The 56,754-nt window shown below is 73.3% G+C and carries 46 protein-coding genes, 1 tRNA gene, 2 pseudogenes and 1 riboswitch; of the genes and pseudogenes, 23 read left to right on the top strand and 26 right to left on the bottom strand.

What is annotated here, in order from left to right; genetic code table 11:
• Positions 1 to 172: 172 nt before the first annotated feature.
• Both IF43_RS0121750 and IF43_RS41750 read right to left on the bottom strand, forming a co-directional pair.
• Positions 173 to 952: a DUF4239 domain-containing protein gene (locus IF43_RS0121750; protein ID WP_030203232.1), complete on the bottom strand. Its 780-nt coding sequence runs from the start codon at positions 950 to 952 to the stop codon at positions 173 to 175.
• A 52-nt stretch (positions 953 to 1,004) separates the two neighbouring features.
• The gene (locus IF43_RS41750) at positions 1,005 to 1,217 is read right to left on the bottom strand and encodes a hypothetical protein (RefSeq protein ID WP_158939443.1); all 213 of its coding nucleotides are present in this window, start codon (positions 1,215 to 1,217) and stop codon (positions 1,005 to 1,007) included.
• 1,021 nt (positions 1,218 to 2,238) lie between these two features.
• Between IF43_RS41750 and narJ the strand changes: the two genes are divergently transcribed.
• Positions 2,239 to 2,766: a nitrate reductase molybdenum cofactor assembly chaperone gene (gene narJ, locus IF43_RS0121760; RefSeq protein ID WP_051795803.1), complete on the top strand. Its 528-nt coding sequence runs from the start codon at positions 2,239 to 2,241 to the stop codon at positions 2,764 to 2,766.
• An 87-nt stretch (positions 2,767 to 2,853) separates the two neighbouring features.
• On the opposite strand, the gene IF43_RS0121765 is transcribed toward narJ, so the two are convergent.
• The 4 genes from IF43_RS0121765 to IF43_RS42905 all read right to left on the bottom strand — a co-directional run bounded on the left by IF43_RS0121765 (position 2,854) and on the right by IF43_RS42905 (position 7,375).
• Complete coding sequence (locus tag IF43_RS0121765) at positions 2,854 to 3,732, bottom strand: serine protease (protein WP_234332428.1); 879 nt, start codon at positions 3,730 to 3,732, stop codon at positions 2,854 to 2,856.
• Positions 3,733 to 3,969: 237 nt separating this feature from the next.
• Entirely contained in the window at positions 3,970 to 4,185 is a 216-nt protein-coding gene (locus IF43_RS0121770) for a hypothetical protein (RefSeq protein WP_030203241.1), read from the bottom strand.
• A gap of 133 nt (positions 4,186 to 4,318) precedes the next feature.
• Entirely contained in the window at positions 4,319 to 6,145 is a 1,827-nt protein-coding gene (locus tag IF43_RS0121775) for a long-chain fatty acid--CoA ligase (protein WP_030203243.1), read from the bottom strand.
• A 228-nt stretch (positions 6,146 to 6,373) separates the two neighbouring features.
• The gene (locus tag IF43_RS42905) at positions 6,374 to 7,375 is read right to left on the bottom strand and encodes a LysR substrate-binding domain-containing protein (protein WP_037889512.1); all 1,002 of its coding nucleotides are present in this window, start codon (positions 7,373 to 7,375) and stop codon (positions 6,374 to 6,376) included.
• Between the two features lie 184 nt (positions 7,376 to 7,559).
• Here IF43_RS42905 and IF43_RS0121790 point away from each other — a divergent pair, with 184 nt between their 5' ends.
• Together IF43_RS0121790 and IF43_RS36730 are read left to right on the top strand one after the other, a co-directional pair.
• Positions 7,560 to 8,612 (top strand): bile acid:sodium symporter family protein, encoded by a 1,053-nt coding sequence (locus IF43_RS0121790; protein WP_051795804.1) that lies wholly within the window; start codon positions 7,560 to 7,562, stop codon positions 8,610 to 8,612.
• 120 nt (positions 8,613 to 8,732) lie between these two features.
• On the top strand, positions 8,733 to 9,134 hold the full coding sequence (locus IF43_RS36730; protein WP_051795832.1) for a hypothetical protein: 402 nt from the start codon (positions 8,733 to 8,735) through the stop codon (positions 9,132 to 9,134).
• Positions 9,135 to 9,288: 154 nt separating this feature from the next.
• Here the strand turns inward: IF43_RS36730 and fdhD are convergent, their stop codons facing one another.
• Positions 9,289 to 10,161 (bottom strand): formate dehydrogenase accessory sulfurtransferase FdhD, encoded by an 873-nt coding sequence (fdhD, locus tag IF43_RS0121800; protein ID WP_030203248.1) that lies wholly within the window; start codon positions 10,159 to 10,161, stop codon positions 9,289 to 9,291.
• A gap of 218 nt (positions 10,162 to 10,379) precedes the next feature.
• On the opposite strand from fdhD, the gene IF43_RS0121805 reads away from it, so the two are divergent.
• The 8 genes from IF43_RS0121805 to IF43_RS0121840 all read left to right on the top strand — a co-directional run bounded on the left by IF43_RS0121805 (position 10,380) and on the right by IF43_RS0121840 (position 18,693).
• Positions 10,380 to 11,327, top strand: coding sequence for a beta-ketoacyl-ACP synthase III (locus IF43_RS0121805; protein ID WP_030203251.1), 948 nt, complete (start codon positions 10,380 to 10,382; stop codon positions 11,325 to 11,327).
• A 132-nt stretch (positions 11,328 to 11,459) separates the two neighbouring features.
• Complete coding sequence (locus tag IF43_RS0121810) at positions 11,460 to 11,957, top strand: hypothetical protein (protein ID WP_030203253.1); 498 nt, start codon at positions 11,460 to 11,462, stop codon at positions 11,955 to 11,957.
• A gap of 111 nt (positions 11,958 to 12,068) precedes the next feature.
• A tRNA-Leu gene (locus IF43_RS0121815) sits at positions 12,069 to 12,156 on the top strand.
• Positions 12,157 to 12,273: 117 nt separating this feature from the next.
• The gene (locus IF43_RS0121820; RefSeq protein ID WP_030203254.1) at positions 12,274 to 12,519 is read left to right on the top strand and encodes a DUF2283 domain-containing protein; all 246 of its coding nucleotides are present in this window, start codon (positions 12,274 to 12,276) and stop codon (positions 12,517 to 12,519) included.
• 162 nt (positions 12,520 to 12,681) lie between these two features.
• Positions 12,682 to 13,971, top strand: coding sequence for an ABC transporter substrate-binding protein (locus IF43_RS0121825; RefSeq protein WP_030203255.1), 1,290 nt, complete (start codon positions 12,682 to 12,684; stop codon positions 13,969 to 13,971).
• A gap of 16 nt (positions 13,972 to 13,987) precedes the next feature.
• Positions 13,988 to 16,843 carry an ATP-binding cassette domain-containing protein gene (locus tag IF43_RS0121830; RefSeq protein WP_030203258.1) on the top strand — a complete coding sequence of 952 codons (2,856 nt, stop codon included), beginning with the start codon at positions 13,988 to 13,990 and terminating at the stop codon, positions 16,841 to 16,843.
• Positions 16,840 to 17,595: an ABC transporter ATP-binding protein gene (locus tag IF43_RS0121835; protein ID WP_030203259.1), complete on the top strand. Its 756-nt coding sequence runs from the start codon at positions 16,840 to 16,842 to the stop codon at positions 17,593 to 17,595. The genes IF43_RS0121830 and IF43_RS0121835 overlap by 4 nt, the downstream gene beginning before the upstream one ends.
• Before the next feature lie 300 nt (positions 17,596 to 17,895).
• Positions 17,896 to 18,693 (top strand): aldo/keto reductase, encoded by a 798-nt coding sequence (locus tag IF43_RS0121840; protein ID WP_051795834.1) that lies wholly within the window; start codon positions 17,896 to 17,898, stop codon positions 18,691 to 18,693.
• 207 nt (positions 18,694 to 18,900) lie between these two features.
• On the opposite strand, the gene IF43_RS0121845 is transcribed toward IF43_RS0121840, so the two are convergent.
• A complete protein-coding gene (locus IF43_RS0121845; protein WP_030203265.1) occupies positions 18,901 to 19,206 on the bottom strand; it encodes a 4a-hydroxytetrahydrobiopterin dehydratase in 306 nt (101 codons plus the stop codon).
• Positions 19,207 to 19,424: 218 nt separating this feature from the next.
• Between IF43_RS0121845 and IF43_RS0121850 the strand changes: the two genes are divergently transcribed.
• Positions 19,425 to 21,272 (top strand): FAD-dependent oxidoreductase, encoded by a 1,848-nt coding sequence (locus tag IF43_RS0121850; RefSeq protein WP_030203266.1) that lies wholly within the window; start codon positions 19,425 to 19,427, stop codon positions 21,270 to 21,272.
• Between the two features lie 24 nt (positions 21,273 to 21,296).
• Positions 21,297 to 22,163 (top strand): helix-turn-helix domain-containing protein, encoded by an 867-nt coding sequence (locus IF43_RS0121855; RefSeq protein ID WP_078910347.1) that lies wholly within the window; start codon positions 21,297 to 21,299, stop codon positions 22,161 to 22,163.
• On the opposite strand, the gene IF43_RS0121860 is transcribed toward IF43_RS0121855, so the two are convergent.
• Positions 22,149 to 22,565 carry a hypothetical protein gene (locus IF43_RS0121860; protein ID WP_030203274.1) on the bottom strand — a complete coding sequence of 139 codons (417 nt, stop codon included), beginning with the start codon at positions 22,563 to 22,565 and terminating at the stop codon, positions 22,149 to 22,151. The two genes, IF43_RS0121855 and IF43_RS0121860, sit on opposite strands and share 15 nt — an antisense overlap.
• 1,374 nt (positions 22,566 to 23,939) lie before the next feature.
• Positions 23,940 to 24,287 (bottom strand): hypothetical protein, encoded by a 348-nt coding sequence (locus IF43_RS41755; RefSeq protein ID WP_158939445.1) that lies wholly within the window; start codon positions 24,285 to 24,287, stop codon positions 23,940 to 23,942.
• Positions 24,288 to 24,900: 613 nt separating this feature from the next.
• Here IF43_RS41755 and IF43_RS42910 point away from each other — a divergent pair.
• A pseudogene (locus IF43_RS42910) lies at positions 24,901 to 25,077 on the top strand (site-specific integrase); the annotation flags it as partial.
• A gap of 155 nt (positions 25,078 to 25,232) precedes the next feature.
• On the opposite strand, the gene IF43_RS0121865 reads toward IF43_RS42910, so the two are convergent.
• The 3 genes from IF43_RS0121865 to IF43_RS0121875 all read right to left on the bottom strand — a co-directional run bounded on the left by IF43_RS0121865 (position 25,233) and on the right by IF43_RS0121875 (position 27,001).
• Positions 25,233 to 25,877, bottom strand: a complete 645-nt coding sequence (locus IF43_RS0121865; protein ID WP_158939449.1) for a hypothetical protein — start codon at positions 25,875 to 25,877, stop codon at positions 25,233 to 25,235.
• 237 nt (positions 25,878 to 26,114) lie between these two features.
• Positions 26,115 to 26,552 carry a hypothetical protein gene (locus IF43_RS36735; RefSeq protein ID WP_199922762.1) on the bottom strand — a complete coding sequence of 146 codons (438 nt, stop codon included), beginning with the start codon at positions 26,550 to 26,552 and terminating at the stop codon, positions 26,115 to 26,117.
• 68 nt (positions 26,553 to 26,620) lie between these two features.
• Positions 26,621 to 27,001 (bottom strand): hypothetical protein, encoded by a 381-nt coding sequence (locus tag IF43_RS0121875; RefSeq protein WP_051795806.1) that lies wholly within the window; start codon positions 26,999 to 27,001, stop codon positions 26,621 to 26,623.
• 285 nt (positions 27,002 to 27,286) lie between these two features.
• Here IF43_RS0121875 and IF43_RS0121880 point away from each other — a divergent pair, with 285 nt between their 5' ends.
• A complete protein-coding gene (locus IF43_RS0121880; protein ID WP_037889488.1) occupies positions 27,287 to 27,655 on the top strand; it encodes a hypothetical protein in 369 nt (122 codons plus the stop codon).
• 92 nt (positions 27,656 to 27,747) lie between these two features.
• Here IF43_RS0121880 and IF43_RS0121885 read toward each other — a convergent pair whose 3' ends face one another.
• A complete protein-coding gene (locus tag IF43_RS0121885; RefSeq protein WP_030203291.1) occupies positions 27,748 to 28,614 on the bottom strand; it encodes a bifunctional 5,10-methylenetetrahydrofolate dehydrogenase/5,10-methenyltetrahydrofolate cyclohydrolase in 867 nt (288 codons plus the stop codon).
• A gap of 55 nt (positions 28,615 to 28,669) precedes the next feature.
• Positions 28,670 to 28,778: riboswitch (ZMP/ZTP riboswitch) on the bottom strand.
• Between the two features lie 62 nt (positions 28,779 to 28,840).
• On the opposite strand from IF43_RS0121885, the gene IF43_RS0121890 reads away from it, so the two are divergent.
• Both IF43_RS0121890 and IF43_RS36740 read left to right on the top strand, forming a co-directional pair.
• Positions 28,841 to 29,599, top strand: a complete 759-nt coding sequence (locus IF43_RS0121890) for a class I SAM-dependent methyltransferase (protein ID WP_030203293.1) — start codon at positions 28,841 to 28,843, stop codon at positions 29,597 to 29,599.
• Positions 29,600 to 30,020: 421 nt separating this feature from the next.
• Positions 30,021 to 31,519: pseudogene (locus IF43_RS36740) on the top strand (RNA polymerase sigma factor).
• A gap of 147 nt (positions 31,520 to 31,666) precedes the next feature.
• On the opposite strand, the gene IF43_RS0121900 reads toward IF43_RS36740, so the two are convergent.
• The 3 genes from IF43_RS0121900 to IF43_RS0121910 all read right to left on the bottom strand — a co-directional run bounded on the left by IF43_RS0121900 (position 31,667) and on the right by IF43_RS0121910 (position 35,913).
• Positions 31,667 to 33,175 (bottom strand): amino acid permease, encoded by a 1,509-nt coding sequence (locus IF43_RS0121900; RefSeq protein ID WP_078910348.1) that lies wholly within the window; start codon positions 33,173 to 33,175, stop codon positions 31,667 to 31,669.
• 76 nt (positions 33,176 to 33,251) lie between these two features.
• Positions 33,252 to 35,393 carry a phage holin family protein gene (locus tag IF43_RS0121905; protein ID WP_030203298.1) on the bottom strand — a complete coding sequence of 714 codons (2,142 nt, stop codon included), beginning with the start codon at positions 35,391 to 35,393 and terminating at the stop codon, positions 33,252 to 33,254.
• 115 nt (positions 35,394 to 35,508) lie between these two features.
• Positions 35,509 to 35,913: a hypothetical protein gene (locus IF43_RS0121910; protein ID WP_030203301.1), complete on the bottom strand. Its 405-nt coding sequence runs from the start codon at positions 35,911 to 35,913 to the stop codon at positions 35,509 to 35,511.
• A gap of 285 nt (positions 35,914 to 36,198) precedes the next feature.
• Here IF43_RS0121910 and IF43_RS36745 point away from each other — a divergent pair, with 285 nt between their 5' ends.
• From IF43_RS36745 to IF43_RS0121925, 3 genes are all read left to right on the top strand, one after another.
• Entirely contained in the window at positions 36,199 to 37,830 is a 1,632-nt protein-coding gene (locus tag IF43_RS36745) for a glycosyltransferase (protein ID WP_051795808.1), read from the top strand.
• Positions 37,831 to 37,942: 112 nt separating this feature from the next.
• Positions 37,943 to 38,707: an MBL fold metallo-hydrolase gene (locus tag IF43_RS0121920; RefSeq protein WP_030203308.1), complete on the top strand. Its 765-nt coding sequence runs from the start codon at positions 37,943 to 37,945 to the stop codon at positions 38,705 to 38,707.
• Positions 38,707 to 39,387: a DedA family protein gene (locus IF43_RS0121925; protein ID WP_078910349.1), complete on the top strand. Its 681-nt coding sequence runs from the start codon at positions 38,707 to 38,709 to the stop codon at positions 39,385 to 39,387. The genes IF43_RS0121920 and IF43_RS0121925 overlap by 1 nt, the downstream gene beginning before the upstream one ends.
• 58 nt (positions 39,388 to 39,445) lie before the next feature.
• Here IF43_RS0121925 and IF43_RS43550 read toward each other — a convergent pair whose 3' ends face one another.
• The 7 genes from IF43_RS43550 to IF43_RS0121960 form a co-directional block, all read right to left on the bottom strand.
• Positions 39,446 to 43,285: a tetratricopeptide repeat protein gene (locus IF43_RS43550; protein WP_030203313.1), complete on the bottom strand. Its 3,840-nt coding sequence runs from the start codon at positions 43,283 to 43,285 to the stop codon at positions 39,446 to 39,448.
• 13 nt (positions 43,286 to 43,298) lie between these two features.
• Positions 43,299 to 44,417 (bottom strand): MoxR family ATPase, encoded by a 1,119-nt coding sequence (locus IF43_RS0121935; protein ID WP_078910350.1) that lies wholly within the window; start codon positions 44,415 to 44,417, stop codon positions 43,299 to 43,301.
• Entirely contained in the window at positions 44,417 to 46,417 is a 2,001-nt protein-coding gene (locus tag IF43_RS38220) for a caspase family protein (RefSeq protein WP_234332437.1), read from the bottom strand. Before IF43_RS38220 ends, IF43_RS0121935 begins: the two co-directional genes overlap by 1 nt.
• Before the next feature lie 2 nt (positions 46,418 to 46,419).
• Positions 46,420 to 47,640 carry a hypothetical protein gene (locus IF43_RS36750; RefSeq protein WP_051795812.1) on the bottom strand — a complete coding sequence of 407 codons (1,221 nt, stop codon included), beginning with the start codon at positions 47,638 to 47,640 and terminating at the stop codon, positions 46,420 to 46,422.
• Positions 47,641 to 47,698: 58 nt separating this feature from the next.
• Positions 47,699 to 48,778 carry an MBL fold metallo-hydrolase gene (locus tag IF43_RS0121950; RefSeq protein ID WP_051795814.1) on the bottom strand — a complete coding sequence of 360 codons (1,080 nt, stop codon included), beginning with the start codon at positions 48,776 to 48,778 and terminating at the stop codon, positions 47,699 to 47,701.
• Positions 48,779 to 48,854: 76 nt separating this feature from the next.
• Positions 48,855 to 50,093, bottom strand: a complete 1,239-nt coding sequence (locus IF43_RS0121955; protein WP_030203323.1) for an aminopeptidase — start codon at positions 50,091 to 50,093, stop codon at positions 48,855 to 48,857.
• Positions 50,094 to 50,275: 182 nt separating this feature from the next.
• Complete coding sequence (locus tag IF43_RS0121960) at positions 50,276 to 50,848, bottom strand: TIGR03086 family metal-binding protein (protein ID WP_030203325.1); 573 nt, start codon at positions 50,846 to 50,848, stop codon at positions 50,276 to 50,278.
• Between the two features lie 276 nt (positions 50,849 to 51,124).
• Here IF43_RS0121960 and IF43_RS0121965 point away from each other — a divergent pair, with 276 nt between their 5' ends.
• A complete protein-coding gene (locus IF43_RS0121965; RefSeq protein ID WP_078910351.1) occupies positions 51,125 to 52,042 on the top strand; it encodes a class I SAM-dependent methyltransferase in 918 nt (305 codons plus the stop codon).
• Positions 52,043 to 52,058: 16 nt separating this feature from the next.
• Here IF43_RS0121965 and IF43_RS0121970 read toward each other — a convergent pair whose 3' ends face one another.
• Positions 52,059 to 52,604: a MarR family winged helix-turn-helix transcriptional regulator gene (locus tag IF43_RS0121970; RefSeq protein ID WP_078910352.1), complete on the bottom strand. Its 546-nt coding sequence runs from the start codon at positions 52,602 to 52,604 to the stop codon at positions 52,059 to 52,061.
• A gap of 139 nt (positions 52,605 to 52,743) precedes the next feature.
• Here IF43_RS0121970 and IF43_RS0121975 point away from each other — a divergent pair, with 139 nt between their 5' ends.
• On the top strand, positions 52,744 to 54,183 hold the full coding sequence (locus tag IF43_RS0121975) for an MFS transporter (protein WP_030203333.1): 1,440 nt from the start codon (positions 52,744 to 52,746) through the stop codon (positions 54,181 to 54,183).
• Positions 54,184 to 54,210: 27 nt separating this feature from the next.
• Here IF43_RS0121975 and IF43_RS0121980 read toward each other — a convergent pair whose 3' ends face one another.
• Positions 54,211 to 55,296 (bottom strand): helix-turn-helix domain-containing protein, encoded by a 1,086-nt coding sequence (locus IF43_RS0121980; RefSeq protein WP_030203335.1) that lies wholly within the window; start codon positions 55,294 to 55,296, stop codon positions 54,211 to 54,213.
• 134 nt (positions 55,297 to 55,430) lie between these two features.
• Between IF43_RS0121980 and IF43_RS0121985 the strand changes: the two genes are divergently transcribed.
• Positions 55,431 to 56,672, top strand: coding sequence for an MFS transporter (locus IF43_RS0121985; protein ID WP_051795841.1), 1,242 nt, complete (start codon positions 55,431 to 55,433; stop codon positions 56,670 to 56,672).
• Positions 56,673 to 56,754: the final 82 nt, after the last annotated feature.

Genomic DNA, 56,754 nt, shown 5'->3' on the forward strand with positions numbered 1-56,754 from the left:
TGGGGGCACCTCCCAGCGGTAGCTGGGGGAGGCCTGCAGGCCATACCGGGTCAAGAGGCGAGGGGACCCACACACCACGGGACGGCCCCACGAAGCGAGCCCACCCCGCCCCCGCCGCGCCCCACCACCCGGCTCCGCCGCGACACCTGGGACCGGACCGCACCCGCCGAGGCTACGGTGCCGCGGCCTGGGCGATGGTGGGGAAGAGGTCCTGGAAGGGAGCCACGGAGTCGCTGGCGGCGTCCCGCCCGAAGGGGGCGTCGAAGCTCCAGACCAGGAACAGCAGGAACACGATCAGGGCACTGAACAGGCCCGCCAGCAGCAGCTCACGCCCCGAGCGGCGGATCTGCAGCGCGAAGATCAGGCCGATCGTCACCACCCCGCCGACCAGCAGTCCGAACCACACCACCCCGGGGAGCGTCGAGCCCGCGCTCTGGGTGCGGGCGTGCCGGGCGTCGTCTGCGGTGGAGATCTGGTCCAGCAGCGGCTGGTAGGCCTGCGCCTGGAGTTCGGTGCTCGGCGACTGGTGGGTGACGTCGGTACGCAGCCGGTCCAGCAGGGCAGCGCCCTTCTCGGTGGGGTCCTGGTCCTCGGCCAGGCGCGGCCAGTCGACGTTCACGGTGTGGGAGACGTAGGCGTCCACTTCTCCGCGGATCCGGTCGCGGACGGCCGCCGGGTAGACGTCGACGCGCTGGGTGACCTCGTACAGGGCCTGCGCTTCGCGGCGCACGTTGTCCTCGGCGGCCCCGCGGGCCTCCCACACGCCGGCGATGGCCAGGCCGAGGACGATCGCGTAGACCACCCCGACCATCATCGTCATGTACTCGATGACGTCGGGGGTCTCGTTGGTGTCCTCGTCGTCGGCCGCTCTGCGGTGGCGCAGGACGGTGAAGGCGAGGACGACGGCGCAGACGAGCGCCATGGCGATGGCCAGGACCAGCCATTCGGACACGGGGTGGCTCCAGAGGTGGGATGGGGGTCGGGTCGGACGGGGTCGGACGGGGTCAGCGCGTGGAGCGGCTCCGCCCGCGGGGCCGCAGCGCGGCCGCCGCGAGGACGGCCGGGGTGGTCACGACGACCATGAGCATGACGGTGGACATCCCCTGCGGGCCGCGCCGCTGCAGTACCACCGAGCGGTACGGGCGCACGTGGAAGGCCGCCGGCCGGAGCGCCGGGGCCTCGGCCCTCGGGGGCGCCACCGCCGGGGTCACCGGCACGGGCGCTTCGGCAGGGTCCTGCGGAGCGGACGGCGCCGGGTACGGCACGGGATCCGCCGGCAGCGGGGCCCCGGGTACGGGCCTGTCCGCGGGCGGCGGCGTCACGGGAGCGGGCCGTTGCGCGGGCGGTGGGGGGAGGGGCACGGCCGGCTCCGGCGGCACGCTCGGCCGCGGCGGGAGCGGGGTGGCCACCGGCCCCGGCGCCGGTCGGGCGGGATCCGGGACCGGGACCGGCTCCGGGTCCGGCTCGGGCCTGGGCGCCGGCGGGACGGGGTCCGGGGCGGGATGGCAGTCGCGGTCGCGGCGCGCTCCTCCGCCACCCGAACCTCCGCCACCCGACTCGTCACGGCCCGAACTGCCGCCACCCGAACCGCCACGGCCCGAACTGCCGCCACCCGAACCGCCATGGTCCGGACCGCCGCGCTCCGTCCCCCCGCCGTGTGGCCGCTCGCGCTCCGTCCCCCCGCCGTGCGGCTCCGTACCGTCGTGGTCCATCCGGACGACCGCGTCGTCCGTGGCGCCGTACCGGCCGGCGTCCGGCGGACCGGTCGCCGCGTGCGCGGGCACCGGAGCGAGGGCGACGATCAGCCCCACCCCGGCGAGGTACTGCCTAGCGGTCACCGCGTCTCCTCCCCGTACGGTCGCGCACCTGGTGGTGGCTCCGGGAGGAGAAACGATCACGGTGCCGGATCGACACGCGCCGGGGCCCGCCCGTTGACGCGTCCGGCTGACGGGACCGGGCGGCAGGGTCCGGCTGACGGGACCGGGCGGCAGGGCCGGGCGCCCGCCGGGGCCCTCACCCGGTCGGTCGTGCCCCGGACGCCGCTCCCGGCCCGCCGTCCAAGACTGGGAGGACCGCACCGAGTGACGGAGTGCCGGTGGATCGGACGGACCTCCAGGGGCGTCCACGACGGGGGGCCGAGTACAGGAGTCGACGACGGAGCCGACACCGCTGCCGCTGCTGCTGCGGACCGGACGGTTCAGTCGGCGGTCTGCCGACACGACGGAGGAGGAGAGCCCCATGAACAGCGGCCCCCGCACCACCGCCCGGCCGGGCAGCCCCGCGGCCGAGCCCGCCGTCCTGCACCAGGCGGCGGCCCTGTGCCTGACGTACCCCGACGAGGCGTTCCAGGAGCGGCTGCCGCTGCTGCGGGCCGCCGCGCCCGCCCTGCACGGCTACCTCGACTTCGCCGAGTCCGTGCCGCCCGACGAACTCGCGGCGCACTACGTGCGGGTGTTCGACTTCAAGAACAAGCACAGCCTGTACCTGAGCTGGTGGACCGACGGCGACACCCGGCGGCGCGGCGAGTCGCTCCTCCGCTTCAAGGAGGCCTACCGGCGGCACGGGCTGGAGTTCAGCGACGAGGAACTGCCGGACTTCCTGCCCGCCGTGCTGGAGTTCACCGCCCAGACCGGGGACGTGACGCTGCTGCGCGAGCACCGGGCCGGTCTCGAACTGCTGCGGCTGGCCCTGGCGGAGAGCGGCACCCCGTACGGGCACGTGGTCGCGGCCGTCTGCGCCTCCCTGTCGACGGGTCAGGGCTGCTGAACGTCGCCTCGCCGATGTTCCACCAGGCTGCCGGGCTGCCGGGCGACCGGGCGACCGGCCGGCCGGGCGACAGCCAGCGGTCAGCGGTCAGCGGGCCGTGGCGCGCCGGTAGAGCTCGGCGGCGTACGTGCCGAGCACGGTGCTCGTGGACTGGTCGTCGGTGTCCCCTCCGGTGAGCACGCCGACGATCTTCCCGTCCGCGGCGATCCAGGCCGAGCCGCTGGTGCCGACGGGGAAGTCCGCGCAGTCGAAGCGCTGGACCGTGTCGCTCTCCTTGACGGAGACGGCCGTGCAGGTGCGGGGGACGTTGCGGTCGGTGGGGTAGCCGGTCACGGTCACCTCCTCGGCCGTGCGGCCGGAGGTGTCGAGCGGCGCGCCGCCGGTGACGTCCTCGACGCGGCGGCCCCGGGCGTCCGGCTCCAGCCGCGCGAAGGCGAGGTCGTAGTCGTCGTCCTCGCCGTCGGTCCACCGGCGGTCCTCGAAGACCTCCGCGACGCGCCACGTGCCGTACGGGGCCTTGCCGTCGGCGTAGCCGGGCGCGAACACCGTGGTCTCACCCTCGGGGGCGCCGGGCGTCAGGCAGTGGCCGGCCGTGACGATCAGGTCCCGGCCGGGGCTGCGCACCACGGTGGCCGAGCAGAAGTGCCCGCCGGCCAGGTCGTCCTTGAACAGGGCCCCGGTGAACACCGCGCGGGCGTCGGTCGGCCCCTTCGTCGGTATCGGGGTGCCGACGGTGGGGAGGGTGGCCGCCCCGAAGGGCCGCGGCGCGGCCTGCGGAGCGGTCGGTACGGCCCGCGACGCGGTCGGTGCGGGTACGGCGGCGCCCGCTCCGGACCCGGCCCGGACCGGCCGGTCACCGGGCCCGGAGACCGCCTCCTGCGGCGGGACCACCAGGGTCATCGCGGCCGAGACCGCGACCGCCGCCGCCGCGCACAGCACTCCGGTCACCACGTTCCGCCGGTCCACCACGACCACCCCTCCCGGACCGCCCCCGCGCCCCGCGCCCCGCACTCCTCAGTCCCCGCGCCGCGAAAATACCCGATGACGGTGGGATTCGGACACCCGTACGGCCGGTCGGCGGGGCGGGGCGGGGCCGGGCGGGGCGCCAGCGGATGCCGGAGGCACACCGGCGGATGCCTGCACGGGCGGGGCGGGCGCCGGGGGACGCCGGAGGCGCACGGGCGGATGCCGGAGGGCGCGGTGCTACTCGTACGTCCGGCGGTACACCCGGGCCGCCGCCTCGCTCTCCGCGGCGGGCGGGGACAGCTCGTCCTCGACGAACAGCTCGGCATCGTCCCTGAGCTCCTCCTCCCACGCCTCGGCGAGCTCCTCCTGCCGCTCGCGCGGCTCCTTCTCGACGACCTCCCGGTGGGCCGGGCTCAGGGCGTGCAGGAACCGCTCGACGATGCCGTTGGTCATCCGCTCCTCCTCGATCGGGCTGGTAGGGGCCCGGTGCGAGCGAGCCCGCCCCCAGCCTGATCGCCCGCCCCCGCGCCGCCCCGTGCGCCACGACGCGGCGGACCCCGAACGGCCGTACCCGGTACGCCCGGACTCACTCGGGGTAGAGGGCCGCGACCTCCACCGCGTACGCCTTCTCGATCGCCCGCCGCTTGAGCTTCAGCGAGGGCGTCAGCAACCCGTCCTGCTCGGTGAACTGTTCGGCCAGCACCCGGAAGGTCCGGATCCCCTCGGCGCGCGAGACGAGCGTGTTCGCCGCCACCACCGCCCGGCGCACCTCCGCCGTCAGCTCCGGGTCCTGCACCAGCTGCGCCGGGCCCAGCGCGGGCCGCCCCCGCATGGCCAGCCAGTGCGCCACGCCCTCGGGGTCGAGGGTGAGGAGGGCCGCCACGTACGGCCGGTCGTTGCCGAGCACGATGCACTGCGCGACGAGCGGGTGGCAGCGCACCCGCTCCTCCAGCGCGCCCGGCGAGACCGACTTGCCGCCCGAGGTCACCAGGATCTCCTTCTTCCGCCCGGTGATCGTCAGGTACCCGTCCCCGTCCAGTCGCCCCAGGTCCCCGGTCGCCAGCCAGCCCTCCCGCAGCACCTCGCCCGTGGCGCGCGGGTCGTTGAGGTACCCCGCGAAGACGTGCCGCCCGTGCAGCCACACCTCGCCGTCCTCGGCGATGTGCACCGTGGTGCCGGGGATCGGCGGGCCGACCGTGCCGTACTTCGTCGCCCCGGGCGGGTTGGCGGTGGCCGCCGCGCACGACTCGGTCAGTCCGTACCCCTCGAAGACCGTGACGCCCGCCCCGTCGAAGAACAGCCCCAGCCGCCGCGACATGGCCGAGCCCCCGGACATCGCGTGCCGCACCCGGCCGCCCATGGCCTCGCGCACCTTCGCGTACACGAGCTTCTCGAACACCTGGTGCTGCACCCGCAGCGCCGCTGACGGCCCCGGGCCCTGCCCGAGGCTGCGCTGCTCGCGGGCCTCGGCGTACCGTACGGCCGTCTCCACCGCCCGCTCGAACGGGCCGCCCCGCCCCTCGGCCTCCGCCCGGCGCCGCGCGGCCGCGAACACCTTCTCGAAGACGTACGGCACGGCGAGGAAGAACGTCGGCCGGAACGACGCCAGGTCGGGCAGCAGCCGCTCGGCCGACAGCACCGGCTGGTGGCCCAGCTTCACCCGCGCCCGGATCGCCGCCACCTCCACCATCCGGCCGAAGACGTGGGCCAGCGGCAGGAACAGCAGCGTGGACGGCTCGTCGTCCGGCTTGGCGCGGAACACCGGCTCCCAGCGGGCCACCATGGTGTCCGTCTCGTACATGAAGTTCGCGTGGGTCAGCACGCAGCCCTTGGGACGGCCGGTGGTGCCGGAGGTGTAGATCACCGTCGCCACCGCGTCCGGGGTCACCGCCCGCCGGTGCCGGTGCACCACCTCGTCCGCCACGGGGGCGCCCGCCGCGACCAGTTCGGCCACCGCGCCCGCGTCCAGCTGCCAGAGCCGGGCCAGCTGCGGCAGCCGGTCGACGACGGAGCCGACCGTCATGGCCTGGTCCTCGTTCTCCACCACGCAGGCGCTCACCCCGGCGTCGTAGAGCGTCCAGTACACCTGCTCGGCCGAGGAGGTGGGGTAGACGGGGACCGGCTGCGCACCGACGGCCCAGAGGGCGAAGTCGAAGAGCGTCCACTCGTACCGGGTCCGCGCCATGATGGCGACCCGGTCGCCGAAGCGGATCCCCTGCGCGAGCAGGCCCTTGGCGAGCGCCAGCACCTCGTCGCGGAAGCCAGCGGAGGTGACGTCCTGCCAGCCCCCGTCCGGGACCCGGCGGCCGAGCACCACCCGGTCGGGGTCGTCGAGGGCGTGGTCGAAGACGACGTCGGCCAACCCGCCCACCGGCGGGGCCGTGACCACGGGTGGGACGGTGTACTCGCGCAAGGCACCCCTCCTCTCCGCACAGGGCCGCGACGGTACCCCACGCGGCACCGCGCAGGGGACCCGCGGCGCAAGATCCGTCGTATCCGCTGAGAACCCATCACCACTGGTCAGCGCCCCGCCCCCGGCACCGCCAAACCTCCACGGGATCTGTACCGCGCTCGCACGTCCGGACGTCGCCGCAGGCAGGAGGGCATGTGGGACGGCCCCTCAGCCGGTGAACCCCACGCGTCACGACCCGAGGCGGCCCGGACCGAGCCGGTCCGCGCCCGAGAGGATCGCCGCGGCCAGTGCCTCGGCGGCCGCGCCGCCCGCCCCGCCACCGCGGCCCGCGAGGAGGACGAACTCCACCTCGCCCAGCTCCGGAAGCCCCGCCCGCTCCGCGGACACCCGCACCAGCCCCGGCGGGATCAGCCCACGCGTGTGGGCCATCACGCCCAAGCCGGCACGGGCCGCCGCGACCAGACCGCTCAGGCTGCCGCTCGTACAGGCGATCCGCCAGGGCCGGCCGGCGCGCTCCAGGACCTCCAGCGCGCGGGCCCGGGTGATGGCCGGCGGCGGGAAGACGATCAGCGGCACCGGGCGCTCGGGGTCCATCCGCAGCCCGTCCGCCCCGATCCACACCATCCGGTCCCGCCACACCAGCCGTCCGCGCTCGTCGCCACCCGACCCGGACGCCCCGGCCCCGAGCACCCGGTCCGCGGCCGGCCCTGCCACGGTCGCGCGGGCCCCGGCCGCCCCGCGGGCCCCGGCCGCCCCGCCCGCCCCGTCCGCCCCGCCCGGCGGGGTGCGGCGCTTGGCCAGCACCAGGTCCAGCCGGCCCTCGTCCAACCGCTCGTGCAGGGTCCCGGACAGCTCGACGGTGAGCTCCAGGTCCACCTCCGGGTGCTCCTGCCGGAAGGCCACGAGGATCTCCGGCAGCCGGGTCAGCACGAAGTCCTCCGAGGCACCGAAGCGCAGCCGGCCGCGCAGCCGCGTGCCGGTGAAGAAGGCCGTGGCCCGCTCGTGGGCCTCCAGGATGGTGCGGGCGAAGCCGAGCAGGGCCTCGCCGTCCTCGGTCACCTCGACGGTGTGTGTGTCCCGGCTGAACAGCTGGCGCCCGGTGGCCTCCTCCAGCCGGCGCACGTGCTGGCTGACCGTCGACTGGCGCAGCCCGAGCCGGCGGGCGGCCTGCGTGAAGCTGAGCGTCTGCGCGACCGTGAGGAACGTGCGCAGCTGGACCGGGTCGTACAGGGTGCCTGCCACGGTCCGACCGTACCCCCGGCCCCGGGCGGGCGTTCTCAGCAAGCGTTATCACGATCCGCGATGACGTCGCGTTATCACGATCTGCGATTACAGTGAGTGCAGTGTGCGGGTTTCCCGATGGCCGGTTCCCGGGGGACGATGGCCGGGTCCCCGTACCGCAGGAGAAGCGCCCATGCCCCGCCCACGGATGTTCCGGATACCCGCCCGGCTGCCGCTGGACCCGTACGTCCTGGCCCTCCTCGGCACCGTGGGGCTGGCCGCGCTGCTGCCCGCGCGCGGGAGCGCGGCCGCCGCCGCGGACGGCGCCGCCACCGGCGCGGTCGCCCTGCTGTTCTTCCTCTACGGCGCCCGGCTCTCGACCCGCGAAGCGCTCGACGGCCTGCGGCACTGGCGGCTGCACCTCACCGTGCTGCTGTGCACCTTCGCCGTCTTCCCGCTGCTGGGCCTGGCCGCCCGCGGCCTGGTGCCGCACGTGCTGACACCCCCGCTCTACGGCGGCCTGCTCTTCCTCTGCCTGGTCCCGTCCACGATCCAGTCCTCGATCGCCTTCACCTCGATCGCCCGCGGCAACGTGCCCGCAGCGATCTGCGCCGGCTCCTTCTCCAGCCTGGCCGGGATCGTGCTGACGCCGCTCCTGGCGGGGCTGCTGCTCGGCTCGGACGGCGGCGGGTTCTCGTTCGACGCCCTGGTGAAGATCGTCGTACAGCTGCTGCTGCCCTTCCTGGCCGGGCAGGTCCTGCGCCGCTGGGTCTCCGGGTTCCTGGTGCGGCACAGGAAGGTCCTCGGCTACGTCGACCGGGGCTCGATCCTGCTCGTCGTCTACGCCGCCTTCAGCGCCGGCATGTCGGCCGGTGTCTGGCATCAGGTCAGCCCGGCCCGGCTGGGTGCGCTGCTGCTCGTCGAGGCCGTGCTGCTGGCCGTGGCGCTGACGCTGACCTGGTACGGGGCCGGCCGCCTCGGCTTCGGCCGGGAGGACCGGATCGCGATCCAGTTCGCCGGTTCGAAGAAGAGCCTGGCGGCCGGACTGCCCATGGCGAGCGTGCTGTTCGGGGCGCACGCGAGCCTGGCGGTGCTCCCGCTGATGCTGTTCCACCAGATGCAGCTGATGGTCTGCGCGGTCATCGCCCGGCGTCGGGCCGCCGACCCGCCGGGCGGCGGGCTCCCGCGCGGGGGTGTGGCGGAGATCTCGGCGCCCCTCCGGCAGGGGGGCACCGCGGGCCGATAACGTGCGGTGGTGACCCGGATACGATCCGCCGCGCCCGCCGTCGGCCCCACCACCCCGGCCTCAGTACAGCCGTCCCTCACCGGCTTCCGCCCCGCCGCCGGCGCGCGCCCCTGCACGCTCGTGGTGTGCCGCGGCTGCTGCTGCGGCGACCCGAACAAGAACCCCGGGGCCGACCACGAGGGCCAGTTGGCCCGGCTGCGGGCGGCCGCGGCGGAGTCGGGGGGCACGCTGGCCGTCCGTACGAGCGACTGCCTGGGGCCCTGCGAGCGGGCCAACGTGATCGTGGTCCAGCCCTCGGCCGAGGCCCGGCGCACGGGCGCCCGGGCCGCGTGGGTCGGCTGGGCCCTGGACGGGGACGCCACCGAGGACGTGCTGGCCTGGGCGGCCGCGGGCGGCCCCGGCATCGCCCCGGTACCGGCGACGGTGGAGCTCAGCCTGTTCCCGGCGCCGGCCGAGGGCGGGGAGACGCGGGAAAGGGCGAAAGCGAAGTCGAAGGGGCGCGGGGCGCGCCGGCGCCGATAGGGCCCGATACTGCGGAGAGGCCGGTCAGGGGGGCGTCCCGTGGTGCGTGGGTCCCCTCCGCGCTTGACCCGAGCTTCGGCGAGAGGTCCCGGCGGCCCAGCGCGGGCCCCGTCGGTAGGAAGCCGCATCCGAGCGGGCGCTGCGACCGGCGCCGCTACGGCGCCGGGACGACTGCCAGGCCCTCGGGGGAAAGCGGGCCCACGGGGGTGAGCCGGTGCTCGCCGGCGTAGACGTTCATCGAGGTGCCGCGCAGGAAGCCCACCAGGGTCAGGCCCGACTCCACGGCGAGGTCCACGGCCAGCGAGGACGGCGCCGAGACGGCCGCGAGCACCGGGATGCCGGCCATCACGGCCTTCTGCGCGAGTTCGAACGACGCCCGGCCCGACACCAGCAGGACCGCGCCGGTCAGCGGGAGCCGGCCGTCCTGGAGCGCCCGGCCGACGATCTTGTCGACGGCGTTGTGCCGGCCCACGTCCTCCCGCAGGTCGAGGAGCTCGCCCTCCGCGGAGAACAGCCCCGCCGCGTGCAGGGCCCCGGTCCGGTCGAAGACGCGCTGCGCCGCGCGCAGCCGGTCGGGCAGCTCGGTCAGTACCTGCGGGGAGACCCGGACCGGGTCGGCGGCGGTGCCCGGGAAGCGGGTCGCGGTCCGTACCGCGTCCAGGCTCGCCTTGCCGCACAGGCCGCAGGAGGACGTGGTGTACACGTTCCGCTCCAGGCCCGAGTCCGGCACCGGGACGTCCGGGGCCAGCCGGACGTCCACCACGTTGTAGGTGTTGCTGCCGTCCTCCGTCGCCCCGGCGCAGTAGACGATCGACCGCACGTCCTCCGCGCGGGCGATGACGCCCTCGCTGACGAGGAAGCCGGCAGCCAGGGCGAAGTCGTCGCCGGGGGTGCGCATGGTGATCGCCAGCGGCTTGCCGTTCAGGCGTATCTCCAGCGGTTCCTCGGCGACCAGCGTGTCCGGCCGCACCGAGGCGACCCCGTCCCGGATCCTGACGACCCGACGTCGCTCGGTGACCCGTCCCATGGCGATCAGCCCACTCCCTCGGCACGCGCGGCGCCCTCCGGCGCCCTTGCCCCCACATTGTCCTGCACGGAACCGTGGTCGTCGGCGGCCCCCTACCTGGGGATCTTGTGGAAGGTCCACAACACCTCGGCCGATTCCTGTCGGATCACGTGCCCTCATACCCATCGGTAGCAGGCAAAGCTGGGAAATTCCTGCACATCCAAAGGGGGATCCCGCCCATGACCGGTTCACGCGTCGTCGCCCTGGGCCACTACCAGCCCGCCAAGACCCTGACCAACGGTGAGCTCGCCGCCATGGTCGACACCAGCGACGAGTGGATCAGCACGCGGGTCGGGATCCGGACCCGGCGTGTAGCGGGCCCCGACGAGCCGGTGGACCTGCTGGCCGCGGAGGCCGCCGCCAAGGCACTGGCCCAGGCGGGCGCCACCGCCGCCGACGTCGACCTGGTCCTGGTGGCCACCTCCACCGCCGTCGACCGCTCCCCCAACATGGCCGCGCGGGTCGCCGCGCGCCTCGGGATGGGCTCCCCCGCGGTCATGGACATCAACGTCGTGTGCTCCGGGTTCACCCACGCCCTGGCCACCGCGGACCATGCGATCCGGGCCGGCTCGGCCACCCGGGCGCTGGTCATCGGCGCCGACAAGATGACCGAGGTGACGGACTGGACCGACCGGACCACGTGCGTGCTGGTCGGCGACGGCGCGGGCGCCGCGGTGGTCGAGGCCGTGCCGGAGGGCTCGGAGGCGGGCATCGGCCCGGTGCTGTGGGGTTCGGTCCCGGAGATGGGCCACGCGGTCCGCATCGAGGGAACCCCGCCGGTCTTCGCCCAGGAGGGCCAGTCCGTCTACCGGTGGGCGACCACCCAGCTGCCGCCGATCGCGCGGAAGGTGTGCGAGCGGGCGGGCGTGACGCCCGAGGAGCTCGCGGCCGTCGTCCTGCACCAGGCGAACCTGCGGATCATCGAGCCCGTGGCCCAGCGGATCGGCGCCGTGAACGCCGTCGTCGCGCGGGACGTGACCGAGTCCGGCAACACCTCCGCCGCCAGCATCCCGATGGCCCTGTCGAAGCTCGTCGAGCGCGGAGAGGTGGAGTCGGGCGCTCCGGTGCTGCTCTTCGGGTTCGGCGGCAACCTCTCGTACGCGGGCCAGGTCATCCGCTGTCCGTAGCCGGAGTCCCCCTCCGGTAGTAGACCTGCGGTCGTACCCACATTGGTCCCTCGGGGTGACGCCCCGGAGGGGTTCCGGGCCCGACCATGGAGGGGTCCGCTCACGCCGTCCCGGTCCCGGAGGCCCCTCCCCATGAACCGCAGGTCCGTCGCCCTGACCACCGCCACCGTCGTCATCGGCGTGGGCTTCGGCGCCGCCGTCGCCGTCCCGGCGGCGGCCGACTGGTACCAGCACCGGAGCCCGGCGGCCGTGTCCGCCGCGTACGCCGCGCCGTCGCCCGGGTCCGACGCCGGTTCCGCCTCGGTGTCCGGTACCGTCGCCGCCACCGCGGACGGCAAGGGAGCCGCCCGGGCCGCGAAGGCCGCCGAGCGGCACTCGGCGGACACGGGCGCCTTCGGGTACGTCGTGCGCAGCACCGGCGGAGACCGGATCCTCCGGGTCGCGCTCCCGCACCACGCGGCGCGCGCCTCGTGCCACCCGTCGGCCCACTCGGTCCCGTGGCTCCGGGCCCACCAGGGCGACCCCGGCACCGCCCGCGCCGGGGCCCGTACCCCGGGCCACTGCGGCCCGCACGCTGCGCACCCGGGTGGCGACGCCTCGTACACCCAGGGCCGCGGGGGCCACCGCTGACCGGGCGCGCGGCCCGCGCAGGGGGCTGACCTCCGGATATGCGGGTGAAGAGCACTCCGAACCCCTGGTATTGTTTTCCATGTCGCCGCGGGGAACCGGGGCGGTCACCTAGTCCGGGTGGCGGAATGGCAGACGCGCTAGCTTGAGGTGCTAGTGCCCTTTATCGGGCGTGGGGGTTCAAGTCCCCCCTCGGACACCAGCGAGAAGACCCCCTGCTTCGGCAGGGGGTCTTCTGCGTTCGCCCCCGACCCCCGACCGGGCCCTCCCGGGGTGGGGGCGGTAACGAGACCGTCCGCGCGAAGGGAGCCGGCGCACCGTGGCAGACCTCAAGGTCACCTACGACGAGACCGCGAACGCGGCGTACGTCTACTTCACCGAGCCGCAGGCCCGCGTGCGGTCCGCGCACATGTACCCCTGCGACCCGGCGGGCGTCGACGGCATGATCAACCTCGACTTTGACGAGCGGGGCCGACTCGTCGGCATCGAGGTCCTGGACGCCCGCTCGAAGCTGCCCGAGTACCTGCTCCGCTCCGCGGACCGCCTGGACGCCGGGGACTCCTGACCCGCGAGGCCCGAACCGGACCCACCGGACCGCGACAGGGGGCAACGGCACCGCCCGGGCCTCCGCCAGTCCGGGTCCGCCATAATTGACGGACCATCAGTTATTGACGGTTCATCAGGTCGCATCCAGAATGCGGGGAATCCGACCGGAGGGACCCCATTCATGCTGCGCACCTCGCGACCGTCGCGACCGCTCCGCGCTCTCGCCGCGTCCGCGGCGGCCCTCGTGCTCGCCTTCGGCTCCGCCGCCTGCAACTCCGCGTCCAACGGGTCCTCGGGGGCGGACGGCAGGGAGGGCGGTGCCGTGCGCGGGGTGACCGCCGACGCGATCCGGGTGGGCGGGATCGTGTCGATGACCACCGCCAGCGGCTACAGCAAGAAGGACACGGACCTCGGCGCCCGGGCCCGCTACCTGCGGGCCAACGCCGAGGGCGGGGTGGCCGGCCGGAAGATCGAGTACCTCGGGGCGCAGGACGACGGCCAGGACCCGGCCCGGAACATGGCGGCGGCCCGCATGGCCGTCCAGCAGGACGGGGTGTTCGCGGTGGCGCCGATGAGCTCGGTGACCTTCGCCGGCGCCGAGTTCCTGGAGCGGTCGAAGGTGCCGACGTTCGGCTGGGGCACCACCCCGGCCTTCTGCGGACCGAAGTACGTCTACGGGTTCAACGGCTGCCTCGTCCCGACCCCGGGCGGCACCCTCAACCAGACCTGGCCGGAGGGCATCGCCAAGGTGCTGGGCGGTGCGGCCGGCAAGTCGGTGGCGATCATCGCCAACGACAGCGACGCCGGCAAGTTCGGCGTCCGCACCTTCGGCCTGGGCTTCGCGAAGGCCGGGTTCAAGGTCGCGTACGCCAAGCCGTCGGTGCCCGCCGCCTCGGTGCCGACGGACTGGTCGGCGTACGTGAAGGACATCCTGCGCGGTGACGGCGGCGGGGCGCCGGACGCGGTGGTCTCGGTGATGCAGACGCCGAACAACATCGGGCTCTTCACCGCCCTCAAGCGGGCCGGCTACCAGGGCGTCCTCACGGACCCGACGGACTACGACCCCGGTCTCCTGGCCAAGGACGCGACGCGGCAGGCCCTGGACGGGACGTACGTGCTCCTGCAGTTCATGCCCTTCGAACAGGACGACCCGAAGATGACGCGGTTCAAGGCCGACATCAAGAGGGCGGCGGGCGGGAAGGACGTCCCGCTGAACATGCACATGCTGACCGGCTACATGTCGGCGGACCTGTTCCTCGCCATCGCGGCCAAGGCCGGCAAGGACCTCACCCCCGAGAGCTTCCAGGCCGCCGCGGCCGGCTTCGCCGACACCGGGACGCTGGTCGGCGACCGGGCCGAGCCCAGGGGGCAGAAGGAGAGCTTCGGCTGCGGGGCGCTGGTGCAGCTGAAGGGCGGCTCGTACCGGGTCGCGGTGCCCTTCACCTGCTACCCGCCGGTCCCCTTCCGGTAAGGGGGCGGGCCGGTCGATGGCGGACCTGCTGGGTTTCGTACTGAGCGGACTGGTCTCGGGCGCGCTGTACGCCCTGCTGGCCACGGGGCTGGTGCTGTCGTACTCCGCGTCGGGCCTGTTCAACTTCGCGCACGGGGCGACCGCGTTCCTCTGCGCCCTGGCCTTCTACGAGCTGCACTCGGGGCTCGGCTGGCCGGCCGTGCCCGTCGCGCTGCTGGTGGTGGCCGGCTTCGCGCCGGGCCTCGGGTGGGCGTTGGACCGGCTGATGTTCCGCAAGCTCGCGCGGGTCGGCCCCACGGCGCAGATCACGGCCACGATCGGCCTGCTGGTCGCGCTGCCGGCCGCCGGGCTGTGGGTCGTGGAGCTGCTCACGGACGCGGGCGTGCCGGGCGTACTGCCCGCGGAGAACCAGTTCGGGCTGCCGGGGATCGGGCCGAGTCCGGCCCGGTCCTGGCAGCCGGTGGCGGGCGTGGGCGTGGACTCCGACCAGCTCATCACGTGGGTGGCCACGGCCGCGGCGGCCGCCGGGCTGTGGGTGCTGCTGCGGCACACCCGGCTCGGGCTGCGGCTGCGGGCGGCGGTGGACGACCGCGGACTGACGGAGCTGCGCGGGATCAGCGCGGACCGGCTGTCGTCGGTGGCCTGGATGCTGGCCTCGGGCCTGGCGGGGCTGGCCGGGGTGCTGGCCGGACCCCTGCTGGGGCTGTCCGCCCACGACTACACCCTGTTCCTGTTCGTGTCGGCGACGGCCGCGGTGCTGGGGCGGTTCGCCTCGGTGCCGGTGGCCTTCGCGGCGGGGCTGGGGCTGGGCGTCGTACAGAACCTGGTCGCCGGGTACGCGTCCTTCGCCGAGCGGGTGACGGGGTTCCGCACGGCGGTGCCCTTCCTCATCCTGTTCGCGGGCCTGCTGGTGCTGGCGCGGCGGCAGCGGACGGCGGGGGTGGCCGTGGCGGACGCGCCGCCCGCCGACCACCTGGCCGGGGCCTCCTGGAGGCGGCGCTGGGGCGCCTGGTCGGTGGCGGGGCTGCTGGCCGGCCTGGCCCTGTACACGGTCACCACCCCCTTCTGGAGCGGCCTGCTCGCCCAGGGACTGGCCCTCGGCCTGGTCTTCATGTCGATCACGGTGGTCACCGGTCTCGGGGCGATGGTCTCGCTCGCGCAGGCCGCGTTCGTGACGGGCGCGGCGCTGGTGGCCGGCCTGCTGATGGGCCACGGCTGGCCGTTCGTCCTGGCGCTGCTCGCCGGTACGGGCGCGGCGGCCCTGCTCGGCGCGCTCGTGGCACTGCCCGCCCTGCGCCTGGGCGGCGGGCGTTCGCTCGCGCTCGCGACCCTGGCCCTGGCCTTCCTGGCCGACCAGGTGCTCTTCCAGCTCGGGTGGCTGCGCAACGGCGACGCCGGCTGGGCGCTGCCGCGCCCCGTGGTCGGACCCGTGGACCTGGGCGACGACCGGGCCTTCGGGGTGACGGTGCTGGTCCTCGTGGCGCTGGCCTGCTGGGGCCTGACCGCCCTCCGGGACTCGTCGTGGGGGCGGGCCGTGCTGGCGGTCCGCTCGGCCCCGGCGGCCGCGATGGCCTCGGGCGTCTCGGTGGTGCGCACGCAGCTGCTGCTGTTCGCGGTCTCGGCGGGGTTGGCGGGTTTCGGGGGCGTGCTGTACGCCTCGTACAACACCCGGGTCACGGCCACGGACTTCACGGCGATGACGGGACTGGTGTGGCTGGCCGTCGTGGTCGCCGCCGGGGTGCGTCGACCGCAGTACGCGGTGGTGGCGGGCCTGGTGTACGCCCTGGCACCGCACGTCCTGTCGGAGTGGGTGACCTCCTCGGCCCATCTCCCGGTGATCCTCTTCGGCCTGGCCGGCCTGGCCCTGGCCAACGACCCCGACGGCTACGTCGCGGCCGTCCCCCTCCGCCTGGCCGCCCGCCGCCGCCGACGCCTGGACGCGGCGGAGGCCGTCGGGCCGGAGGAGGGCGGGGGCACGGCGGCGGAGGGTGTCGGTGCAGCAGGGGTCGTCGGGGCGGCCACGGCCACGGCGACGGTGCCGATGGCGCGGCCGGCTACCGCCCCGCCCGGCCCGCCGGCCCCGGCCGCGGCCGACGTCCGAAACGCCCCGGACGAACCGGACCCGCCGGCGAACCCGAACGCCCGGCACTCCCCGCACTCCCCCCACTCCCCGCACTCCCCGTACGCGCTGGAACTGCGCGGCGTATGGGCCGGCTACGACGGCGGATCCGTGCTCCGCGGGGTGGACCTCGGCGTGCGCGCAGGGGAGATCCTCGCGGTCCTCGGGCCCAACGGGGCCGGAAAGAGCACCGCCTGCCGGCTGGCCGCCGGCGCGCTCGCCGCCGCGCGCGGCACCGTGCACCTCGGCGGGCGCGACGTCACCCGGCACGGGGCGGTGCGCAGGGCCCGTGCCGGGGTCCTGCTGGCCCCCGAAGGCCGGGGGGTCTTCCCCGCCCTGAGCGTCGAGGACAACCTCGCGCTCCACCTCGGCCACCCCGACGAGCGCGCATGCGTGTACGAGCGGTTCCCGCGGCTTGCCGCCCGGCGACGCACCCCCGCGGGCGCCCTGTCCGGCGGCGAACAACAGCTGCTCGCCCTCGCCCCGCTGCTCCAGCGCCCGCCACGGGTCCTGGTCGCGGACGAGCCCTCGCTCGGCCTGGCGCCGCGCGTGGTGAACGAGGTGTACGCCCTCCTCGGCGAGCTCCGCGCGACCGGCACCGCGCTGCTGCTCGTCGAGGAGAAGGCCGCCGAGATCCTTGGTGTGGCCGACACCGTCGCCTACCTCGCCGACGGTCGCGTCCAGTGGTGCGGGCCCCGCGCCGAGGTGGAGGCCGACCTGCTGACCGAGGCCTACCTGGGGGTGAGGGCATGAGCACCGGGGACGCGGGCCGCGCGCGCACGCCGTACGTGCTCGAGGCCGACGGCATCGGTGTGCGCTTCGGCGGGGTACGGGCCCTCGACGGGGTGTCGCTCGGGCTGCGCGGCGGCGAGGTCTGCGGCCTGATCGGGCCCAACGGGGCCGGCAAGACGACCCTGTTCGACGTCCTGTCCGGGATCCGCCGCCCCGACGCGGGAACGGTGCGCCTCGACGGCACCGACGTCACCCGCCGCTCCCCGGTCTGGCGCGCCCGCCACGGCATGCGCCGCACGTTCCAGCGCCAGCAGCTCTTCGGCCAACTGACGGTCGCCGACAACCTCCTCGTCGCCCAGGAGTGGCGCGGTGGCCGCGGCCGGCCCCTGGCGCGCGGGCGCCGGGCCCGGGCCGCCGCGGTGCTGGCCGACTGCGGGATCGCCGCGCTCGGCCGGGCGTACGCGGCCGCGCTGCCGGTCGGTCAGGCCCGGATGGCGGAACTGGCGCGCGCCGTGGCCGACCCGCCCCGGGTCCTGTTGCTGGACGAGCCGGCCTCGGGGATGTCCGCGCCGGAACGGGAACGGCTGGCGACCGTGGTGCGACGGCTGGCGGACGAGGGCTGCGCGGTGCTGCTGGTGGAGCACAACGTGGCCTTCGTGATGGAACTCTGCACCCGGGTCGTGGTGCTCGACCTGGGCACGGTGCTCGCCGAGGGCACCCCGGCACGGGTGCGGGCCGACCCCGCGGTGCGGGAGGCGTACCTCGGGACGTAGGCGCATGCGGGGACGCCGACCGCGCGGGAGTCGCCGTCCCGTGGTGTGTGGGAAGCGCCGAGGGGACCCACACACCACGGGACGGCCCCGAAGCGAGCCCGCCCACCTCACTCACCCCAGAATCACCCCCCTGCCCCCACCCGCACGCCGCCGTTCGGGCGCACCCGCGCCGCGGCGGGAATAGCCCCCCGGGCCGGCCGGTTGTCGCTGGTCGTACCCACCCCCGACCCGAGGGAACGACCCGTCGTGAACCAGGCTCCGCACCAGGTCCCCACCATCCGGCTCAACAACGGCATCCACATGCCCCAGCTCGGCTTCGGCGTCTGGCAGGTGCCGGACGCCGAAGCGGCGCAGGCCGTCGGGACCGCCCTGGAGGCCGGCTACCGCAGCGTCGACACCGCCGCCGTCTACGGCAACGAGGCCGGCACCGGCAAGGGCATCGCCGCGTCGGGCCTGCCGCGTGAGGACGTCTTCGTCACCACCAAGCTGTGGAACGGCCCGGGCGAGCGCTGGGGCCGCGACAACGTGCTGCGCGAGTTCGACGCCTCGCTCGCCAAGCTCGGTCTCGACTACGTCGACCTGTACCTGATCCACTGGCCGCGCCCGATGCGGGACGACTACCTGGCCATCTGGAAGGCGTTCGAGGAGATCGCGGCGAGCGGACGCGCACGGGCCGTCGGCGTGTCCAACTTCCTGCCGGCGCAGCTGGAACGGCTGCGCGCCGAGAGCGCGCTGGTTCCGGCGGTGAACCAGGTCGAGCTGCACCCGCTGTTCGCGCAGGCGGAGCTGCGTGCCCTGCACGCGGAGCTGGGCATCGCCACGATGGCCTGGTCCCCGCTGGGCCAGGGCAAGGACCTGCTGACCCGCCCGGCGGTGCTCGCCGTCGCGGAGAAGCACGGCCGCAGCGCGGCGCAGGTGGTGCTGCGCTGGCACGTGCAGACCGGCAACATCGCGATCCCGAAGTCCGTCACGCCCTCGCGCATCCGCGAGAACCTCGACGTCTTCGGCTTCGAGCTCGACGCGTCGGACATGGCGGCGCTGGACGCGCTGGAGTCGGGCCGCCGGATCGGTCCCGACCCGGCGGAGTTCGACGTCTGAAGGAGGGCGGACGGTCCGCGTCCCCTCTCCCACCGCCTCCGGTCGAAGGCCCGCGCGGCCTACCGCCGCCTGCGGGACTCCGTACGGACCCCGGGGCAACGCCCCCTGACCCTGCGCCGCAGCCCCCACCCGGACCCCCGGACCCCCGGACCCCCGACCCGGCACTCCTGAGCGCGAGGCGGCGGGGGCGGCCGGGGGACGCCCCCGTCAGCTCGCGCCGTGCACCGGCGCGAGGGCGTGCACGCGCTCGGCGAGGGCGAAGTCGCGGTCCGTCAGTGCGTCGCCGGCCGCGTGGGTGTTCACGGAGAGGTGGACGGTGTTGTAGCCGAGGGTGAGGTCGGAGTGGTGGTCCAGCTCGTCCTGCACCGCCGCGATGCCCACGACCAGCGCGGCGGCGGCGAAGTGCGACGGGGCCCGGAAGGTGCGGGCGAGCCGGTCGTCCTCCACGGCCCACCCCGGCAGCTCGCGCAGCCGGTCCTCGATGTCCTTCTGCGACAGCGGCTCCAGTGCCATGGTCCCTCTCCTCCGCCAACGGCCGTGCCCGGCATGACATGTGACGTCCAGTTCCCGTTCTGCCCCAATCTTTCACAGCACACCACGCGCTGACACGTTCCCGCCATTGTGCGGCCGGGTCCGTGTCGGGCCGGGCGCCGCTCTTCCGCATGGCGTGGGCGGTCCCTATGCTCCTCCGCCGGACGCAACCTGTTACCGGCGGTAGCTCGGGGGTCTGGATGAGTTCACGACGTACGTTCCTGGCGGGCGCGACGGTGGCGACGGCCGCAGCGGCCACGGCCGCCGCGGCCGGCCCCGCGACCGCCCGTGCGGCGACCGGCGTGCCCGCCGCGCACGGCGCGCCCGCCGCACACGGAGCACCCGCCCCGGCCGTCCCGTCCCCCGGGACCGCCGCGGCTCCCGCCCGGGTCGCCGTGCTCGGCGGCGGGGTCGCCGGCCTGACGGCTGCCCACGAGCTGGCCGAACGGGGCTTCGCCGTCACCGTCTACGAGCGCCGGGCGCTGGGCGGCAAGGCCCGCAGCATGGACGTCCCCGGCAGCGCCCGCGGCGGGCGGCGCCCGCTGCCGGCCGAGCACGGGTTCCGCTTCGTCCCCGGCATCTACCACAACCTGCCGGACACGATGCGCCGCATCCCGTTCGCGGGTAACCCGAACGGCGTGTGGGACAACCTCGTCACTCCCCCGGAGATGATGTTCGCCCGGGCGGGCGGCCGCGAGGACCTGCGCGCACCCATCCCCTGGTCGGCCGAGCCCGCGCCGCTCACCCCGGAGGAGGTGGGGCGGGCGCTCACCGGCATGCTGCAGACCTTCGTCCGGCTGCCGGCCCACGAGGTGGCGTACTTCGTCAACCGGGTCACGGTGTTCCTGACCAGCTGCGACGAGCGGCGCAGGGACGAGTGGGAGCACACGCCCTGGTGGGAGTTCGTACGGGCCGAGCGGATGTCCTCCGAGTACCGGCGCATCCTCGCCGTCGGCATCACCCGCAACATCGTCGCCACGAAGGCGGAGGAGGCCTCCACCCGCACCGTGGGCGTCCTCGGCGAGGCATTCGTGTTCAACGCCCTGGGCAGGGGCGCCGACGGACCGCCGGACCGGATCCTCGACGGCCCGACGAACGAGGCCTGGCTCGACCCGTGGACCGCCCATCTGCGGTCCCTCGGCGTGGAGTTCCGCATCGGCTGGACCGTACGCGACCTGGTCTGCACCGACGGGCGGATCAGCCACGCCGTGGTCGAGGACCCCGACGGCACGCCCGTACGCATCACGGCCGACCACTACGTGAGCGCCCTGCCGGTCGAACACGCCCGCCGCACCTGGGGCCCCGCCCTGCGGGCGGCCGACCCGATGCTGGCCCGCTGCGACCTGCTGCGCACCGACTGGATGACCGGCATCCAGTTCTACCTCACGCGCACCGCTCCGCTGGTCCACGGCCATCTCAACTGCATCGACTCCCCGTGGTCGCTGACGGCCATCCAGCAGGCCGAGCACTGGCATCGGCGGCGGCCCGGCCGCGGCTTCGCGGAGGTCTACGGCGACGGCACGGTGGTGGACTGCCTGTCCGTCGACGTGTCCGAGTGGGACAACCCCGGGATCCTGTACGGGAAGACGGCGAAGGAGTGCACCCGCGAGGAGATCGCCCGCGAGGTATGGGCCCAGCTCAAGGCCTCGCTCAACGACTCGGGGGCGGTCCGGCTGCGCGACGGCGACCTGCACTCGTGGTTCCTGGACCCGGGGGTCACGGGGACCGGCACGCCGCATCCGGCCAACGAGGACGAACTGCTCATCCACCCCGTCGGCACCCTGCACAACCGGCCCACCGCCGCGACCGCCGTCCCCAACCTCTACCTCTGCGGGGACTACGTGGCCGTGGACATCGACCTGGCCACGATGGAGGGTGCCAACGCCGCCGCCCGGGCCGCCGTCAACGCCCTCCTGGACCGGGCGGGTTCGACGTCGGAGCGGTGCACGGTGACGCCGATGTACCGGCCGCCGGAGCTGGAGCCCTTCCGGCGGCACGACCGGCTCCGCCACCGTCTCGGCCTGCGGAACGCGTTCGACCTGGGCTGACGCACGTCGACTAGGGTCACGGCCATGACGACTGCGACGTCGGCCGGGACACCGGTACCGGACAGGGGAGTTGGCGCGTCCACGAGGGGCCTTCCGGACCCGGGGGCCGGCGTGGGCCCGCTGCTGCGCGCCTGGCGGCAGCGGCGCCGGGTCAGCCAGCTGGAGCTGGCCCTGCGCGCCGACTCCTCGGCCCGCCACATCAGCTTCATCGAGACGGGCCGCTCCCGCCCCAGCGAGGAGATGGTCCTGCGGCTCGCCGAACACCTGGAGGTGCCGGTACGGGAGCGCAACGCCCTGCTCCTGGCCGCCGGTTACGCCCCGCAGTACACCGAGACCCCGCTCGCGGACCCCTCGATGGGCGCGCTGCGGGAAGGCCTCGAACGCCTGCTGACCGGGTACGAGCCGTACCCGGCCCTGGTCGTCGACGCGACGTACAACGTGATCGCGGCGAACCGCGGGGTCGCGATGATGCTGGACGGGCTGCCCGAGCACCTGCTCGCCGGGCCCCTGAACGCGATGCGTATCACCCTGCACCCCGAGGGGCTGGCCCCGCGGATCCACAACCTGCGGGAGTGGCGCGGCCACCTGCTGGCGCAGATGGAGCGGCAGATCGCGCTGGCCCGGTCGGAGCCGCTGCGCGCGCTGTACGCCGAGGTGTCCGCGTACCCGCTGCCCGACCGGCACCCCGAGGACCCGGGCGAGGACCCGGAGCCGGTCCCGTACTTCGCCCTGCCGCTGCGCATCGAACTCGGCGGCCGGATCCTGTCCTTCGTCTCGTCCATCTCGACCTTCAACACGCCGATGGACGTGACCGTCGCCGAGCTGGCCATCGAGACGATGCTCCCGGCCGACCCGGCGACGGTGAAGTTCCTGCGCTCACTGGGTCCGTGAGCGCAGCGCCAGCTGCTGGAGCACGGCGAAGCCGAGGACGGTGACGGCCTGGAGCGGGATCCACACCGCGCCGGCGGCGGTGGGCGTGAACCACACCACGAGGGCGACGACGCTCAGCGCGGCCCAGGCGAGGTTGGCCTCGATGACGAAGCGGACGCCGAGGGCGGGGGGCTCGCGGCGCGCCGCGAGCGCGCCGACCCCGAGGGCGTAGGCGGTCAGGAAGAGGCCGAGCTCCAGCACCAGACCCTCCCCCACGCCCAGCAGCCGCCCGATCGGCCCCGAGAGGGCGGCGTACGCGAGCCCGTTCGCCCCGGTGACGACGGCGTCGAGTCCGAGGAAGCGCCGGAGCATGCCGCTCGGCTCGGCGGTCCGGGCGATGCTGCTGATGAGGGTCGCGGACATGACGGATCAGCCCCTTCGAGGTCGTGGGTGCGGGATGCGTGGACCGGGCCCGGAGCCGAGTGCGCGGCTCCGGAACCCGATGCCCCCACTCTGCCGCCGCCCCCGACCCACCGCGATTACCTGCCAGGTAATCCGACCCCTCCTCCGGCCTCCGTCGTGCGCCCCCTCGTTAGCAGAGCCAGGGCGGTCGCTGGGGTTCGCCTACGTTCGCTGGCTGTTGCCTCGTGTGGCTCCCCGCGCCGGCAGAAGGCACCACTGTGAGTGCGGGATCGCCGCCCCCGACTCGGGAGCAGGGGCCGCGCATCGGCAGGCTGTCTGCTGCTTCTCGTTGCGGAGGGAGTGGCGAACCCTTCCCCTGACCTCTGACGATGCACCACCTGGGCGGGAGTTGCTGAGGAGCGGCGGTTATCGGCGGGCAGAGGTGCCCCTGGGCCGCCCTCAGACGGCCCAGCCAAGCGCTGATCTCAAGGAAGGGCAGCGTTCCCGCTCGCCCTGTCTGATCGCCCCAACGCCCGGCCCGATAGTACGAGGTGGAGGATTCAATCGGGGTTCAATGATTTGCGCGCCCTGGCATAGGTCACGTCGGCAACATCGAACCCCAGATTTCGGGCTGCATGCAGCAATTCTGGATCACCCGGATCGATCTCATTGATCACGGGATCTCGCCTCAGCTTGCCGCGAAAAAGATCCTTAATCACGTCGGCAGTTCTGTTTGACACGCCGAACAGGGGCGCCCATATAGCCCAACAAGCAATCCGGCCATGACGCGAAGTGTAATAGACGCCAGAGGGCGTTTCGACGTTCCCCAAGGTTTCATGCAATAGCGAGTCAGCTACAAAACACGTGAGTCGACGATTAGGTTGCATCAGGAGAGCACAATCCACATCCCTTGCCTCTATTCCCAAGAACTCCGAAATTCGACGACGGAGTGCCCCGATTGTATCCGGGTGACATATATCCACGTACCACCCGGACTCGATATCGAGCTCCACGATCCACTTACGCTCAAACCAGGATTGCGGGATTTTAGGCTTCGTGGATGGGCCGACTGTTTGTTCGCTCCAACGATCTTCTGACGCGTGGAACATCCCTCCAGTTATGGACGCCAGGGTGTGCGCGAGATCTTCGTTACTGCGTTCGGCGTAGGAGAGTGCCTCGTGATACGCCCCCCACTTGTCTTCAGCTGCGTATATCGTGGCAGCGAAAGACGAATCGAAGCGGCTCCATTTAAGTGTGGGTTCGCCCTCTCGTAGTGGAGGATTCAGAGGTCCGAACTCTCCACTCACTTTCCAGACCGGCGCGACAGGGGGCCTCCTGACGATCAGCCCAGTTTGATGGCACTTGAATGCACCTTCGGCTATCTCTTCAAGGTGCTCAGAGGCTCCATGCCCCTCCGAGGAATGCATCTGCAGCCTCCTCGAAATCCTTAACTCGCCCATCCCTGAGCGCAACGACGGGCGCCGTACTCAGCAATTTATTGCTTCCGGTAAACCAGAGCCGCGCCTCATCGTCCGACGTTTTATGAACCATCCTCCCCCAAACCGAATGCGCACTTCGCAAACGCTCCTGAACATCAGAGGGAGGCTCTGCGCCGTCTGAGTTTTCCCACTCACTTGGCTCGCGCACGTCTTTCGCACTAGACAGGACGGCGACGAGCGAGTTTCCCAGCCATTGGTTCAATTGGCGGGTAATGTCATGAATACTCAGGGTCGCCCCGTCCATGGAAACAGACTGTGTGGGCATTCTTCACTCCCTGCGACCGACCTTCGGACTTGGTCTAACAGCTAAATTAGCGGTCTTACGTCTTCAATGCATGCCGAGCACGCGGACCCGGAGCGACCATCGACGGCCCCGTTCGGGGGTCTCGCAGGACTGCTCAGCCCCGTCCACGACCTCGCACACTGCCTGCGCTGGTCACACTGGCGACGCCAGCACCAAGGCCGCGCACGGCTGTGTCATCACCGCAGGCAAGCCGTCGCCCGGCCGTTAAAATCAAGACCTACGCTTGGAGGACCACTGGCTCGTCAGACCACCGCGCCATCGTCGAGCGGCTTCCGGCCGGTACTCACGCGGGTGAGGAGCTGTCTTGATGAGATACAGGAGACTCCAGGCCACGCCGAAGCATTCGTCGTCGCTGAAGCAGTCCGCCAGGGCTTGAGCCTCCTTATTGGTCACGGGTCGCTCAATGCGATCCAACAGAGCTCCCGCGCGGTCAACAGCATCCTCAAGAACCTCGTCCGGCTCGCCGTCCTCGGACGGGAGTTTGCCCAGGGCAATGAAGTCAGCAACCCCCCGCGCGTTGCTCAACGACGCCGGCCTCCCGGCTCCCCACACCTGGACGACGCGGGAACTTCGAACGAGCTTCGTCTCCCTCCTCGCTGACCACGGAACACCGATCGAAGTCATCGCGAGGGTCGTGGGGCACAGCGGCACCCAGACGACTGAGACGGTGTACCGCAAACAGATCCGCCCGGTGATTACGGAAGGGGCCGAAGCAATGGACGAGATTTTCAGCCGGGCAGCGTGTAGTTCTCGCCCGGTCGCTCCCTCTATGGCTTCCCTGCCTGAGGGAACGAGATCTGTCATGGGCTTCACCTCGGAGGACGCGGTGCTCAAAGGCGTTGGCGTAGCGGCATTACCTGCCAGGTAATGGCCCGCTCTCCGTGACTACGCCGGCTCCAGCACGACGGCCGGCAGGGTGCCGTCCACGATCAGGGCCTTCGGCAGAGAGAGGCCGAGGAACTGCTCGACGACGCCCAGCGCAGTGTGGTGGACCTCCCTGCGGTCCAGCCCGGGGTCGGGCAGGTCGGCGGCGGTGAACAGGTCCTGGAGGCGGAGGGCTGTCGCAGCGTCCCCCGCGACCCCCTGGTAGCCCCACGAAGCATCCAGGTGCAGGTTGCACGCGCTCATGAGACGGCCGTCGTGGGCGTACTCGAACTGCGGGGGCACCGGCTTGCCGTTCTCCTCCTCGTACTCGAGCAGGCAGGCATGCACACCGCCGCGTGAGACAGGCTCCAGAGAGCCGAACTCGCCTTGCCAGCCTCCGTACGCGACCGCGTACGCCCAGTCTCCCGCACGGCCGAGACGCAGGCCGATGCCGTCGTAGAGGTCTCCGAAGGTGTCGTCCAGGAGCTCCTCGAGCGAGCTGCCGGTGTGCTCCCCGACGGCCACGGCGACGTATCGCATGTCGTCCACGTTCTCCGCGAGGCGATCGGCGAGTTCTTCCGGAGTGAGACCGCGGGCCAGTACCACGTGGTAGCCGCCGAAGGTGATGGACCGGGGCGCAGCAAGCCAGGTTGTTCCGTCTGTCATGGCGGCCATCTTCGCCCAGCTCTCTGACAACGGGGGGCGGGGCCGTGCGGCCCTTCCGCCACGGCGCGTCGGCGGCTCTTCTGCCGCTCCACGCTCGTCCGGCACGACCGGTGAAGACCGGCCGGATCGGAAGAGGTTCGTAGGTCCGGGAGCTTTTCAGGCGTGCTGAACCGCCCTGTGTCCGCAGAAGTCCCGCCCGCGGTCGGGGTCGTCGCCGAGCTAAGGGCTGTCCCGCAACTACTGACCGAGGTGGTCGCCTCTGACCGATGCGATCAGGTCTGGTTCGCCCAGGTGGGCGCGGTTGATCCGCCCGCGGCCTCGGACGATGCCTTCTGCAGCGAGTCGATTCCGAAGCCGACGGGGTGCGAGGGCGTCGTTGAAGCTCTCGATGAGGCCTCGGCCCGTATCGGCAAACTCGTAGCGGACCGCGTACGTGTGGCCCGTGTGCTGCCATTCGCAGCGGACCAGCGGGCGCACAAGGATGGCCTCGAACCAAGCAGCCGTCCGTTCGGCCAGCTCTGCTGGGTTTCCGACGGCTGTGAAGGTGAACTCAGTTGCCTCCTCCGGCAGTGAGAAGAGCTGGTTGTGGAGCTTGTCTGCGTGGACGACGGTCCCGTTGAAGTGGGCGCCCACGGTCAGGATTCCCTGGTTGCGCTGCGGATCGACGATGTCCAACCAGTGCCCTTAGACGGTGTCTCACGTGGCGATCTCGTCCCCTGCGGGGCTGAGGGCGGGCGGAGCCGTCAGGACGGCCAGCTGAGCCGGCCGTGCATGACGGTCGGGAGAGACGTGGGCATCTCGTCGGTGACCCAGGCGAACTCCAGGGCCGCGAGCGTGGCTCCCCGGTCCGCCCATACGAGGATCTCGCCGACGTAGGCGCCGGACGGGTCATGAACGTGCGCGTCCACGGGAACGAGCTCGGTCGGCAGTGCTGCATGCTCGCACGGTTCCCGGACCTGCAGATCGATGCTCACGGAGTCGGGCCCCCAGACAGCGGTTACCTCGGTGCGGTCCAGCTGACTCCGCAGTTGCGACGCGCCATCGAACTCCGCCGACAGGATGTGTTCAAGTACTGCGCGCTCGTCGGCGTTCAGCGGTCGCGGGTTGATGGAAAGAGGAGCCATGCGCCCATTCTGAGGTGGAGGGGCAACGAGCCCAAAGCCCCACCGGCCGTCGCCGGGGTGCCCAGCAGCGGCATCATGATCGTTCATGGGTGGGGATCTGTCGCAGCGGCTCGTGCGCAGCAAACTGCACGTTCTGACCGACGCGTCTTAGTCGGCGCTGCCGCGTTCAACCTTTTCGGGAGGTAAGCGGGGAATTCCTGGCAGGCGGACCGCGAGTTGCCGGGAGGGAATCCCGGGGTGAATGTGAACGGAGGGGCGGCGTCGAGCGGAAATCTGGAGCGCGTGATGGCGAAGATCAAGTTCGAGAGCGTGTTCGCGCCGGCCATGGAGGGCCACGGTCAGCGATCGATCATCCTCCGTGTGGACGACGAGGAGGTCTGGGAGGGGCACATCGGCCAGGGAGAATTCGCCGACATCAACGTGACATTGCCGATCCAGACGCTGTTCGTCGAGTTGGGGACCAGGAGATTCGACGAACACGGAAATCCCGACGGCTTCCTCAACTACAAGCACCTCGTCGAGATCCCACATCCCGCGGAGGAGGACGTCTGGAAGGTCACGCTCTTCGACGACAACATGACCCGGGCCCTCTTCCGGAGCCGTATCGAGGGCCTCGGAGGAAAATTCGAACTCGAAGTCTCCTTCCACGGCTGACCGGGACGACGCGCGACGCCCCGGGCGGTGGCCCGGGGCGTCGTGGTGGCCTTCGCGGCGGCGGAGGGTCGGGCGAGAGGGTCAGGCGAGGGTCAGGCGAGGTCGATGCCGAGCTGGGTGGCGGCGGCCTGGACGGTCTGCTCCAGGAGGACGGCGATGGTCATCGGGCCGACGCCGCCGGGGACCGGGGTGATCAGGGAGGCGACGGCGGCCGCGGAGTCGAAGTGGACGTCGCCCACGTTGCCCTCGTTGTAGCCGGCGTCCAGGACGACGGCGCCCGGCTTGATGTCCTCGCCCCGGATGAGTTCGGCCTTGCCGACGGCAGCGACCAGGACGTCAGCCTGGCGGACGATCGACGGCAGGTCGGCGGTGCGGGAGTGGCAGTAGGTGACGGTGGCGTCCTTGGCCAGCAGCAGCATGCCGGCCGGCTTGCCCAGGATGGCGCTGCGGCCGACGACGACCGCGTGCTTGCCGCGCAGGTCCACGTCGTACTCCTCCAGCAGGCGCATGATGCCGCCGGGGGTGCAGGACACGAAGCCGGGCTCGCCGAAGCTCATGGCGGCGAAGGAGTGCATGGTGACGCCGTCGACGTCCTTGGACGGGGCGATGGCCTCGAAGGCGGCGCGCTCGTCGATGTGCGCCGGGACGGGGTGCTGGAGCAGGATGCCGTGCACCTCGGGGTCCTCGGACAGGGCGGTGATGGCCGCGACCAGCTCCTCGGTGGTGGTCTCGGCCGGCAGCGGCACGTGGCGGGACGTGATGCCGGCCTTGGCGCAGCGGTTCCGCTTCATCTTCACGTACGTGACGGAGGCCGGGTCGTCGCCGACGAGGACGGTGGCCAGGCAGGGCGCGGTGCCGGTGGCCTCGGTGATCTTCCGGGCGTGTTCGGCGGTCCGCTCGGCGATGCGGCGGGCGACGGCGGTGCCGTCCATGAGGCGGGCAGTCTGGGCAGTCGTCACGGGGTCTCCTGAACGTCGCTGCGGTCGCGGCTAGCGGTACGCGGTAAACGGTTCGCGGTGTCGCCCAGGCGTGCGGCTGCGACGTACGAGGGCCCGTACGGCTCCCCGGTACGCGGGCCGCTCCCCGGTGGTGATCCACCCGAACGCCAGTCACGGCCCGCCGACCACTGTAGTCGAACCGGTAATCGGGTGGCAGCCCGGCCCCGACCGCTGGGATGATCGCGACATGACGCCCACTTTCGACAAACTGGTCGCCGAAGCCGAATCCGTCTCCGTCGAGGGCTGGGACTTCTCCTGGCTCGACGGCCGCGCCAGCGAGCAGCGGCCGTCCTGGGGGTACCAGCGGATGCTCGGCGAGCGGCTGGCCCGGGCGAGCGCCGCCCTCGACATCCAGACCGGCGGCGGCGAGGTGCTCGCCGGGGCCGGGCCGCTGCCGCCCCTCATGGTCGCCACCGAGTCCTGGCCGCCGAACGTCGCGAAGGCGACCCGGCTGCTGCACCCGCTCGGTGCCGCGGTGGTCGTGGACCCGGACGAGCCGCCGCTGCCCTTCGGGGACGAGGCGTTCGACCTGGTCAGCAGCCGGCATCCGGTGACGATCTGGTGGTCGGAGATCGCGCGGGTGCTGCGCCCCGGCGGCACGTACTTCTCGCAGCAGGTCGGGCCGGCGAGCGTCTTCGAGCTGGTCGAGTACTTCCTCGGCGCGCAGCCGGAGGAGGTGCGGCGCGCGCGGCACCCGGACGACGCGGTCCGGGACGCGGAGGCCGCGGGCCTGGAGGTCGTGGACCTGCGCGCGGAGCGGCTGCGCACCGAGTTCGGGGACATCGGGGCGGTGATCTACTTCCTGCGGAAGGTGATCTGGATGGTGCCGGGCTTCACGGTCGCCCGGTACAAGGACCGACTGCGGGAGCTCCACGACAAGATCGAGGACGAGGGTCCGTTCGTCGCGCACACCGCCCGCTTCCTGATCGAGGCCCGCCGCCCCTGATCGACGCCCGCCGACCGCGACCCACACCCGCCGTCGACGCCCGCCGCCCCCCGTCGACGCCCGCCGCGCCTGGTCGACGGCGCCGCGCGGCCCCACCCACGGCGGACTACTGACGCGCGCACGCCAATCCGGCCACCCCCCGGGAATGACGCTCCGGTCCGTCGCGTTGACGCTCCCGAGGGGACACATCGGGCGGTAAGGGGGCGGATGCTGCGGGGGGCGGAACGGTTGTCTCCCGGGAGCGTGGCGCAGGTCACTCAATTCCGTGCGTAACGAATCGACTCGGGCCGCCGATGAACCGACAGGTGTCCTCGTGCGGCCCAGTTGGACCGACCCGGTGGAAGCCGGATTGGTCCCGCGTCCTGCTGTCGCGCGATGATGTCCCGCCCGTCCTTAATCTGTTCGCAACGAGAGGCTCCTTGTGTCGCTCAGCCCGTCCCGTACGTTCCCGCCGGAGATCGCCGAATCCGAGGCCCTCGTCGCGCTCGTCGAGCGCGGCCGCGAGCAGGGTCACATCAACGGTGACGACGTGCGCATGGCCTTCGAGGCCGGCCGCATCCCGGTGGACCAGTGGAAGCGGGTCCTGCGCAGCCTGAACCAGGTCCTGGACGAGGAGGGGGTGGCCCTGCACGTCAGCGCCGCGCCCGCCGCCAAGACCGCCGCCAAGAAGCCGCGCAAGGCCGCGGCCGCCACGACCCGCAGCGTGGCCAAGAAGACCACTCCGACCGCCGCGCCGCGCCCCATCGGCGTGCGCAGCGCCAAGGCCACCGCGGCCGCCGCCGCGGCCGCCGCTGCCGCCCCCGCGGCGGCGATATCCGCTCAGCCGCAGGCCCCGGCCGCCGAGGGCACCGCCGTGGCCGACCCGGCCGCCGAGCCGAAGAAGCGCACCGTCAAGAAGGCCGCCGCCAAGAAGACGGTGGCCGCCAAGAAGACCGCCGCGAAGAAGACCACGGCCAAGGACGCCGACCCGGCTGCCGAGGAGATCAACCTCGAGGGCGAGGACTGGGCCGCGGAGATCACCGGCGGCGCCGCCGAGGAGCCCGAGGAGGACGAGTCGAAGGCGGGCGGCGCCGGCTTCGTGCTGTCCGACGAGGACGACGACGACGCCCCGGCGCAGACCGTCATGGTGGCCGGCGCCACCGCCGACCCGGTCAAGGACTACCTGAAGCTGATCGGAAAGGTGCCGCTGCTCAACGCCGAGCAGGAGGTCGAGCTGGCCAAGCGCATCGAGGCCGGCCTCTTCTCCGAGTTCATCCTGGACGAGGACGAGGCGAACGAGCTCGAGCGCGGCTACAAGCGCGAGCTGGAGATCCTCGTCGAGGACGGCAAGCGCGCGAAGAACCACCTGCTGGAGGCCAACCTCCGCCTCGTGGTCTCGCTCGCCAAGCGCTACACCGGCCGCGGCATGCTCTTCCTGGACCTGATCCAGTCCGCATCCCCGTGCACATGGTCGAGATCATCAACAAGCTCGCCCGCGTGCAGCGCCAGATGCTCCAGGACCTGGGCCGCGAGCCCACCCCGGAGGAGCTGGGCAAGGAGCTCGACATGACCCCCGAGAAGGTCATCGAGGTCCAGAAGTACGGGCGCGAGCCGATCTCCCTGCACACCCCGCTGGGTGAGGAGGGCGACAGCGAGTTCGGTGACCTCATCGAGGACTCCGAGGCGGTCGTGCCGGCCGACGCGGTCTCCTTCACCTTCCTCCAGGAGCAGCTGCAGTCGATCCTCGGCACGCTCTCCGAGCGCGAGGCCGGTGTCGTGTCCATGCGGTACGGCCTGAACGACGGCCAGCCGAAGACGCTGGACGAGATCGGCCGCGTGTACGGGGTCACCCGCGAGCGGATCCGGCAGATCGAGTCCAAGACCATGTCGAAGCTGCGCCACCCGTCCCGCTCCCAGGTGCTGCGCGACTACCTCGACTAGTCGCACCGCGCCCGGTCCCGGCGACCCGGCGGCACGTACCGGAGGCCCGGCCCCCTCGCGAGGGGGCCGGGCCTCCGGCCGTCGCGCCGTGAGCGGCAGCGACGCCCCCTGCGGGATCAGGAAGGCCGGGTCCCGGCCGCTGCCCGGTTACCGCCAGGCGGGCCCGGGTACGGTCGCCCCGGCGGGCTCCCGTACCGCCTCCTCCACGGCCTCCCGCTCGGGCTCCCCCACCGCGGCCCCGCGTACGGCCTCCCGCTCGGGCTCCCCCACCACGGCCTCCCGTTCGGTCTCCGGTACGCGATCGCCCGCGGCCCGGTCGCGGCGGGCGGCCATCCAGGCGTACACGGCCACACCGGCGAAGAGGAACAGCACGCCCTGGTACACGGCCGCGTACCCGGAACCCGCCACCAGCCAGACCGAGAAGGCGAAGGCCCCGCCGGCCAGGGCGGTGTCGCGGACCAGTCGGCCGCGCCGGACCCGCTCGCGCTGCCCGGAGACGAGGAAGTAGAGCTGGGCGGCGCTGGAGAGCAGGTACGGCACGGTGGCGGTGAAGGTGGTGACCAGCACCAGCGTCTCGAAGACCCCGCCCGCCCCGAACGCGTAGTTGTACACGGTCAGGGACGAGGCGAGCACGGTGGTGACGAGCACGCCCGCCACCGGCACGCCGCGCCGCTTGACGGTGAACACCCGCGGGAACAGGCCGTCGTGGGCGGCCGCGTACGGGGTCTGGGCGCTCAGCAGCGTCCACCCGTTGAGCGCGCCGGTCATGGACACGAGGGCCGCGACGGCGACGGCCGTGCCGCCCCAGGTGCCGCCGAACATGGCGTCCACGGCGGCCGAGAACGGCGCCTGGGAGGCGACGAGTTCGTCGTGCGCGACCAGGCCGAACACGGCGAGGGTGCCCAGCAGGTAGACCAGTGCGGCACCGAGGGTGCCGAGCACCGTGGCGCGGCCGACGTTGCGGCGGGGGTCGCGGACCTCGCCGGCGCTCACGGCGGCGGACTCCACGCCCAGGTAGCTGAAGAGCAGGATCGCCGCGGAGGCCGAGACGGCGCCGAGGGTGCTGTGGCCCTCGGTGCGGAACGGTCCGAGGTGGGCGGGGTCGAAGAAGAACAGCCCGCCGACCGCGACCAGCAGCAGGGGCACGAACTTCAGCACGGTGGCGACGAGCTGGACCGCGCCCACGTACCGGGTGCCGGCCAGGTTGGCCAGCGCCGGCAGCCACTGCACCAGCAGCGCGGCCGCGCACATGGTCAGCGGGCTGCCGCCGACCGGGAGGAGCACGTCGAGGTAGCCGACGGCGGCCACGGCCAGGGCCGCGTTCGACACCCAGGTGGTGATCCAGTAGCTCCAGGCGGCGAGGAAGCCGGCGAAGTCGCCGAACGCGGCGCGCGCGTACACGTACGGGCCGCCGGTCTGCGGATGCCGCTCGGCCAGCCGGCCGAAGACCAGGGCGAGGGCGATGGCGCCGGCGGTCAGCACGCCGAAGGCGACGAGGCTGACGGTGCCGAACGGCGCCACGCTCGCGGGGAGCAGGAAGATCCCGCCACCGATGATGTTGCCCATGACCAGGGCGGTGGCGACCGGAAGACCGAATCGCCGGGTGTGGGGGCTCGTGGCCCGCTCGGACGTCTCATGCGCAGGGGTGGGCGTCATGGGGTGGTACAGGCCTTACGTCGTGCTCCGTTGCGAAAACCCGACCATGGTCCGGTACTCCGCAGGAGCCGCAAAATCACCGTGTTTCGTCCGGTACGGCGGCACCACCGGGCGGAATTGTTGCGTCCGCGGCGCCTTCCGGCCGGGGATCCTGCGGGGCCGCCTGCTCCAGGGGGACCTGCGGCCCGGCCGCCTCGCGCAGCCACCGCCGCAGCACCCGGTGCACCCGCTCGGCCCCGGCCGGCTCGCCGGGGGCGGACAGCTCGACGGGCCACATCAGGAAGGGACGGCCCTGTTCGCCGCCCAGGCCGCCGTGCGAGCCGATCTGCTCCTCGAAGGCGTGCACCTCGCCGGTGTCCGGCCGGTACGCGGAATTGACCATGACGTCCGCGACGTGCGGGAACGCGTCGGCACGCCGGACCGCCTCGGCCGCGCCCGGGCCGAACGCGGCGAGCAGTGCCTCGGCGGCTCCCGGCTCGTCCAGCCGGGCCTCGGCCCCGCCGGCCGCGAGCAGCACGGACCCGCCCGCGCCGTCCCGGACGAGCAGGAAGCCGATGCCCGGATGGTCGGCGAGGGTGCGCAGCAGGGCCGGGTGGCGGCGTTGGATGCGCTGTCGGGTCAGCCGCCCGGGCACGTCCGGGAAGGAGATCAGCCCGAGGTTGCCCGAGGCCAGCACGACCGGACCGGCGCCGGCCGCCCCCTCCCCTCCGCCCGCCTCCTCCGGATGCCCGTCCTCGTCGGGCCGGTGCAGGGCGGCCCGTACGGCGGCCCGGGCCTCGGCCCCGCTGCGCGAGCGCCGGGCCCCGCGGGGTACGGGCAGCCCGCAGCCGGCCCGGACCAGGTCCTCCAGCGTGAGCCCGTACCGGCTGCGGAAGGGCTCCCCCGGGCTCTGGCCGTGGTCGGAGAGCACCACGAACCGGTAGGGGCGCGGGGCGTGCTCGGCGACCCTCGCGAGCAGGGCGACGGCCCGGTCCAGCCGTCGCAGGACCCGCTCGGCGTCCCGGCTGTGCGGGCCCGAGTGGTGGGCGACCTCGTCGTAGGCGACGAGGTCGGCGTACACGGCGGCGCGCCCCGCGAGCAGGTCGCCGATCACCGCCGCCACCACCACGTCGCGCTCGACCACGGTGGCGAAGGCGCGGACGAAGGGGTACGCCCCGCCCCGGGACACCCTGGGCCGGTCCCCGCGCAGCCGGGCGCGCACGGACTGCCCGATCTCCCGGCCGACCTCGGCGACCAGGGAGAGGGCGGTGCGGACCGCGTTCGCGGGGTCTGAGAAGTACGCGAAGTAGCCGGCGCGGGACCGGTTGGCGCGACCGCGCCGGGCGGCCACCGACAGCACCAGGGCCAGCTGGTCCGCCCCGCCGCTGAAGAGGTTGCCGCGGCTCGCCCCGTGGACGGTGAGCAGCCCCCCGTCGCGGGTGCGGGCGATGGCCCGGCGCTGCAGCTCTGCCGCGCTGGTGGGCCGGTTGCAGACCATGACCTCGCCGGTGTCCTTCTCGTACCAGCGGAAGGCGGGCACGTCGAAGGTCGAGCCGTGCAGGATGCCCAGCTGGCTGGCGCCGGTCTGGCTGGACCAGTCGGTGCGCCAGGGGGTCACCCGGTGGGTGCCCTCGTCGAGCCAGCGGGCCAGGGTGGGCAGCACGCCGCGCTCGACCGCCCGGCGCAGCACCTCGTGCCCGACGCCGTCGAGCTGCAGGAAGACCGTGCCCGGCGCGGACGCCGTCGGCCCCGCCGGACCGTCGCGGTGCCGCCGCCGGCGCCGGGCGGCCAACCGGTAGAGGCGGCGCCGGTAGGCGTCGTCGTCCCGGACCGCGAGGGCGGTGGAGGTGGCGGAGGCGACCGCGGACATGACGGCGGCCACGACCACGGCGGTCCGCGGATCGGCCTCGCCGCGCCCGTCGGGAACGAGATCGAGGGCGAGCAGCAGCAGGGAGCCGTTGAGGAAGAAGACCAGCAGGCCGAGGACGAGCGCGGGCACCAGCAGCAGGGCCCGTACGAGCACCGGCCAGACGAGGGCGCCCAGCAGACCGAAGGCGCCGGCTCCCCAGGCGGCGGTGAGGGCGATGCGGGTGATGCTGTCGCCGTCGTCGGACTGGAGCCGGAAGTCGGGCAGCAGGCCGGCGAGGACGAGCATGGTCAGGGTCGACACCGCCCACACGGCGGTCACCCGCAGCAGGGTCCCGCCCGCGGTCCGCCAACGCGAGTGCCTCCGCCGCATCCCGCACCCCCGCTCGCCGCCACCGCTCCCCGTCAGCGTCGCACGAAGCGGTCAGAAGCGGGAGTTCCGGACGGATCGGAGCGAAGCCCCCTCGGCTCCTCGGCTCCTCGGCTCCTCAGCTCCCGTCGTACCCCGCCGTGGGCATCGACAGCCGCCGGTGCACCTCGGCCTTCATCGCCGAGGTGTACGTCGGCTCGGCCTGCCCGACGGTCTCCAGCCGCACCCCGCGCCGCGCGCACTCGGCGGTGAACTCGTCGACCGACCGCAGCGCCCGCTCCAGGACGCGCCGGTTGGCCGCGACGAAGAGGTCGACCTGCCCGGCCTCGACGTCGGACCAGAGCCCGCAGTGGTCCGGGCGCAGACCGTAGAAGAAGAGCTGGCGGGTGACGACGTACCCCTGGTCGGCGGCCCAGCGGGCGCACATGGCGTGCTGACCGCGGGTGTCGACCACGAACGGGTCGGCGTCGAGCTGTTCGAGCGGGGCCAGGCTGGCGATCGCGGCCACGCGCACCTCATCCATGGCGCCGAACCATACTCTGATCGAGGGCATCCGAGGAGGGGGCGGTACGCGGCGAAATGCGCCCCAAACCCCAAGCCGAACCCACCCCGACCCGGTGTCGAACCCGTACCGACCCGGTGTCGAACCCGTACCGAGCCCGAATCGGACCCGTACCGCACCAGGAGACGAACCCGTACCGCACCACGAGCACGAAGCCCCAGTGAAGCCCCGCCGCCCCCGTGCCCCACCCGGCATCGGAACGCCCGGTGGTGGACGCACTCCGGGCCCCCCGCATACTGACGTGCCATGAGCACGTACACCTCTCCTCCGCCCGCCCCCGCCGAGCGCGTGCCGGACATCTCCGTGATCATCGCGGTCTACAACGCGATGCCCTACCTGACCGAGTGTCTGGAGTCCGTGGCGGGCCAGTCCCTGGGACTGGAGCGGATCGAGGTGATCGCCGTCGACGACGGGTCGACCGACGGCAGCGGCGCCGAGCTGGACCGCTGGGCGGCCCGGCACCCGCAGTTCCGGGTGGTGCACCAGCCCAATTCGGGCGGTCCCAGCGTGCCGCGCAACCGGGCGCTGGACCTGGCCCGCGGCCGGTACGTGTACGTGGTCGACGCCGACGACTACATCGGCCCGGAGACCCTCGAGCGGCTCCTGCGGATGGCCGACATGCAGGGCAGCGACGTGGTGCTCGGCAAGCTGGTGGGGCTGGGCCGGGCCGTGTCCGACAAGGCGCACCGGCACGCCGAGCAGGTAGACCTGTACACCTCCGAGGTGTACCGGGCCCTGCACAGCGCCAAGCTCATCCGCCGCCAGATCCTGGAGCGCGACCGCATCCGCTACCCGGAGGACCTCTGGTTCGGCGAGGACCAGCTGTTCGTCACGGCCGCCTTCCTGGCGGCCGGGCGGATATCCGTGGTCGGCGACTACGACTGCTACTACCTGCGGCGTCGCGAGGACGGGCAGAACATCACCTCCCGGGGCCGCACCGCCCACGAGACGGTGGAGCACATCGAGCGCGTGATGCGGATGGTCGCCGAGCGGGTCACGGACCCGGTCGGGCGCCGGCGCATGCTCGGCCGCCACTTCCGGGCGCTGCTCTCCAAGGCGCTGCGGCCGGCGGCCTGGGCGCGTCGCGACTACCCGGAGTTCGCCGCCGAGGTCTACCGGCGCGGCCGGGCGCTGTGCGAGGCGTACTGGACGCCGGACATGACGGGCGAGCTCACGCAGATCGACGCGATCCGGATGTACTGCTTCCTGGGCGGGGCCGTGGAGGCCTTCGAGCAGCTGGCGGTGTACGACCCGGCGAAGAACCCGCCGGAGCAGCTGTCCGAGGGGGGCCGGCTGTACCGGCTGTTCCCGTACTTCCGCGATCCGGCGGTGGGGCTCCCGGACGAGCTGTACGACGTCACGGACACCGTCCGGGCCCATCACCACCTCCAGGCGATGGCCTGGAAGGACGGCCTGGTCCGGCTCACCGGGCACGCGTACCTGGAGTCGGCGGCCCCCGACGGCGTGACGGCCGGCGAGCTGCTGCTGCGCGAGCGGGCGACGGGCCGCGAGCTGTCCGTGCCGGCGGCCGCGCGGCCGACCCCGGAGCTGGCGCAGGAGGGCGCCCAGCGCGGGGTGGACCTGACGCGGGCGGGCTTCCGGGCGGACCTGGACCTGAGCCGGGTGGACGGCGGCGGACCGCTGCAGCCCGGGGTGTGGGACGCCTTCCTGACCGTCCGGGCCGCGACCGGGCTGGAGCGGACCGTGCGGCTGGGCCGCGCGCACGGGCCGGAGCTGGACAAGACCGCGCGGCGCTCGCGGGTGCTCGCGCGGGACGAGGCGGCGGGGACGGAACTGGCGGTCTCCCCGTTCTTCACGGCCAAGTTCGACAACCTGAGCTTCGAGGTGGTGCGCCGGTTCGCGCCGCCGGGCGAGTGAGGGCGCGCGGACGACGGCACCTCCCGCCGCCCACCGGGTGAGGACGGTCCCGACCGGGCCGGTCGGCCTACCCTCGTAGGGGGCGGGCCGTCGCGGTCGAGGAGGGGTGCGCGTGCCGGTGCGGATCACGTGGTGGGGTCATGCCACCTGTACGGTCGAGGAGTCCGGCGTACGCGTGCTCACCGACCCGCTGTTCGCCGGCCGCCTCGCGCACCTGCGGCGGCGGCGCGGGGCGCTGCCGCCCCCGGAGGCGGCGGCGGCCGACGTGGCCGTCGTCTCGCACCTGCACGCCGACCACCTCCACCTGCCGTCGCTGGCGCGGCTGGCCCCCGGTACGCCGGTCCTCGTGCCGCGGGGCGCGCCCCGCGCGGTGCCGGGGCTGGCGCGGCTGGGGCACCTCGCCCTGGCCGAGCTCGGGCCGGGGGACGCGGTGCGGGTCGCGGGGTTGCGGATCCGGGCGGTCAGCGCCCTGCACGACGGGCGCCGGCTGCCGTACGGTCCGCGGCTGGCGCCGGCGCTCGGCTACGTGGTGGAGGGCGAGGACCGCACGTACTTCGCCGGGGACACCGGGCTGTTCGCGTCGATGTCCGCGGAGGTCGGCCCGGTGGACGTGGCGCTGCTGCCGGTCGGCGGCTGGGGCCCGTTCCTGGGGCCCGGACACCTGGACGCGCGGCGGGCGGCCCGGGCGCTGGCCTCGCTGGCCGCGCCGCGCCGGGCGGTACCGGTGCACTACGGCACGTACTGGCCGATCGGCCTGGACGCGGTGCGGCCGCACGAGTTCCACGCGCCGGGTGAGGAGTTCGTGCGCCATGCCGCCGAGCTGGCCCCGGAGGTGTCGGTGGCGGTGCTCGCGCACGGCGAGAGCGTGGTGGCGTGATGGTGCCCGCGGGGGCCGGCGCGCTGCTCGTCGGAGGTCCGGTGCCCGGCGGGCTCGTGGTGCTGGGTGCGGCGGCGGGGACGGTGCCGGACGAGTCGACCCAGCAGGTGGTGGGCTACCCGGCGCTGTTCGTGCTGGTGGCGCTGGGGGCGCTGGTGCCGGTGATCCCCACCGGGGCGCTGGTGAGTTCGGCGGCGGTGGTGGCCTTCCACCACCGGACCCTTCCGGTGGGGCTGCTCCTGGTGTTCGCGGTGGCCGCCTTCGGGGCCTTCGTGGGCGACGTGGCGCTGTACTGGCTGGGGCAGCGCGGGGTGCGCTCGCGGACCGGCTCGCGCCGGCTGTCGGCGCTGCGCGAGCGGGTGGCCCCGGAGCGGCTGGAAGCGGCGCAGCGGCAGCTGACCGAGCACGGGGTGGCGGTGCTGGTGCTGTCCCGGTTGGTCCCGGCGGGCCGCATCCCGGTGATGGCGGCCTGCCTGCTGGCCGGGATGCCGCTGCGCACGTTCGCCCGCGCCGACGCCCTGGCCTGCCTGGCCTGGGCGGCGACGTACCAGCTCATCGGCATCCTGGGCGGCTCCCTCTTCGCAGAGCCGTGGAAGGGCGTGGCACTGGCGGTGGGGCTCACGGTGCTGCTGAGCGCGGGTCCGACGGCCTGGCGGCGGCTACGTCGCCGTCCGTCCTGAAGGCAGCTCCTCGCTCCCCGAGCGGGCAGCCACCACCACCTCCTCGACGCGGGTCCGTTCAGCCGGTGGTGTCGCCGTCGCGCTGCAGCACGGACAGATCCTGAAGAGCCTCGTCCAGCGGGTCGAGGTATTCGGGACGGCTGGCGGCGAGCTCCCGATAGGTGTGGATGCTCAGCTTGACCGCGGCCACGGCTTCCTCCGGCCGCCCCGCCCGGGCGAGTAGACGTCCGAGGTCCTTCAGGCTCTCCGCGAAGTGGGGAAGATAGGTGGCGGGCTTGGCCGTCGACAGCTCCCGGCTGAGTTCCACGGCCTGGGCCAGCGCCGCCTGCCCTTCTTCGTACTGCCCCAGCTCCCCGAGACTCCGGCCGAGGTCGTGCAGACTCCGCGCCAGTCCGGGCCGGTACGTGGCGGCCTCGGTCACGGACAGCTTCCGGTAGATCGCCACGGCCTCAGCGAGCGCCACCTGCCCTTCGTCGTGCCGACCCAGCTCCCCCAGACTGCGGCCGAGGTGGTGGAGGCTCTCCGCAAGGCGGGGTTCGTAGGTGGCGGGCTTGGTGGTCGACAGCTCTCGGCAGACCGAGGACTGTTCGCGCAGCGCATCGATCAGCGGGTCGAGGAAGACGTCCGGCGCGTCCGCGGCGCATTCCGCCCAGACGGTCACGGCCTCGGAGATGACGGCCAGTGCCGCTTCCTTCCGCCCGAGCCGCGTGGCCTCGGCCGCCAGTGCTCCGAGCGCCCGGGCAAGCCCGGGGCGATGCGATTCGGGCTCCTCGCGAGCGAGCTGCCGCCAGGCGATGACGTCTTCGACAGCGGCGTCGAAGACGCCGGACGGCTGGTCGGGATCGGTCAGTCGGGCGGGCCCCGGCTGTGGTGCGCGCCCGATCGCCGCGCGTCCGAGGCGGCTGGGATCTCCCGAGTAGACCGCGGCCCGCGCGCGGGACAGGACCGGATCGTCGGCAGCGATCGGGGTGAAGTCCGAGGACACGTCCGGCCCGACCTGGCTGACGAGGGCGTCGAGCACCGACCCGGTGATGGCGAGGACGAGTTCTCGGCTGCGGCCCTTCGAGTCGAGTCCTTGCTGGACGCGCCTGCGGACGGTCGCCGTCCCGAGCATGCGAACGGCCTCGTCCACCGCGTCACCGCGTCGGTCGCCGCTACCTCCCGCGGCGTGCTCCGCTGCGATGGCCACTCCCAGGCAGACGTGCGCACGCCCGGATCGACTGCTGTTGAGGGTGGCGAGCGCATCCGACAGGCCCAGGACGATCCGCCCCGCGGACTCGGCGGTGGTGGTCGAGGGGGTCAGACCGCCCAGGAAGTCAGGGCCGGCACCCTCCGTGCCCTGGGCCACCGTGGCGTCGACACCGGCGACGCCCAGGACGTCTTCGAGCATCTGGCGGACCCGGAGTTCCGCGTCGAATACATGGTCTTGGGGAGGTTGCCGGCCAGACCCCCGCAGACCCGACCCCGGGCCTGCCACCCGTACGTCGACGGCGAGGCACAGCCGGTCACGGTCGGCAGGGCTCTCCAGCCCGCCGAGGACCACCGTCCGGGAGGTCGGCACCGGCAGGTCCCCGGGTACGGGTTCCACCCGGGGCGGTGTGCCGAGGTGCCGCGTGACGATCTGTACGAAGTCCGGGTCCCGGAGGAGCACGCTGACGGGGAGCACCTCCAGCTGGGCGACCTCCCTGAACGTGGAAGCGGCGACCAGGCCCAGGAGGAGGTCCCCGGCCGCCACGGGTGCTCCCGCCAGGCCCGCCCACTGCTCCCTGCGCTTGCTCCGGGACCGCTCACGCGCTGCCGTCGAGCTGACGAAGGCGTACCGCTCCCGGGCCGCGTCGCCCGCCGGCCGCACACTGCCGGCCACCCAGGTGCGGGCATCGCTCCGCCCGGGGAACCCGAGGACACTGCACGGCACGGGGAGGGGGGTGCTCCTGACGATCCTGCCCCACCTGAGTGGGGTGAGAGACCCGAAGCCGGCGGCTTCACCGACGTCCTCGTCGGCCAGCAGGAGCGCGGCCGGGTGCCGGGCGTCAGGGTGCACCCACAGCGTGCTGCAGCGGATCCGTCCGTCCCCACCCGTGAGGGCGACGGACACCGGTGAGCCGCCGGCCACGAGATGTGCCGGGACGAGGACGAGGCGCCGTGTCAGGAGGAAACCGGTACCCACCGTCGTCTGCTGTCCCGCCGATGCGGTGACCATCACCACGCGGTCGGCCGACAGCTCCGCCGGGTGGGAGGGGGATTGCTGTTCCTGCGTGACCGGGCTCACCGGATGCGGTACGACTCCGCTGGTCTCCGGCGGTTCGGTGGGGGCAGCGGCGCCGGCAGCGGCTTCGGCGAATGCCAGCGCCTCGGAGCCGACGGTCCGGTCACCGGCGTCGCTGGACGTGATCTCGGTGGCCGGGAAGTGGCCCGTCGGCCCTTGGTGCAGGGTGAGGTAGTCCCAGACGCTGCGCCTGACGAGTTCGTGGACGGCGGAGATCTCCTCGCGCAGCTGCGAGCCGACGAGGGCCTCGCGGACACCGGGCAGGAACTGGAACTCCAACCGGGTGGGGTCGATCTTCCCGGGACCGGTGTGCCACGGTTGGAACAGACCGCCCAGTACCACCTCCGCCAGGTGGGCGTTCTTCGAGTGGGGGATCATCGCCCGTCGCACCAGGGTCATGACCGGCAGGGTGAGGGGTACCGCCGACAGGTAGCCGGCCAGTTCCTGGGCCGTGGGTGACGCACCTTCCCTGAAGCGCGCCAGTACGTGCCGGGGGTCGGCGGACGCAGCTTGCCCGGGCTGATCACCCGTGGCGTCAGCCCGGACCCCTGAACCGCTGACCGTGCCCGGCTCCGCGCGCCCATCGAGCCTCAGACACGACATCCGGGTCCACCTGCTGTTGCCCACGAGCAGATGCGCCAGGCAGGAGAGCGATTCGGGGACCGCTTCCACCACGGGTACGGCGGTGATCCGGGCGAGTCGGAGTCCGCCATGGCGCCGGTATCGCCGTCGGCTGACCGGCGCCAGCTGCCAGGAGACGTTGGGGGCAGCGGCAGTTGGCGCACGCACCAGGAGCGGCGCCGGTCGTGCCGCCCCGCGTGTCCACAGCCGTTCCGGCAGGACGTTCAGGACCGCGACCGAGTTGTGGACGCTCCAGTGGCGGAGGACGTCCTCCACAGCTGAGGTACCCCAGCCGGCTCCGACGGTGTCGCTCACCACGAGGATCACGCGGCGGCCCGAGGGGTCGGAGATCTCGTGCGGGCTGCGGGGTCGTCCATCCGCGGTGTGGGACACCACGGGTGGGCCGTCGGAATCGGTACCGCGCAGGAACCACACCCTGACGTCGCGGAAGACCCCCGTCTGCGAGATGACTCGGCACAGTTCGTCCACCAGGTCCTGCCAGAGGAGCATCGACTGGTGGGTGTCCACGACAAGGGCGAGGTCGAGCCAGTGGCCCCGTTCCGGTCGCAGCACCGGGATCAACATGTGCTCTTCGATGCTGCGGACAACGGTCAGTTCCTCGTCCAGTTCGGTGAGGTTACCGCCGACCCTGCGGCGACCCACCGGCCGCAGGGCCCTCATCATGGCGAGCACGTCGTCCAACGCCACCGCGCGGCCGACTTCGACCAGGTTGCCCCGCCTGCCGCCCTCAGGTGCTCCTTCATCGGACGCCGCGAACAACTGCGTGCGGGTGCGTGGGCCGAGTGCGGGTTCCCGGGCCGGCGCCCCGACAGGCGGAGGCTTCCGCTCGGGCGCCTCCGCGTCCATCGCGTCCACCCCGTCTCCTGGTGTCGCCTCGGAGGACCGAGGGGTCGTCGTGACGCGCGCACTCAGCCACAGGATGTCGGCCAGTTCCTCCGTGCCGACGTCGACCCCCGAGTCGACGATGGCCTGCAGCAGTTCCTCGATCACTGCGAGCGCCTCATCACGTTGAAGGTCCGGTCAGTCGCTGCATGACGGTCGCCACGAACTGATCGCGGTCGGCCGCATGCGACCAGGCATTGCTCATCCGGAGCTGAATCGCGTTGAGGAGCTGATCGGTGGCGAGGTCGCCCGCCGAGCCGCGGTCGAGGAACGCTTCGATCAGCTGCTGGTACTCGTCGCCCGGCACGGACGTCAGGGCGAGCCGCTGCCGGATGATCTGCTCCAGTTTCGCCTTGTCCGGCTGTTCGAGGTGCAGCCTGATGCAGCGGCGCAGGAACGGCGGCGGGAAGTCCCGCTCGCCATTGCTGGTGAGGACCACCACGGGGAACGCCAGGCAGCTGACCCGACCACGGTCGATGAGCACGTCGTGCTCCGGACCGTCCTCGGTGGCGAGACGGACCCGGGGCTGCCGGGCGGCGAGCCGTGCCAGTTCGGTGATCTCGAAGCTGCCTTCCTCGAAGACCGTGAGGAGGTCACCGGGTAGGTCGATGTCGCTCTTGTCGATCTCGTCCACGAGTAGGACCCGAGGCCTGAGCTGCGGAAGCAACGCCGTGCCGAGCGGGCCGAGCCGCAGGTAGTGGGCGATGGAGGGAGTGGGGACAAGGGCGGGGCGGTGGCTGCGGTACCGTCCGCGCGCGCCGCCGGTGGGGAGCCTCTGGAACAGATTGGCGTCCTGGAGTCGACTGATCGCGTCGTAGTGGTAGAGCCCGTCGCGGAGCGTGGTGCGGCTGGTGATCGGCCAGTGCAGCACCGGCCCCAGAGCCAGATCGGCCGCGATGCTGTGGGCCAGTGTCGATTTCCCGACTCCGGGCTTGCCCGTGACCAGAAGCGGCCGACGCAGGTACAGGGCGGTGTTGACCGCGTTCTTCTCGGCCTCGCCCGGCACGTAGCCCGCACCGCGGCTCTGGCTTTTCGACCAGGCGGGGCTCTGCGTGCCCGGAGGCTGGTACGACGGGTCAGGGGTGCCGGTGAACTCGCGCCACGGGGGAGGCTTGATCGCGGTCAGTCGGCCGAGTTTCTCCTCGGGGCTCCCTTTCCCGCAGTAGATCCACCAATCCTTCACTGCATTCCCCGTTCTGCTCGTTCCCGTTGTCCGTGCACCGTCGGCGGTGAAGGGCATCAGGACAATGACTGCGACCCGGGCCTGCAATCCGGGTCGTCCCACAACAAGGCCAGCGGGTGCCGCCAGCTCGGCTGCTCCTCAATGGGTGGGGCCGTGCTGCGCATCCTCTTCAGCGTCTCCGGCAGGCGCCCCACGTCGACTTCGCATTCCTCCGTCAGCGCTTGGGTCAACCCCCCGTCCGCCCCGCCTGGAGCCGGTGGCCCGCCGCGGCGCCAGACCGCGATGGGAACGCCCGCGTCCAGCACACCGTCCAGGGCGTCCATGAGCCGTGGGTCGGAGACTTCGGCCAGCACGCAGACCGGAGGATCGTCTCCTTGCAGCGTGTAGCCCAGATCTTCCGTGACGTCGGCGTCGGTCAGTGCGCGAACGGCTTCCGGATGCCGTCCGCCCTGAGCCATGAACCATCGCCACTTCTGGATCCACGCCCCATGGCTCACCCCCATTCGCTCCGCGGGGCAGCGGACGACGACCTCGTAGAGGCGGCCCAGTTCGCGGCGCTTGCCCATCCGGCCGATCGGCAGTTTCCAGCTCTCGAAATCCGTGTCGATCAATTCGAGGGGCACGTCGAACTCGATGCGGTCCACCCCGCGAAACGGTGGGCGCCCCGGAGCTCCGCCGGGGATGCCGTCACCCCCGGAGAGGGCGACCAGCTGGTCGGCGAGCCCGAGGCGTACGGCGTCGAGGTCCAGCGGACTCTCCGGCTCCCAGAGGTTCGTGAACCCGCCCGAGTGGAGCCACATAGTCACCCGGTATCCCCCTTCGAGCGCACCGGCTTCCTCCAGCCGCACGTGCAGTCCCGTATGACCAGTGGTGGCAGGTGGCGGTGGGAAGGCTCCTACGCCGAGGCGCTCGCCGGTACTCGCGACCCATGCCTCGAGCTCTGCGGCCCAGGTCGGATCGGCCTGCCTCGCGCCGTCCGCCAGGTGTCGTACGAACGGCACGGCCAGGGGCAGGTCCGTCCGCCGGCCCTGACGCTCGTCGAGGTCCCTGACGATCTCCGTCAGGCCGGCCGCGGGCAGGAAGGGGGTCGGGACGTCGCAGCCGGCGGTCTCGAAGGCGTAGCGGTAGGCGTCATAGGCACGGTCCGGCAGTGTGCGCCCGGAGAACAGCTCCCCCAACCCGTCCCAAGCGGCCTGGTCGATCCGGGGAGCGCGCGGGATACCGAACCGGTCGTCGACGAGGATCGACGATCCGTCCCAGTCACGGTCGCGGACGAAGGTGGGCATCTGCCAGCCGAGGTTCTGTTCCTCCAGCTCCCGGAAGCGGTCCTGCATCGCCCTCGCGATCTCGACGAGCCCCTGCACACCCTCGTCGAGGGTCTTGGCGCCGAGTTGCTGCAGCAGCACGTCGGTGAACTGACCGGCGCCGCGCTCTGCCTGGTTCTTGGCCTCCTCGCCTTCCCGGGACGCGTACAGGGTGAACTGGTTGCGTCCCGGAACAGCGCCTCCCATGCCCGGTTCCGCGGTGCCGATGCCCCGAGGGGCCTCGACCCTGCAGGCGTCGACCAGCGCCGCCTGAAGGCGGAACCGCGTGGGCCGCACGTTGTCGGACTTCCACCACCTGAGTGCCGACTCCAGATTGAGGTGCACCAGGTGCTCTCCGGTCGCGTCGGCGTACGGCAGCAGCATCTGGCGGTGGGCGTCGAGGAAGCCGTGCCCCGCCCAGAAGATCCACAGCAGGTCTCCGTCACAGCTGTGGAGGTCCTGGTACAGCGCCTTCTCGATGTTCTCCCGGACCGCCGGCCGGTGGGTGGCCTCGAGCGCGGCCAACGGCGGTGCCGCTCCCCAGTCGACCGGCGTGGACGCGAGCGGCGACAGGAACAGCCGTACGTTCGCCGGCGGGACGCCCGCCGGCCCGGTGAGCCATCCGGCGAACCGCAGTGCGTCGCGCGCCGCACCCGGCAGGTCCCACCTGTGGCTGACCTCGTACTCCTCGATCCCCACCACCAGGGCGAACGCCCGGTCAGGGGACACGGGCGAGGAATCCGCGCCGGGCATGGTCACGCGTGCCCCTCCAACGCGGCGACGATCCGGTCGTACACCGAATCCAGCTTCCAGTAGGCGCTGTGGCACAAAGGGAACGGCTGACGGCTGCTCACCTCGTGGTCGGTGACGCGGACGTCAGCGGGGAAGATCGGCTGCGCCTGGTACGCAAGGAGGTCCTGCCGGTCGAAGATGTTCAGCCACGGTGGGAAGCCGATGGGCAGCCCCTCGCCCGGCGCCAGGCTCGTGAGCGCCCCCAGCTCGTGGAGGAACGGTGCCTGGGAACCGACGGTGACGAGGAGCTCGATCCCGGGCAGCGGGGCCTGCTCGGCGGCTGCCAGCGCCAGCACGTCCACCAGCGCGATTCCCCCCAAGCTGTGCCCGATGACCACGGTCGGCCCGGGCGCTGCTGCGACCGCCTGGCGCACGTACTCCCGCAGCGGGCCACCTCGGGCCTGGTAGCGCAGGATGTCGCCCACCGCGGGTGTGGCGCCCGTGGTGATCGGGCCGCGCCAGTGGTTCAGTGCGGGTTGCGTCGTCACGCGCAGGGCGAGCGTGCCGAGCACTGCTCCGACCTTGCCCAGGACTCCGCGACCGGTGCCGCCGAGCCGCTCGATGAGCATGTTCACGAGCTTGTCCCGCTCGGAGCCGGTGCAGAAGGCACTCTCGCCGGCCGAGGCCAGGGCCGAGGCGACCACGGCCCGGGCGGTGGCCGCCGTGACCTCGCCGCTCGCCTCGGCGTCCTCGGCACGCGCGCACGCCTTCGCGAACTCCTCGGATCCGGCCACCGCGGACAGCGCTGCCGCGTAGTGCTCCCGCAGGCCGGTGGCCGACAGCAAGGCGGCCAGAGGATCTGCGGCGGGCATCTCCGGAGGGAGCTCGGCCAGCCGGTCGGCGACCTCCCGGCCGGGGGCACGCACTCCGGGAGACCGGTACTGTTCGCCGCCGGCGATCTCCGCCAGCACCCGCAACTCGCACCAGGGGTCGGTGAGCAGCAGTTGCCACTCGGCGGTCTGCTGATCCGGAGGAGCGGCCCCGGCCGGTGCGCCGCGCGTCTGGTGGTACCCGGGGATCGATCGTCCGTCCGCGCCCAGGGTGGCGCCATGTATGTCGCCCCAGTAGCAGGGCGGGATGTCGGCGTCTGGGCAGCGGCTGCGCAGCGATTCGCTCACTTGCTTGAACAGGGTGTCGAAGCGCTCGCGCCGCACGCCGGTCCCGTGGACAAAGAGGATCCGCACCAGACCCCACCCTTCCGAGAGCCCGTCAGGGAGGATGATAGGCAAGATGTGAGCGATATCAGCGTTTATCCAGATATCGCCTTACTGCGTCGGCCCCCCACCCCTCCGACAAGCCCCGCGACCCCCCGATGGCCAGGTCCCACAGGTCCTCGCGCGCCAGGCCGGCCCGTGCCCAGGCCTGCCGGACGCGGAGGAGCGGTTCGAGGACGGGTTCGGCGGAGAGGACGAAGGTGGCCCAGTGCATCGGGGCCATCCGGCGGGCGCCGAGGTCGAGGTGGGCCCGCACCGCCTCCTCGGGGTCGGCGTGCACGTCGCTGAGCCACCAGCGCGGGGCGTAGGCGCCGATCGGCAGCAGGGCCAGGTCGATGCCGGGGAAGCGGCGGCCGATCTCGGCGAACCAGTGGCCGTACCCGGTGTCGCCGGCGAAGTACACCGTGCCCCGGGTCGCGAGGTCCGTGAGGACCCAGCCGCCCCACAGGGTGCGGCAGGTGTCGAACAGGGTGCGCTTGGACCAGTGGTGGGCCGGTACGAAGTCGAAGCGGACCCCGCCCAGCACCGCCCCCTCCCACCAGTCCAGCTCGGTGACCAGGGTGAAGCCCCGGCGCCGGCACCAGCGGGCGAGTCCCGCCGGCACGAACAGCGGGGTGTCGCGGGGCAGCCGGCGCAGGGTGGGCGCGTCGAGGTGGTCGTAGTGGTTGTGGCTGATGACCACGGCGTCCACCCGCGGCAGGTCTTCCCAGCGCACGCCGACGGGGGTCATCCGGGCGGGGGTGCCGAGGATGCGGCGGGACCAGACGGGGTCGGTCAGGACGGTCAGGCCCCCGACGCGGAGGATCCAACTGGCGTGGCCCGCCCACGTGACGGAGAGGGTCCCGGGGGCTGCGGCCGGCAGCGGCTCGGGGGCGAACGGCAGGTCGGGGATCCCCCGCAGCCCCTCGGCGGTGGGGCGGAAGGCGCCCTCGCGGGCCAGCCGGGCGAAGGCCCGTACGCCCGGCAGCGGCGCGGTGAGGCGGTCGGCGAAGGTCCGTGGCCAGGTGCGGGGTTCGCCGAGGGGGCGGACTTCAGGTGTGGTGGCGACGGCCTGCTCCGGGCGCCGGCCGCGGGCCGTGCGCACGGTCTGTTCCGTCTGTTCCGTCATCGGGGCGACTCCATTCACGGGCGTTCGCGGGCGGTTTCGCGGGCGGTTTCGTGGCCGGTACCGGCCGGAGCGGACCTCAGCTCAGTTCGTCGATCACCGACCCGAAGCGGCTCAGCGACCGGCGGACGTGCGGCAGTTCGAGGGGGTCGGGGGCGTCGAGGGCGGCCAGCCGCTCGGCCTCGGTGGCGCCCAGCAGGGGTCCGGTGGCCAACCGGACGCGGGGGGCGCCGAGATCGTCCGCGAAGCGGTGGCCGCCGGGGGCGGGCGCACCCAGCCGGTCCGCGAGGTACTCCTCCAGTTCCATGGCGTCGCCGATGCCGTGCCGGGCGAGGCCGGCGCGCAGTGGGGTCAGGTCCGCGTACAGGTGGCGGCCGGCCCGGGGCGGTCGGGCGAGGGCGCCGGCGGTGAGCAGGGTGTGGTGCAGGGCTGCCGCGATCCGGCCGTGCAGGGCCGCGGCGGTGCGTACCCGGGTGGTGATCGTCTCGGGTTCGGCGAGGGCGTGGGCGGCGGCCGCTGCGACGGGGGCTGCGAGCAGGGCGCCGGTGGCGGCGAGGATGTCGAGGGTGCGGGCGTGCAGCCGGTGGCCGGGGGCGGTGTCGGGGAAGCGGGCGACGGCCGCCGGCCAGGCCGGCGGCAGCAGCGCGCCGGCCAGGTCGACCAGGACGGTGACCTGCTCGGGGGCCATCTCGGCGGGGCTGACGAGGACGGTCTCGCGGGGGCGGTGGAGGGTGTCGCGCCAGGTTTCGTCGCTGACGATGGACAGGCCGGCGTCGACGGCTGCCTCGCAGGCCTGGCTGAGGATGCCGGGCGGGGCGACGGTGGCGGTGGGGTCGTCGACCACGGAGAGCAGGAGCAGTCGTGGGTCGCCGCCCTCGGCGCGGACCCGGGTGACGGTCTCGAGCAGCGCGTAGGGGTCGGGGACGCCGCCGCACTCGGCGGGGGTGGGGACGTGGTAGGCCCGACGTCCCAACAGGCGGACCTGAGGAGTCCACCAGGCGGGACAGGGCCGGGGCATGAGCACGTCCCCGCCGTACGCCCCGAGCAGCGCGACGAGCAGTGCCGGCGCGCCGGGGGCGGCCGCGATCCGGTCGGGGACCCCGGCACGGCCGGGCGGGGCGTCGAAGAGGCCGCGGCGCTGCCAGTACCCGCGCGCGGCCTCCCGTACGGTCCGTCCACCGCCCGGTGGCTCCGGGGCAGCCCGGTCCGCGGCGGCGGCGAGTACGGCGGCCAGCTCGGCCGGCACCGGGAGGCCGGGGTCGGGGGCGGGTGGCCCGTAGCGGACGGGACCCCGGCCTTCAGGCACCGTCCGCTGCATCTGCCCCACCGCCCCTTCCGCTTGCCGTCGCCCTCGCCTCGCCTCGCCTCGCCACCACCGCATCCCACGCCCCTTTATACGGAGGTTTGCCAGATTTCGCCCCTTTATCCGGGTATCGGAGTCCGCACACGGGCCGGCACGCGGACACCGCCACTCCCCCCAGCCGCAACGGTCCCCCGACCTCAGCCCTTGCGCCCGACCATGGCCAGCAGCCGGGTCTGGGCGTCGGCGCCCGCCGGTATCTCCAGCGGCTCGGCGTACGCGCCGCTCGCGGCGAGCCCGTCGGCGTACGGCGCGATCTCCTTCAACGCGAACTCGACCAGCTCCGCCGGTATCCGGTCGTCCGCACCGATGCCGCGGGCCAGATCCCAGGCGTGCACCACGGTGTCGGCGGCGAGCTCCGAGCAGTACGCGGCCGCCTTGGCGTCCCCGTACGACAGCTTCACGGTCCGCTCCAGCGCGCCGGGCGCGCCGAAGGCGGCGACCGCCCCGGCGGCTCCGCGGTCCCACGCGTCGGCGGGGTCGTCACCGAGCAGGTCCCCGTCCAGTGCGCCGCCGACCTCGGCGACCGTCAGACCCTCGGTGACCAGCGGGGGAACCCACAACTGCTCGCCGACGACGTGGTTGACCAGGTCGCGCACGGTCCACTCGGTACAGGGGGTGGGACCGTCCCACTGTTCGGGGCCCACCGCGTGCACGAGGCCGCCGAAGTACTCGAGCGCCTGCGCGTGCTGGGCCAGCAGCGTGTCTGCCATTTCTGCCACGTCCTCACCCGTCCTCACCCGTCCGAACCTGTCCCTACCCGGCGCCACCTCCCCCTCCCCGGTCCCACCCGTCCCCGGGGGTCCCACGCCTGGCCCACCCCCGCTGCCCACTGTCCTCGCCCCCCGATCACCCTGCCACCCATCACCCCAACGCCCTTGCCCCCCTTGCCTGGTGTCCATATATCGAAACGCCTATCTCACGATCCGACATGATCGCGTACGGTGAGGAGCGTCCGAGGGAACCACCACAGCGAGGGAGTTGCCGCCATGGGCCACAGCAGCGGCGCGAGCCACAGCAGCAGCGCGCACGACGACCACGAGCAGGACCACCAGCAGGACCACGAGCAGGACCGGGAGGGGCAGGACGGCCGGGACCGGGAGACCGCGGTCTACACCCACGGCCACCACGAGTCGGTCCTGCGCTCGCACCGCTGGCGCACCGCCGCCAACTCGGCCGCCTACCTGGTCGGCGAGCTGCGCCCGGGCCTGGACGTCCTGGACGTGGGCTGCGGGCCGGGCACGATCACCGCGGACCTGGCGGAGCTGGTCGCACCCGGGCGCGTGGTCGCGGTGGACGCCGCGCAGGACGTGGTCGAGCAGGCCCGGGCCCACGTACGGGAACGCGGTCTGGAGAACGTGGAGTTCGCGGTGGCGGACGTGCACGCGCTGGACTTCCCCGACGACTCGTTCGACGCGGTGCACGCGCACCAGGTGCTGCAGCACGTGGGCGATCCCGTGCGGGCGCTGGCGGAGATGCGGCGGGTGTGCCGACCGGGCGGGCTGGTCGCGGCCCGGGACGCCGACTACGCGGCGATGACGTGGTTCCCGGCAGTGCCGGCCCTGGACGCCTGGCAGCGGCTGTACGACCGGGTGGCGCGCGCGAACGGCGGCGAGCCCGACGCCGGGCGGCGCCTGCTGTCATGGGCCCGGGCCGCCGGCTTCGCGGACGCGGACATCACCTCGACGGCCACGGCCTGGTGCTTCGCCACGCCCGAGGAGCGGACGTGGTGGTCCGAGCTGTGGGCGGACCGTACGACCGCCTCCTCGTACGCGGCCGTGGCGGTCGCCAGCGGGCACGCCACGCAGCAGCACCTGGCGGAGATCGCCGCCGGCTGGCGGACCTGGGGCGCCGCGCCGGACGCCTGGTTCTCGGTGCTGAACGGGGAGATCCTCTGCCGGGTCTGAGCACCCGAGGAGCCCGTCAGGGCTGCTGGAGCCGGCGGGCGGCCTCGCGCTGGCGGCGCGTGGCCCCCTTCAGGAAGCGGAGTACGACCTCCAGCTCGTCGGTGTCGAACTCCTCGTAGAGCTCGGCCACTTCGCGGCCCCAGTCCTCGTACAGCGGGGCCACCTCGGCGAACTTCGCGGGGTTGACCTCGACCAGCACCCGGCGGCGGTCCGTCGGGTGCTTCAGCCTGCGCACGAACCCCTTGGCCTCCAGCCGGTCGACGAGGCCGGTCACCGAGGCGGGGGCGAGCCCGGAGCGCTCGGCGAGTTCCTTGGCGGTGAGCGGACCGAGGCGTTCGAGCAGGTCGAGGGTCTTGGTCTCGGTGGCGCCGAGGCCCATCCGGGCCGCGCCCGCCGTGTGGAAGGCGACGGAGGCGGCACTGGAGTCGCGACCCGCCATGTTCAGTTCGGCGATCACCCGCACCCGGCGGGCGTCGGACCCACCGGAGCCACCGGGCTCACCGGGCTCACCGGGCTCACCGGGCTCACCGGAGCCACCGGACTCGCTGTCGCTGCTCGTCATGGACGAAGCCTAGCAATTCATTTCGTTCGGACGAACGAAGGACTTGCGGCGAAGCCTCCTCGGATGCAAATCTTTCGTTAGACCGAACGAAATAAACCTCGGCCTTCTCCTCCTTCTCCTCCTCCTTCGGAGCGCAGCCATGACCGCGACCACCCCGCTCGACGCCGCGCCCGCCGCGGCCCTCCACCCCCGCCGCTGGGCGGCCGCCGTCGTGATGACGGTGGCCGCGCTGATGGACCTCCTCGACGTCACCATCGTCAACGTCGCCGTCCCCTCGATCGGGCGCGACCTCGGTGCCTCCGAGACCGCCCTGCAGTGGACCGTCTCGGCGTACCTGCTGGGCTTCGCCGCCGTACTGATCGTGTCCGGCCACCTCGGCGACCGCTACGGCCGCCGGACCCTGTTCCTGGCCGGCACCGCGGGGTTCGGCCTGGCCAGCCTCGGGTGCGGGACCGCCCAGTCGCCCGGGCAGCTGATCGCGGCGCGGGCGGTGCAGGGCGTGATGGCGGCGGTGCTGATGCCGCAGGTGCTGGGCTCGTTCCGGACGATGTTCCACGGCAAGGAGCGCGGGACGGTGTTCGGGATGTACGGGGCGGTGGCCGGCTTCGCCTCCGCCGTGGGGCTGCTGCTGGGCGGGCTGCTGACGGACGCGGACCTGTTCGGCTGGGGGTGGCGCTCGGTGTTCCTGGTCAACGTGCCGGTGGCGCTGGCCACCCTGTTCGCCGCCCTGGTGCTCGTACCCGCGACCCGGGAGCGGGGCGCCGGGCGGCCGGACGTGCTGGGCAGCCTGGTGCTCGCGGGTGGCCTGGTCGCCGTCGTGCTGCCGCTGGTGCAGGGGCACGCCAACGGCTGGCCGCTGTGGGGCTGGGTCTGCCTGGGCGCCGGTACGGCGGCGGTCGCCGGCCTGGGCGCACTGGAGGCACGCCGGCGGGGCACGGCCACGGTGCCGCTGCTGCCGGCCCGGGCGTTCCGCCTGGGGGCCTTCTCCTTCGGGGTCGGAGTCCAACTGCTGTTCTCCGTGGGCCTGCAGGGCTTCTTCCTGGCCTTCGCGATCTGGTTGCAGGGGGGCCAGGGCTACACGCCGCTGCAGGCCGGTGTGCTGACCGTGGCGTTCTCCGTGGGCGGCTTCCTGACCGCGCCCGCCGCGGACGGGCTCGCGGTCCGCTTCGGGCGGCGGGTGCTGGCCGCGGGCGCGCTCATGATGGCCGGCGGCTTCGCCTGGGTGTGGCACGCGGTGCACTGGGCACCGGCCGCGCACGCCGGCGCATGGCCGCTGGTGCCGGGGCTGGTGCTGGCCGGCGCCGGTCTGGGGTTCCTGGTCGTGCCGCTGGTGAACGTGGTCCTCTCGGCCGTACCGGCCGAGATCGCGGGCGGGGCCTCGGGCATCTTCGCGACGGCCCAGCAGTTCGGCGGGGCGCTCGGGGCGGCCGTGATCGGCACCGTGTTCTTCTCCGGGCTCGGCTCCGGCGGCGCGACGCACGCCCTGTCCGCCGCGATGCCGTACGTCGTCGGGGCCTTCGTCCTCTGCGCGGCGCTGTCCACCGCCCTCCCGAAGCGAGCCGTCGCGCCCGACGCGTGACGACCCGCCCCGCCGGGCGCCCACCGCTCAGCGCAGGACGGCCGCCAGCAGGTCGGCGCCCAGCGCCGTCACCTCGGGCGCGTTGAGCGCGTAGCGCACGTACCGGCCGTGCCGGCGGGCCGTGAGCAGGCCCGCGCGGCGCAGGACGGCGAGGTGGCGGGAGACCTCCGGGGGCGAGAGCTCCCAGGCGTGGGCCAGCTCACCGGTGGTCTGGGGACTGCGGGCCAGGGTGCGCAGCAGCCGCAGCCGCACCGGGTGCGCCAGCGCCTCGAGCCGGAGCGCGACCGTCTCCAGCGGCACCGGGGCCGCCGGTGCCGCTTCGGCCACGGGGTACTGCACGACGGGCTGCCATCCGGGTGCGTGGACCGCCACCAGGTGCGGGCGGCCGAAGACGCTGGGGATGAACGTGACACCCGTGCCGCGGGCGGAGGTCGCCTTGTCCTGCAGCTTGTCCACGACGACGCAGTCGCCGTCCGGCGTCAGGCCGACCGCTCCGGAGACCGAGGCGAGCGCCGCCCCGAGCCCCTGACGCTTCAGCAGGTCGTTCTTCACCCGCAGGTCGGCGGCGAGTTGCCCGGCGACGTCCCTCCACGCGTCGTCGAAGAACGCCGCCGCGCACTCCTCGAGGGTGCGGCGCACCCGGGCCCGTACGGCGGCCGGGTCCGCGAGCAGCCGCTCCGCGAAGGCCTCCTGGCGGGCGCCGCGGGCCTGCGCGACGTCGAGGGCCCGTTCGCGGGCGGCGGCGTCGGTGAGCGGCGAGCGGGCGCCGAAGTGGACCCGGCTGCTGCCGCAGGTGGTGACCAGCGCGGCGGTCACGTACGTCTCGTCGTCGATCCGGTCCACGTCGTCCAACTCCTCGGCGAGGGTGGGCCGGGGCCGGGCCGGGATCAGGAAGTCGGCCTGCGAGGAGCGCCAGAGGAACTCCGCCTCCCGCAGCCGCTCGGCGAGCTCGGGCCGCAGTCCGGTCCGGACGTCCGCGGCCCAGCGGGCGTGCTCCGGGTGGTGCCCGGGTTCGGCCAGCACGTGCAGCATCGCGGTCAGCTCCGCCAGCGCGGAGGCGGCGAACCGCACGCCCTCGGGCGGCAGGCCGCGGATGTCGATCCTCAGGCTCATCCCGCCATCATCACCCGCACGGCCATCCGGCCATCCGGCCATCATCACCCGCCCCGCCGGCCGGCGGCGGCGCCGGTTGACGGAGTTCGTCAACCGGCGTGCCCGGCCCGGCGGTCGGCCGCAGGTTCGACGCCATGGAGACCACGACCACCACGATCCGGGCCCGCGCCCTCGCCCTCGTCCGGGCTTCCGGAGGCCCCCGCTACGCCGTCGCGCTGGCCGTGGACGCCCTCGGCACCGGCCTGCTGCGGCCCTTCCTGCTGCTCTACGGCGTGACGGTGCTCGGGCTGTCCGCACCGGCCACCGGAGCGGCCATGACGGGCGGTATCGTCGCCGGGCTGGCGTGCATGCCCGCGGTGGGCCGCTGGCTGGACCGGGGCGCGCGCAGCACGGTCGTGGCGGCGGCGATGCTGGTGCGGGTGCTGGGTGTGGCGGTGCTGCTGGCCACCCCCGCGGGGTGCGTCTGGCCGTTCGCGGCGGCGGCGCTCTTCCTCGGCATCGGCAACCAGGCCTGGCCGGCCGCCCACGCGGCCCTCGTCGCCACCGTCACCCACGGCCGGGACCGCGATGCCGCGCTCGCCGCCGGCCGGGCCCTGCGCAACGCCGCCCTGGGCGTGGGCGCACTGCTGGCCACCGCCTGCCTGGCGGGCGGCACGACCGCGCTGCGGGCGCTGGCGGCCGTCACGGGGCTCGCCTACCTCACCGCCGCGGCGCTGGCGGGTTCGGTCCGCCTCCGTGCCCGGCCGGCCGCGGGCCCGGCCGCGGGCGGTGACGACGGGCGGCCGCCCCGGATGGGCGCGCTGCTGGCCGCGAACGTCGTCTACGTCTTCTGCCTCAACGTCCCCGAGGTCGCCCTCCCGCTGGTCCTGGTGACGCAGCTGCACGCCTCCCCGGTCTGGTCGGCGGCGGTCTTCGTGGCCAACACCGTGCTGGTGGTCACCCTGCAGGTCCCGGTCACCGTGCTCATGTCCCGCTTTCCCCGGCGGACCACGCTGGCCCTGGCCGGCGGGCTGCTCGCCGCGTCCTACCTCGGCTTCCTGGCGGCCACGTCGCCGGGGCCCGGCCGGGGCGCCCCGGCCGTCGCCGCGGTGTCCGTGGTCTGCACGCTCGGCGAGATCGTCTACGCGGGCAGCGCCACCGCGCTGGTCACGGCCCTCGCCCCGGCCCGGGTCCTGGGCCGGGCAGTGGCCCGCTTCGAGCTGTCCTCGGGGTTCGGCCTCGCCGTCTCCCCCGCCGTCATCACCACCCTGGCCCCGTACGGCCCGGCCGCCCTCTGGGGCACACTCGCCGCCACGACCCTGGTGTCCGCCGCAGCCGTCGCACCGCGCCCGTCCGACGCGGCCGACCCGCCGGCCGCGACGCCGGAGGTCCCGTAAGCGGGCCGGTTCCGGCGCGGCGGAGAGCTTGCCTACGGCGGAGAGCCCGCGTACGGCGTGCGGATGGCCGAGACCGCCCGCT

This window comes from Streptomyces sp. NRRL S-87, assembly GCF_000719335.1.
Taxonomy (GTDB): domain Bacteria; phylum Actinomycetota; class Actinomycetes; order Streptomycetales; family Streptomycetaceae; genus Streptomyces.

Bases quoted from the DNA above. Each gene is read 5' to 3' on its own strand.
- IF43_RS36745 (WP_051795808.1), top strand. From the start codon at position 36,199: ATGAGCACGTACACCTCTCCTCCGCCCGCCCCCGCCGAGCGCGTGCCG.
- IF43_RS0121850 (WP_030203266.1), top strand. From the start codon at position 19,425: ATGAGTTCACGACGTACGTTCCTGGCGGGCGCGACGGTGGCGACGGCC.
- IF43_RS0121910 (WP_030203301.1), bottom strand. From the start codon at position 35,913: ATGGATGAGGTGCGCGTGGCCGCGATCGCCAGCCTGGCCCCGCTCGAA.
- IF43_RS0121980 (WP_030203335.1), bottom strand. From the start codon at position 55,296: ATGAGCCTGAGGATCGACATCCGCGGCCTGCCGCCCGAGGGCGTGCGG.
- IF43_RS0121875 (WP_051795806.1), bottom strand. From the start codon at position 27,001: ATGGCTCCTCTTTCCATCAACCCGCGACCGCTGAACGCCGACGAGCGC.
- IF43_RS0121890 (WP_030203293.1), top strand. From the start codon at position 28,841: ATGACGCCCACTTTCGACAAACTGGTCGCCGAAGCCGAATCCGTCTCC.
- IF43_RS0121935 (WP_078910350.1), bottom strand. From the start codon at position 44,417: ATGCCCTTCACCGCCGACGGTGCACGGACAACGGGAACGAGCAGAACG.
- IF43_RS0121950 (WP_051795814.1), bottom strand. From the start codon at position 48,778: ATGACGGAACAGACGGAACAGACCGTGCGCACGGCCCGCGGCCGGCGC.
- IF43_RS0121810 (WP_030203253.1), top strand. From the start codon at position 11,460: ATGAACCGCAGGTCCGTCGCCCTGACCACCGCCACCGTCGTCATCGGC.
- IF43_RS0121905 (WP_030203298.1), bottom strand. From the start codon at position 35,393: ATGCGGCGGAGGCACTCGCGTTGGCGGACCGCGGGCGGGACCCTGCTG.
- IF43_RS0121840 (WP_051795834.1), top strand. From the start codon at position 17,896: ATGCCCCAGCTCGGCTTCGGCGTCTGGCAGGTGCCGGACGCCGAAGCG.
- IF43_RS0121790 (WP_051795804.1), top strand. From the start codon at position 7,560: ATGCCCCGCCCACGGATGTTCCGGATACCCGCCCGGCTGCCGCTGGAC.
- IF43_RS0121805 (WP_030203251.1), top strand. From the start codon at position 10,380: ATGACCGGTTCACGCGTCGTCGCCCTGGGCCACTACCAGCCCGCCAAG.
- IF43_RS0121970 (WP_078910352.1), bottom strand. From the start codon at position 52,604: ATGACGAGCAGCGACAGCGAGTCCGGTGGCTCCGGTGAGCCCGGTGAG.
- IF43_RS0121985 (WP_051795841.1), top strand. From the start codon at position 55,431: ATGGAGACCACGACCACCACGATCCGGGCCCGCGCCCTCGCCCTCGTC.
- IF43_RS38220 (WP_234332437.1), bottom strand. From the start codon at position 46,417: ATGCCCGGCGCGGATTCCTCGCCCGTGTCCCCTGACCGGGCGTTCGCC.
- IF43_RS0121900 (WP_078910348.1), bottom strand. From the start codon at position 33,175: ATGACGCCCACCCCTGCGCATGAGACGTCCGAGCGGGCCACGAGCCCC.
- IF43_RS0121960 (WP_030203325.1), bottom strand. From the start codon at position 50,848: ATGGCAGACACGCTGCTGGCCCAGCACGCGCAGGCGCTCGAGTACTTC.
- narJ (WP_051795803.1), top strand. From the start codon at position 2,239: ATGAACAGCGGCCCCCGCACCACCGCCCGGCCGGGCAGCCCCGCGGCC.
- IF43_RS0121975 (WP_030203333.1), top strand. From the start codon at position 52,744: ATGACCGCGACCACCCCGCTCGACGCCGCGCCCGCCGCGGCCCTCCAC.
- IF43_RS0121825 (WP_030203255.1), top strand. From the start codon at position 12,682: ATGCTGCGCACCTCGCGACCGTCGCGACCGCTCCGCGCTCTCGCCGCG.
- IF43_RS0121770 (WP_030203241.1), bottom strand. From the start codon at position 4,185: ATGACCAACGGCATCGTCGAGCGGTTCCTGCACGCCCTGAGCCCGGCC.
- IF43_RS0121865 (WP_158939449.1), bottom strand. From the start codon at position 25,877: ATGACAGACGGAACAACCTGGCTTGCTGCGCCCCGGTCCATCACCTTC.
- fdhD (WP_030203248.1), bottom strand. From the start codon at position 10,161: ATGGGACGGGTCACCGAGCGACGTCGGGTCGTCAGGATCCGGGACGGG.
- IF43_RS0121855 (WP_078910347.1), top strand. From the start codon at position 21,297: ATGACGACTGCGACGTCGGCCGGGACACCGGTACCGGACAGGGGAGTT.
- IF43_RS0121830 (WP_030203258.1), top strand. From the start codon at position 13,988: ATGGCGGACCTGCTGGGTTTCGTACTGAGCGGACTGGTCTCGGGCGCG.
- IF43_RS0121860 (WP_030203274.1), bottom strand. From the start codon at position 22,565: ATGTCCGCGACCCTCATCAGCAGCATCGCCCGGACCGCCGAGCCGAGC.
- IF43_RS0121925 (WP_078910349.1), top strand. From the start codon at position 38,707: ATGGTGCCCGCGGGGGCCGGCGCGCTGCTCGTCGGAGGTCCGGTGCCC.
- IF43_RS0121965 (WP_078910351.1), top strand. From the start codon at position 51,125: ATGGGCCACAGCAGCGGCGCGAGCCACAGCAGCAGCGCGCACGACGAC.
- IF43_RS0121835 (WP_030203259.1), top strand. From the start codon at position 16,840: ATGAGCACCGGGGACGCGGGCCGCGCGCGCACGCCGTACGTGCTCGAG.
- IF43_RS41755 (WP_158939445.1), bottom strand. From the start codon at position 24,287: ATGGACGGGGCGACCCTGAGTATTCATGACATTACCCGCCAATTGAAC.
- IF43_RS0121845 (WP_030203265.1), bottom strand. From the start codon at position 19,206: ATGGCACTGGAGCCGCTGTCGCAGAAGGACATCGAGGACCGGCTGCGC.
- IF43_RS0121955 (WP_030203323.1), bottom strand. From the start codon at position 50,093: ATGCAGCGGACGGTGCCTGAAGGCCGGGGTCCCGTCCGCTACGGGCCA.
- IF43_RS0121880 (WP_037889488.1), top strand. From the start codon at position 27,287: ATGGCGAAGATCAAGTTCGAGAGCGTGTTCGCGCCGGCCATGGAGGGC.